Below are 57,671 nucleotides of genomic sequence, written 5' to 3' on the forward strand. Positions count from 1 at the left end.
ATGGAAGTATGAAAGGCTTTTTTAAAATTCAATTTAGCTTAAATTGTGGGTTGTTTTTGGTAATCTGCAAGTGGCTCAATTATTTAATAAATTCTTTATAAACAAAAATTTGATTAGATATTCAGATCAGGGGCTTTTATGGCGAAGTTTGCAATCTTTTTGTTAATATTTTTTTCTTATGTATATTCAAATCAACAAATATATTTAGTAGAAAAATATAACGAAAATATAGAATTAGAAGCAAAAATAATATCAAATATTGCAAAAGCTTCAATTCAAGACAAAATAAAACTATATATACCAAATATTTCAATAAAAGAAAAAGAAATATATTCTCTTTTTTTTACTTTAGCAGATAATTGTAATGATGCAAATTTTATTTTTACAAAAAATGAAATAAAAATAAATGATTTATGTAATAACAACATAAATAAACTTTTTATAACTAATGATTATAAAAAACTTTTAAAAGACGAAAAGTATGTAGGGGCCTTTTATTGGACTAAAAGTAGACCTAATATTACTTTTATTAAAAATAGACTTGAAAATCAAAATATACATTTAAGTGATGCTTATGAAAAATTTGTAGAAGAATTTTAATGAAAAAATTTTCATTATTAAGAAATCCTTCAGTGATTATTTCTTTATATATATTTTTATTTTTTACATTTATTATATTACTTTATGGAACAATTAAATTAGAAAAAAAAATATCTGATAGAATGATAGAAATAACAACTTCAGATGTCATTTCTATCGTAAATAACAATGCATTAGTTATTGAAACATTTCTTAATGAAAACTCTATTTCTGATATAAAATTAATAAAAAATGATTCTTATTTATATAAAAAGATTGAAGACAATTTAAATTTATTGTTAACCTCAAATATAAAGTATGCTTATATTTTATATAAAGATGAGCAAGATATATTTAGATTTTTTCTGGATGGTTCCTTGATAAAAGAAGAAAAAGTTTCTAGAAATCAAAAGTTTGATATAGATAATTCTCTTTGGCTTGATATTTATAAAACAAAAAAACCAATTACATTTCAAAATAATGATTCAAATGATTTATCCATTACTTACTTAACTCCAATTTTAAAAAATAATGAAGTAAAACTTGTTTTAGTTGTGGATTATTCTATTGAAAAAATAGAAAATATAAATGAAATTTTATATATTCTAAAGATACTTTTTATATTTATTCTTTTAGTAGTTTTTATATTTTTAATTATTCTTTTGGTTCAATCATCAAGATATGTAGCCATTAGAAAAACTGCTTATATCGATAAATTAACAGGAGTTTATAATAGAAATTATCTTCAGGAGTTTGGAAATTTTATTAATTTAAATGGCTATATATTAGCAACTTTAGATATTGATCATTTTAAAGCAGTAAATGATAGTTATGGACATCTTTTTGGAGATAAAGTGTTAAAAGAGATTTCATCTATAATATCTATATCAACTAGAAATAAAGAAGATATTGTCATTAGATATGGTGGTGAAGAATTTATTATTTTGACAAAAATAAAAAGAGAAGATTCCCTTAGTGCTTTAAACGTAATTGAAAGAATTTTAATAAATATTCGAGAACATAAATTTTATTATAATCATACAAATCATATAAATATTACAGCTTCTGTTGGAATAAATCTTTATCCACATAAATCAAATAATTTTTTAGAAGCATTTAAACTCGCTGATATATCTCTATACAATGCTAAAAATAAAGGTAGAAATAATATTCAAATATATGATGATTTAAAATCTCATAATAATCAAATAATAGTTTCTATAAATGATATAAATGATGCTTTAGAAGAAGATAGAATAATTTGTTATTATCAAGGAATAATAGATAATAATACCCATAAAATCGATTATTATGAAGCACTTTTACGAATAATTGATAAAGAAGGAAATATAATCACTCCAAATGAAATTTTACCAGTTATTGAAGGAACTTTTTTACTAAGAAATATCACAAAAAGTGTTTTAAATAATTGTTATAAAAAATTATTATTAAATCAAAATATTAAATTAACGATTAATTTAAGAGAAAAAGATTTATTGGATAAATCAATAATGAATATTTTAGAAGATTATGCAAAAAAACAAAATATTTCAAATAGACTAGCTATTGAAATAGTTGAAAATTATGGATTGATTTCGAATAAGCAAGTAAAAATTAATTTAATTTTGTTAAAATCTCTTGGATATAAGATTTTTATAGATGATTTTGGAACTGGATATACTGATTTTATATATTTAACAGAAATAAAAACAGATTATATTAAAATTGATGAAAAAATTATTAAAAGAATATTGATAGATAAAAATATACACACTTTTGTTAAAACTATAATATCTTTTGCAAAAGAAATTAATATAAAAGTTATTGCAGAACATGTGGATTCAAAAGAAATTTATGATGAAATTAAAAGTTTAGGAATTGAGTATTCACAAGGTTATTATTTTTCATCTCCCAAGGAAACAATATAGAACTAGAAAATATTATTAAACTAGAATATCATCATGAAGTAGATGGAAAAATACAAAAAAAAGAACTTTTGTTTTCAAAAGATTTGCTAAAACCACCTTATACAATAGCGTCACTTTTTGTGATACAAGTAGATGGAAAATCTATGGAGCCACATATAAATGATAGGGCTTTGGTTGTGGCTGACTTATCTTTTAAAGAGTTTAAAGAAGATGGTATCTTTTTAGTTTATAAAGATGATAAAATGTGGATAAAAAAAGCAAAAACCATAAATAATAAAGAATATTTTATCTCTATAAATCCAGATTTTGCACACTTAGTTTATGAAAAAAATGATACGAGAATTATTGCAAAAGCAATATTAACTTTTACAAATCTATAAAAAAGAAAAAATATGTCAAATACAAAGAAAACATTAGAAAAGAAAACCCTTCATCCAAGAAACTTTCATAACGATAGATATGACTTTGATGCTCTAATCAAAAGTGAAGTAACATTAAAAGAGTTTGTTAATCTAAATAAATATGGTGATTTATCAATAGATTTTGCAAATCCTGATGCTGTAATAGCTTTAAATAAAGCCTTACTTTCACACTTCTATGCTGTAAAAAATTGGAGTATTCCAAAAGGTTACTTATGTCCTCCAATTCCAGGTCGGGCTGATTATATTCATCATATTGCTGATTTATTAGCAAAAACTAATGGTAATAAGATTCCAAAAGGAAAAGAAATAAAAGGTTTAGATATTGGTGTTGGTGCAAATTGTATTTATCCAATTATTGGTGTTAGTGTTTATGCTTGGAGTTTTGTAGGTAGTGATATAGATAAAGTATCTATACAATCAGCTCAAAATATTATAGATTCAAATGAATCTTTAAAAGAAAATATAACTGTAAAACTACAAGAAAATTCAAAAAATATTTTTAAAGGTATTATAAATAAGGATGATAAATTTCATTTTACTTTATGTAATCCTCCTTTTCATAAATCTTTAGAAGATACGCTGGCAGGAAATAAAAGAAAAATTCAAAACCTAACAAAACAAGATAATGTAAAAAATGCTTTAAATTTCGGTGGTAAAAACAACGAACTTTGGTGTAAAGGTGGAGAAGTAGCTTTTATAAAACAAATGATAAAAGAGAGTTTTGAGTTTTCAAAAAACTGTTTATGGTTTACAACACTTGTATCAAAAAAAGAGAATCTAGATTTTATTTATGATGCATTAGAAGATATAGATGTTGTTCAATATAAAACAATAGATATGGCACATGGTCAAAAAATAAGTAGAGTTATAGCTTGGACTTTTTTGACAGCAGAAGAACAAAAAATTTGGAATAAATCTAAGATTTAATTCCAAGTATCTTAAAATACTCAACTCTGCTTATTTCAGCAGCTCCTAAACTTGCTAAATGGTCATTATAAACTTGACAATCGATAAGTTTTATTCCATTTTTTTCTGCTTGTTGGCAAAGATGATAAAAAGCTACTTTTGAGGCATCTGTAACCTTTGCAAACATACTTTCACCACAAAAAATATCACCTATTAAAAGCCCATAAAGTCCACCAACTAATTCATCATTTAAGTAACACTCTATTGAAAAAGCAATATCAAGTTCATGTAAGTTCGTGTAAGCTTGTATAAACTCTTCACTTATCCAAGTACTTGATTCATGTTTTCTTTTTACTTCTGAACATGCACGAATTACAGCTTCAAAGTTTTCATTTGATTTTATTACAAAACCTTTATTTGCAATTGATTTTTTAAGACTCTTTGATACTTTCATATCTTGTGGTTTTAAGACCATTCTTTTTTGTGGACTAAACCAATGTATATAATTATAATCATCAATATACCAAGGAAAGATACCCCTTTCATAGGCATTTAGAATCCTTTGAGGATGAAAATCTCCCCCAATAGCCACTAAATCATCTTTCATCATATCTAAACTTGGAAAATCAAAATTATCATCATCTAGTAAATATACAGCATATTTTTTATCAATTAATTTCATAGTTGTATTTTATTGAAAAAAATGTTAATATCCAAACCAATTTAAAAAGAAAGATAATAATATATGGCAAATAGTTACAAAAGAATCGATGCGCATCTATCTAATTTAGGATATTGCACAAGAAGTGAGGCTAAAAAATTTCTTAGGATTTATGAACTTTGTATAAAAGAAAAAAGAGTTTTTGACCCTTCAATAAAAGCATATCATGATGATATTACAATAAACAAAGAAGCAATAGATCCTGAAACTATTACAATATTATTAAATAAACCAGCAGGTTTTATCTGCTCACATAATGACGCAGGAAGTTTAATCTATGCATTGATACCAAACAGATGGAATAGAAGAAATCCAAAAATATCAACGATTGGAAGGCTTGATGTTGATACAACAGGTGCTATTATTTTAACAGATGATGGAGCTTTAAATCATAAATTATCAAGTCCAAAAAGTGATGTTTTAAAAATCTACGAAGCAACTCTTGCTGTACCTTTAAAAGGGGATGAAGCACAAATCTTTTCAAGTGGTGAACTTATGCTAAATGGTGAAACAAAATCATTATTACCAGCAAAACTTGAAGTATTAAGTTCAACACATGTAAGACTAGAAATTTGTGAGGGGAAATACCATCAAGTTAAAAGAATGTTTGCAGCTGTAGGGAATAGGGTACTTACACTTCACAGAGTGAAGTTTGATAGTTTTGATGTGGAAGATTTAGAAGAGGGTGCTTACAAGTTTATAAGTTATGAAAAAAAATAGGATTTTAACAATCCTCTTTTTTTGTAACACTCCATCCAGGATATTTTTCTGAGTTACTATTCATCTCATCTATTTGTTTTTGTGTTAAATCTAAATATTTCATAATCTTTCCATCCCAAATAATACAAGGGAATGTTTCATTCTTTTTAAATAAGTTTTTTATTTTTTCAAACATTTTATAACCTATATATTTTAATCTATTTAAATTTAGCTTTTATTCTTTTTTCAAGTTCAGCTACTGTTTCAATAGCATCTTTTTCATGATTTGAAAATCCCCAGTTAACTAAAACAGAATCAACACCTGCTTTTGTCGCAGCCATTATATCTTTGTGTGAATCACCTATTAATTGTGCATTTATGTTTGAAATTTGATGAATATTTAGTATTTTATGTACCATCTCAGGATTTGGTTTTGGTTTACTAACACTGTCATAACCTAAAATAGTCTTAAAATGTTGTCCAAGTCCCACATGATTTAACATTTTGTGTGCATATTGTGAGTTCGCATTTGTTGCAACTGCAAGTGTAAAATCACCTTTTAAATCATCTATTAACTTTGAGATTCCATCATAAACTACTAAATCACTTAAGCAATGTTGGTTATAGTACTCTTCAAAAAGTTTTGTTTGTTGTGGGGTGAAATCTTTAGTTCCATAAAAAAATTCAGCAGAATTAATATTTGGGTCATTTACTTTTTCTAAAATATAGTTTTTTTCTAGTTTTTCAAAGCCTAGATTTTCTCTAACATAATTTATTGTATTTGTAATAGCAAATCCACTATCTATGAGCGTTCCGTCCATATCAAACATTATTAAACGCATTTATATCCTTCAAAATTGTTACTTTTAAAGAAATAGATTACCATAAATGTACTTAATTGTTTTTTTCTTATTTGGCTTTTTTTAAGTACTTTACATTTACTAAATGATTTTTTGCAATAATACCGACTATACTATTATTGATAGTTATTATAAGGAAATAAATGAAAGAAAAAATAAAAAAATATGCAAAAGAAGGATTGATTTCAATCGTAATTTTAGCAATAGTAATGAACGCTTTAAGTTATTATCGTTCACTTGATTTAAACAAAGATAAATTAGATATAAATACTTTTACACTTCTTGATGGCAGCGTTTATAATATTCCAGAAGATAAACCTCTAGTAATACATTTCTGGGCAACATGGTGTCCTACTTGTAAATTTGAAGCTTCTAATATTGAAAAGATTTCAAAAGACTATGAAGTTGTTACAATAGCACTTCAATCAGGAACAAAAGTAGAAATAGATAAATATTTACAAGAGAATAATTTGTCATTTAGAGTTGTAAACGATGAAGATGGCGTTTTTTCAAGTAAATTTAATATCAAAGCTTTTCCAACAACTCTTATTTATGATAAAGATAAAAATATAAAATTTACAGAAGTTGGATACACTACAACAGCTGGATTATATTCAAGAATGGCCCTAGTTAAATAAAAAAGTTTAGAAAAGTAACAAATAAGATAAAAATTGTCTTGATTTAACAATTATTTAACAAACTTATTGCTATGATTCTTTTATAGGATATTTATATTAAATCCTCCTACCTACTAAATACATTTATTGGGTATCCTATATTTATGAATTATATTTGAACATAGGCTTTACAGTTCTCCCTCTGTAAAGCCTTTTTTTATTGGCTTATTTTATAGATAAACTAAAATTTATATATAAGTGAATATAATACTTATTCTATTTTGGAGTTCAAATGAAAAAAATCTTACCAATATTAACACTAGTAACAATAATTGCAATAATAATTATAATTTTTTTATCAATGTCAAATAAAAAGCAAATGACAGTTATTCATACGGGAAATCATACTCACCAAGCAGTTGAAATAATTCCAAATCATTTTCAAGATACTCAATGTGGTATGACTATTACAACGACAAAACACTCAGCACAAGCTGTTTCTCCTGATGGAAGAACATGGTTTTTTGATGATGTTGGATGTTTAGTTTTGTGGTATAACAATATAAAATTTCAAAAAGAAGCTATTTTATGGGTTTATACAAACGATACAAATGAATATATAGATGCAAGAACTGCATGGTTTAGTAGAATTGATACAACTCCAATGGGACATGGATTTGGTTCATATAAAAATAAACAAGATAATTTTATAACTTTTGATGAAGTTGTTTTAAAAGTTTTAAGAAATGAAGATCTTAGAAATCCATATATAAGAAAAGAACTTCTAGGTAAATAATGGAAACTATAAGTATCATATCTATTATTACTATTGCTTTTTTAGGCTCTTTTGGTCACTGTGTAGGAATGTGTGGTGGAATTGTAATCGCATATTCAAGTACAAAGATCAAAAATGAATGGACAAAACAAATCCAAGCACTTGCGCATTTATTATACTCTTTTGGAAGAATTACAACCTATATGATTTTAGGAGCTTTATTTGGTCTTGTAGGTGGAGTTGTAAGCTTTGATAATACAACAAGTGGAATTTTTTTACTTATAACTGGCGCTATGATGGTTTTAGTAGGACTTTCACTTATGGGGAAAATCAAATTTTTAACAGTAGTTGAGCACTCATGTTCAAAATCTCCACTTTATCAAAGTACTTTTAAATCACTCTTAGGCTCAGATTCACTCTTTAGTTTTTATTTATTAGGAATGCTAAATGGTTTGCTTCCTTGTGGTTTTGTGTATGTATTTGCAATAACGGCTGCAAGTACTGGGAGTGCATTTTGGGGAGCTTTTGTAATGCTTATTTTTGGACTAAGTACTCTTCCAACGCTTTTTTCACTTGGATTTTTTGTAGGTTTATTTAAACAATCAAATCTTAGAAATCTATTTATAAAATTAGCTTCTATATTAGTAATAGCTTTTGGATTTTATATAGCATATTTAGGTTATGAGTATTTAACAGATCCAACAAAATCTATACTAAGCTGCCATATTTAGAAATAAAAAACAAATAAAATAAATTTTATAAAGGAGGAAACAATAATGATTCATAAACCAAGAAAATACTTTAGTCTTTTTGGAATTCTAATAGCAACTGTTAATAGAAAACTGCAATCTATAAACTGTATGATACATACTATTTTATTAGAAGAAATCCCAAAAATCACAAAACTATTGCAACAAAAGCAAATAAAATCAATCAAGCGATACACAACACATAACATATAAACATAAAAATACAGGAAAATAAAAAATGCAAAAAAAATTATCTATAAGCTTAGTTGCAAGCATCTTACTAGCAACAACAAACCTTTTTTCAGCTCAGGATTTAGAAACAATTACAGTTACTAGTGCTACAAAATCAACTCAATCAATCAAAGATGTTACTTCTAATGTTGAAGTTATTACTAAAGAAGAGATCCAAGAGAAACATTTTACAACAGTTAGTGAAGCTCTAAATACACTATCTGGTGTAAATGTTACAAGTTCTGGTGGTGTTGGTCAATTAGATTCTTTATATATAAGAGGTGTTGATTCAAAAAGAATCTTAATCTTAGTAGATGGGATAAGATACAATGAACCAGCAGGTTTAAGTGGTGCTCCATTAGCTCAATTATTAATTGATGATATTGAACAAATTGAAGTAGTAAAAGGTGCACAATCTGGTATTTGGGGTGCAGATGCAAGTGGTGGAGTTGTAAATATTATTACAAGTTCAGCTAAAAAAGGGTTTCATGGTAATGCTGCAGTTGAAATGGGAAGTTTTAATACTAAAAAATATTCAACTACGGTTTCAAACAAAACTGACTTAGGTTATTTAAAATTGAATGCAAATAGGACTGAAATTGGTGGTTTTAGTTCATATGAACCTAAAAAATCTGATGCTAATTATGGAACTAGAGGTGATTCTTTAGATTTAGAAAAAGATGGTATGACTAATAACACATACAGTTTACAAGGTGGATTAAATCTTTCTGATAAGGATAATGTTGATTTATTGTATAAAAAAATTGATGTAGAATATGATTATGATTACGGTTATGATTCAAATTTTAATTTGATTCCTGATGCTACTAATCTAAAATCAAAAATCGAGCATTCTTTTAAATCCGGGAATTATATTCATACTGAAGAAAAATTTAATATAAAATTTAATATTCAACAATCAAAATTCGATAGAACGCAAGATACCTTTACTGCCCAAAGTTTAGTAAATGAATTTGGAATACAATCAACAATTAATTATATAGAAAATGCGAATCTAATTTTAGGTGTAAATAAACAAAACTTTGAGTATGTAACAGATGAATTAAAATATCAAACTGAAGGACTTTTTGTATCAAATACGAATACTTTTGATAAATTGGTTTTATCTCAAGCTTTAAGATATGATAATAATACTAAGTTTGAGGAAAAAGTAACTGGAAAAATTGGAGCAAAATATAATTTTTCAGAAGATTTAAGTACATCTGTAAATTATGGTACAGCTTATAATGCACCAACATTAAGTAATCTAAGTTATACATCTACTTTAAGTCCAGAAACTGCAAAATCTTTTGATATTAATGCCGAATACATGAATTTTAAAGTTACATACTTTGAAAATAAAATTACAGATATGATTTCATATGTTTCTAACTCATTTCCAATTCAATATGAAAATTTAGAGGGAGAAACAACTTTAAAAGGTTATGAATTAGCTTATAAAAAAGATATTATTGAAGATACTATTTTAAATTTAAATTATACTCATTTAAGTGCAAAAGATTCCGATGGCGAAGATTTAGCTAGACGTGCAAAAAATCAAATAGGTTATGGTGTTGATTACTATGGTATTAATAAATTTCATTTTAATGTAAATGGTCAATATATTGGTGACAGATATAATGGTGCAAATAAAACAGGTGCCCAAACTGGAAACTACACAGTTTGGAATTCAGTTGTAAACTATGAAATAAACAAAACATTTTCTACATATTTAAAAGTTGATAATATATTTAATAAATATTATCAAACAGTTGATGGTTATGCAACAGCTGAGAGAAGTGCTTATGTTGGATTAAAGGCTAGTTTCTAATATGAAAAAACTATTATTTATACTACTTTTTTGTATAAATTTATTCGGGGAGCAAAGAGTGGTTACTCTTTCTCCTTCAATAAATGAAATAGTTTATGCGCTTGATAAAGGTCATTTAGTTGTTGCAAATACAAACTTTTGTGATTTCCCAGAATCATCAAAAGAAGTAAAAAAAATTGGAGGATATTCTTCAATCTCTATTGAAAAAATTTTGGAAGTAAATCCAAGCGTTGTAATAGGGCAAAATTATGATGAGAAACTTATTTCAAATCTAAAAGCTCTAAATATAACAGTAATGGATTTCAAAACAAACACCCTTGATAATATAAAAAATACAATTCAAGAGTTAGGAACTTTTTTTAATGCAGATATAAAAGCAAAAGAGCTTATTTCAAATATTGATAAATCACTAGCTTCTTTAGATAATATCACAAAAGATAAAAAAATACTATTTGTAATAAGCCCAAATAAAAGCTTAGCAAATCAGATTTATGTAACGGGAAATTTCTTATATTTTGAAGATATTATAAAAGCAAGTGGTAACCAAAACGCTTATAATTCAACAAATAAAAGCCAACCTGTTGTAAATGCAGAAAAAATAATAGCTATGAACCCTGATATAATAATACTTCTTGGTGCTTTTTTTGAAGGAAAAGAAAAAGAGCTAGAGGAAGTAAAAAATGCTTGGAGATTACTTCCTATAAATGCAGCTAAAAATGATAATGTTTATGCAATAGACAAAGAATATTCAGGGATTCCAAGCCATAGAGTTCAATACTTTATAGATGACTTTAAAAAGATATTAGAAAATGTTAGAAATAAATAATTACAATAGTTCAATCTTACATGAAATTTCATTTTCATTAACTGAACATGAAAATTTGATTATATTAGGTGAAAATGGTGCTGGGAAATCAACTCTTGCAAAAGTTTTATCGAACTTAATAGAAAATGACAAAGTAAAAATTTTTGGTGAAAATATTAATAAAATGGATGATTTAAAAAGAGCTTTTTTAATAAACTACATACCTCCAAAACTTTCTATTTTTGATGAATATATCACTTTACGAGAGTTTTTAGAACTATCTTTTGTTTCAAGTGTTGATAATGAAAAGATAAATAGGGTAATTAAACTTTTGAATCTAAAAAAATTAGAAGATAAATATTGTAAATCATTTAGTTCAGGAGAAAAGCAACTTTTACTTTTGGCTTCAAGTATTATGCATGATGCTCAAATCACTATTTTTGATGAACTAACAGCAAATCTTGATATTAGTAGATTGAAAGAAGTTTTTGATATTTTTAATGGTGATTTATTAAACCAAAAAATAGTTATAACTCATAATCTTGATTTAGCTTACGCTTTAAAATATAAAGTTTTATTTTTAAAAGATGGAATAATAGAGTTTTTTGGTTCATACGATGAATTTTTTGATAATAAAAATTTAAAAAAATTTTATAAAAATACTATTAAAAAATTAGATGATCACTTGGTGGTAAATTTATGAAGTTTTTTTTATACCTAATTAGTTTTATTATTCTTTTACTCTCTCCTTTTTTAGGAGAAATTACTTTATCTATAAAAGATATTTTTGATAATACAAGTACAACATACACTATTTTTTGGGATTTAAGAGTTCCTAGAATTTTATTAGCTTTTTTTGTTGGAGGTATTTTAGCATTGGGTGGTTTGATATTTCAAATTATTTTTAAAAATGAGTTAATCACTCCTTATACTTTAGGAATTGCAAGTGGAACTACACTTTTTACAGCTATTTCAATAGTGTTCTTTCCTGCAGTTTATATTTCAATTTCTTCTGTTTTTGGTTCAATTATTACTATATTGATTTTATATTTTATCTCTAAACAAATAAATAAGAATTCAATTGCAGTTTCAACAAATTCAATACTTTTAATAGGTATTGCTTTATCTTATTTTTATGGTTCGGCATTGATGTTAGTTTTTTATATGAGTAATTTGCAAGAAAATTATTCAATAGTTCGATTTACCCTTGGAAGTTTGGATACTGTTGGTTTTAACAGTGCTTTTATTATTATGATTGTTAGTATTATATTTTATACAATTATTAATCTAAATAAAGAAAAAATAAAACTTTTATTACTTTCTAATGATATGGCATTTTTAAAAGGATTAAATGTAAATAAAATTAATATTTTACTTTTAGTTGTTGTATCTTTAAGTGTTGGAGTATCTATTAGTTTTGTTGGTCCAATTGGATTTATAGGGCTTGTTATTCCTCATATTATTAAACTAATTTATAAACAAAGTGCTGATAAATTGTTTTTCCCTGTGTTTTTCTTTGGGGGGATATTTTTAGTATTCTCTGATTTAATATCTAGAAATTTAAATACAGACTCTTCGCTTCCTATTGGAGTTGTAACAGCATTTATTGGAGCACCATTTTTTGTTTATTTATTGATAAGAAGAAATAAGACACAATAAATATAAAAGAATTTTATATATTTTATTATAATTTCCAATGTCTCACATTGTCTTGATTTACATTGTCTTTTACTTTAGTACATAATTGAGGAAAAAAATTTAAAAAATCATCTTCTAAAGCATCTATATTATCTACCACACTATCAAAATAACTAATTGCAGTTTCTCTTTGTTTAAGTCTTGGAGATAATCTTTTATCCATTCTTTCAAAAGATGCTTTTAATTGATTTAAGTTGTGATATTTATTTAATAAATCTCTATCTATCATATTATAAATTGGAATATTTGCATGATTTGGGAAATAGGGTGTTCTTTTATTTGCTTGATGATAAAAAACTTTTGAAAATTCATTTATAGAAGTTTTACAATATTCATCCCAGTTTTTTGTTAAAAAATAATCATAGGTCAAATCGATGATTACAGGTTTTAATAAACCTTTTTCTCTTAATCTTCTTTTACTACAACTTACTATTTCATGAGAGTCTGTGTATGAATCTATTATTTTGTGAGTGGTCATACCATTTTTCATATCTACACTTGCATCTTCCCAAAATTTACCTTTTAGAGGATCTGCTAAAAAATTCCCAATTTGGAAATCTATTTTTTGTTCAGATAAAAAAACATGTGCTAACCAATTCAATTATTATTTCTTTTTATTTTTTTTCTTAGCAGCTTTAGCAAGTTTTGCATTTTTTTTTCTTTTTTCTTTTTTAGCTTCAACATTAGCAGCTTTTCTAGCATTTATTACTTGTTCTCTTTTTGCTGCTTCCTCAGGAGTAAAAGATGCTTTTACTGTATTTGTTTGTTGAGTCATTCTTTTTGCTAGTTTTTCACCTTTTGTTGTATCTACACTTGAAGTATTTGCTCTTCCCATTTTCTACCTTATATCTTTTTTAATTTTTGTATTATATTAGATTTTCAATAAAGAAGGTATTACACGTAAAATATGCAGCTTACTTATGTTGAATATAAGCTAACACCTCAATATATTAAAGCTATATGCATTAGTGATATATTGTATTAAATCAGGTAAAACTATTCTACTCACTATTTTTTATAGTGAGAAAGAAAAAGTTTGGAATTAAAAGCTTGTGCTTATAAAACCAATAACTGTAAAAGAAACTCCTACTAAAATTACTAAATTTCTAACCATTTCCATTATAATTCCTTTTAATTGATATAAGTTATTATATAGAGTTAGTGTCAATTTTAAAATGTACAAATTATTTACATTTTCTTGACATTTTTAGTTGTTCTTGAAAATTATTGAAAAGATATTATGAGAGTCTTTATAATAATATTCTAGTTTAAAATTATGCTTTTGGATAATTTTATTAACAATATTCAAACCTAATCCATGACCTGATTGTTGGTTTGGTTCTCTAGTGAATGGTCTTATATAATAAATAAGGTCATTTGATAACTTTTGAGCAATATTTTTTACATTTAATCTATTGTTTTTTGCTTCAATTTCAATAGGATAATCTTGGGCATATTTCAATGCATTATCAATTAAATTTTTTAATGCAAGTGTTAAATAATATTTATCTGCAAGAATATAAAAATCATTTTTTATTTCTAATTTTATTTTTGATTCATCATCAATAGCTAGTTTTGATAAAGCTTCTAAAATCAAGCTACTTACTTTAAATTCAGAAGATTTAAGTGTGGCAAAATTTAGTTTTTCTCTTTCCAATAATTTACTTGTTAATTCTTCAATATCTAAAAATACTCGATTTATATTTGAAATTTCACTACTTTCATTTTTATTTTTTAGATTTTCAAGTAAAAATTTACCCTTTGTAATTGGTGTTTTTAGTTCATGGCTAATATTTCGTAAAAGCTCTTCCCTTGAATGAATAATCTCATGTTGTTTTTCAAGATATGAGTTTAAATTGTTTGTTATTTCACTTAGCTCATTATTTTCTCCGATATCCACTTTGATACTATTCTCATCATCTTTAAAGAGTTGAAGAACCCCTTCATTTAGCTTATATAGTTTGTCTTTAATCTCTTTAATGATTTTTCCTGAAATTATAAATGAAAGGATGATTGCCACAAGAAGTAAGATTACTAATTCAAGTTTTATAGTTTCGATGAAATTTTCGGTATTTTTTTCTGTTTTATTTAACTCGTCTTGTAAATAAGCTATCTCTTCAATCAAAAGTTTTTGAATAAGAGTATTTATTTGATCATACTTTTCATTAAACAAATTGAAGTTTTTTTCTTCTTTTTTTAAGACAAGTTCATAAAGTTCTTGCTTGATCAGTTTTTTTGTATTTTCAAATTCTAAAAATATTAACTCTAAATTTTCTTTTTCTTTCATTGATTCGGAATTATTTATAGTATCTTTTTTCTGTAACAATAGATTTTCAAAAAGTTCGTCAGCCTTTTGTAATCTTTTGTTTACGATATTCATTTTTTCAAAATCTGTGATAATATCAAGAACAATCCAAGAAAAAGAGTTGTTATACTCTTTTAATTTTTCAACTCTTCTTATTTGGTCATATCTGTGTTTTTGAGAATTATGAACTTCATTTAAATTAAAGATTGTATAAAAAAATACGCCTATAATAAACATCAATATAAATAGAATTAAAGAAAAAGAGATATAAAGTCTTTGTTTAATTGTCATTTGTAAATTTATATCCTATTCCCCAAACAGATTTTATATATTTAGTCTCTTTAAAATCATCATTTATTTTAAATCGAATATTACTTACATGCATATCAATAGTTCTGTTTTTTGTATCTTTTTTTAGGGAAGTTTGATTAACTATATCTTCTCTAGATACTACTTTATTCATATTTTCTATAAACATAAAAAAGATTTCTGATTCTATTTTTGTAAATTCAACTTCTTGGTTTTCCAAAAAAACTCTTTTTTTATCTAAATCAATAGTTAAATCATTTATTTTTATTTTGTCATCATCTATATATCTTTTTAGTGTAGCATCAATTCTTAAAACCAATTCCCTTGGTTCATAGGGTTTTGAGAGATAATCATCAGCACCTAATTCAAAACCATGAATTTTATTTCCAATATCATCCCTTGCTGTTGAGATGATAATTGGTATATTTTTTATGTTTTTTAATTTTTTAAATAAATCAAAACCATCCATTCCAGGAAGGCCTAAATCTAAAATTACAATAGAGTATATATTATGATTTTCTTCAAAATCTTCAAGTGCTTCCAAAGGTTTAGAAAAAACAACACAATCATAATCATAAGATTTTAAAAAACTACTAATTAAATTTTGTAACTCAAAATTATCTTCAATCAAAAGAACATTTTTACTCATTTTATACCTTACTTATTACTAATTGTTCTTAGCCAAAGATACCCAAATAAAGCTGAAAATAAAGAAGCACTTAGGATTCCAATTTTTGCTTGTAAAATTAATTCAGGAGTGTTTATAAATGCAAGATCAGCTACAAATATAGACATAGTAAATCCAATACCACCTAAAAATGCTACTCCAAATACTTGACTTAAATTACTATCTTTTGGTAACTGAGCAATTTTTAATTTCACAGCTACATAAGAAACCCCAAAAATACCAATTACTTTTCCAAAAATTAAACCTAATATAATTCCTAACGATACAGGTTCTACAATTGTTGTACTAATAGAGCTAAAATCTATTTTTATACCTGCATTTGCCAATGCAAAAATTGGGATGATAATAAGCGCAACAGGTAGATGTAAATTATGTTCTAATCTTGCTGCTGGAGTTTCTACTTCGTTTATTTTGTTTCTAATATCAGTTAATATTCTTTTTTGTTCTTCATTTATTTGATAATCCTCTCCAACTGGATATTTTTCATACTCTTCTAATAAGACTTTTGCTTCTTTTGTTAAAGTAGATGGAACTCTTTTCGGTCTTGACGGAATTGCAAGTGCTGCTAAAACTCCAGCAATTGTAGCATGAACACCTGATTCAAGCATAAAAAACCACATAAATAATCCAACAATAAAATAAGGTAAAATCATATGAATACCAAATCTGTTAAATGCAAGCATAAGCGCAAACATTAATCCAGCTAAACCTAAGGCCATCATATTAATAGTATCTGTATAAAATAATGCAATTACAATCACTGCACCTAAATCATCTACAATAGCAAGGGCAACTAAAAAAGTAACTAAAGCTGTTGGTACTCTTTTCCCTAATAACACTAAAGCACTAATTGCAAAGGCAATATCTGTTGCCATTGGAATTCCCCAACCAGCGCTTCCAACTGTTCCATAATTTAAACTTGTGTAAATAAGTGCTGGAAATACCATTCCTCCAATTGCTGCTAAAATAGGTAATATCGCAACTTTTAAATTAGAAAGCTCACCTGCTGTTATCTCTCTTTTTATTTCAAGACCAATTAGAAAGAAAAATATTGCCATAAGACCATCATTTATCCAATGATGTAGTGAATGTGAAAGGGCCCATGAACCAACATTAAAATCAATATTCATATGAAAAAAGTGTGAATATGTTTCATACAAAGAGGTATTTGCTAATACTAATGCAATAATAGTCATTACAATTAATATCAAACCTGTTGTAGTTTGTGCATGTAAAAACTCTTCAAATGGAGTTGATACTTTTTTGAAAGCTTTTTCCCAAGGAGCATATAGTTTCATTTTAATTCCTGTAAATTGAAGTTTATAAATTTTTTATTATATAAATGTCAATTATACTTTTTAAGTGCAAATTTTTTTACAAGTATTTTATTTACAATTTCTTGACATTTTTTAAATATTATAATTTTTTCTTATTAATATATAAACAAGGTTTAATTTTTATAAGTTATAATTATGAAAATATTTAGAAAAAATTTTTATTTGCTAGTTGGATTTAGCTTAGCTTTTAACTTTTTTGGTAAATGTGCAAAGACCATAGTGCTATTTTTGATAAATTTATCTTTTTCATAAATTGCAATATCAAGACACATAGTTTGGGTTCTAAAAGTTAGTAGTTTGATGGTTTGATTTCTTTCTTCAAAACTTAGATTCTCTTTACTTAAATCAATTATTGAGTTTTTATCTTTTGCCAAAGTTTGCCTTTTAATTTTTTCTAATTATAATAAATTATTCTTAATAGGATTTAATAATGCAACAAGAAGAGATGATAAAATCAATCCCCTCAGATAGATTACAATTTTTCCCAATAATGATGTTTGCTATTGTTATGGGATTGGCAGGTTTAACTTTAGTATATAAAAAAGTAAGCGAAGCTTTATATCTTCCTTCAATTATTTATATGCTTATGATGTTTTGTACAACAATTATATTTTTTATAATTTTGTATTTTTATTTATCAAAAATTATGAAGCATAAAAATGAAGTGAAAAAAGAATTTTCGCACCCAATTAGAATCAATTTTTTTGCAGCTTCTTCTATTTCAATACTTATTTTATCAATGATTTATAGAAATACTTTTGATTCTTTAGCTCAAATATTTTTTATTGTTGGGGCTATTTTACATATATTTTTTACTTTTTATACTATTAAGTTTTGGATAAATAACAACCTTGAAATGCAACACTCAAATCCTGCTTGGTTTATTCCTATTGTTGGAAATTTAATTGTTCCAATTGCTGGAAAAGGATTTGTTGATGATACGGTTTTATATTTTTATTTTTCAATAGGAATATTTTTTTGGATTATATTATTTTCTATTATTTTAAATAGAATTATTTTTCATAATCAATTTGCACCTAAATTTATGCCAACGCTTTTTATTCTTATTGCACCTCCTGCTATTGGGTTTATTTCTTATGTAAAATTAACTGGAAGTTTAGATTTTTTTGCTCAAATTTTATTTAATTTGGGACTATTTTTTACAATTTTAGTATTTGTTATGTATAAAAATTTTATAAATATTAAATTTTTTATATCATGGTGGGCATTTACTTTCCCAATGGCTGCTATAACACTAGCAACAATTTTGATGTATGATTTAACTCATAAGTTTTTTTATGGACTTTTAGCTTATATTTTAATGTTAGTAACAACTATAATTATAATCTTAGTTGCTAGACAAACAATTATTCATATGACTAAAAAAGAAATTTGTATAATGGAGTAAAATTTAATCCATCTGTTTTTTTAAAATCGTTATAATATTTTTTATTAAAAATTTGAAGGAAATATTATGGATTTTAGATATATAGGAAAAAGTGGATTAAGAGTTAGTTCTATTTGTATGGGAACTATGACTTTTGGTTCAAGCTCATCAAGACAAGAAGCCTTTAAAATATTGGATAAAGCTTATGAAAGTGGAATAAATTTTTATGATACAGCTGAGCTTTATCCAGTTCCACCTAAAAAATCATATGAAGGAACAACTGAAATAATAGTTGGCGAGTGGTTAAAAACAAAAGCAAGAGATTCTATAATACTTGCAACGAAAGTTAGTGGAGCAGCATCAGGATGGTTTGTACCACCAACAAGACATGGTTTAACAGCAATTGATTCTTTTCATATAAAAAGAGCAGTTGAAGGAAGTTTAAAAAGACTTGATACTGATTATATTGACCTTTACCAAATGCATTGGCCGGATACTATTGTACCTATTGAAGAGAGTTTAAAAGCTTTTGATGAGCTTGTTCGTGAAGGGAAAGTAAGATATATAGGAACTTCAAATGACACAGCTTATGGACTTACAAAAGCAAATGAGACTTCAAAAAATAAAAATTTAGCAAGATTTGAATCAATTCAAAACAATTTTTCACTTTTAAATCCAAGATTTTTAGATGAATTATCAACAGTTTGTAAAAATGAAAAAATCTCACTTTTACCATATTCACCTATTGGTGGAGGAGTTTTAAGCGGAAAATATAATAACTCTTTCTATCCAGATGATGCAAGATTTAGCGCATATATGAAACATGAAAACCCAAGAGTTCAAGCACAAGCTTCAAGATTTGTAAATGATAAAACAAAGGCAGCAACTGCAAAATACCTTGAACTTGCAAAGCAATATGGAATCTCACCTGTGACTTTAGCTGTAGCTTATTCAAAACATTTTGATTTTGTAGCCTCTACTATAATAGGCGCTAGAACAGTAGGGCAGCTAGATGAGTCATTAGCAGCATTTAAATTTAAAATAGATGATGAATTAATGAAAAAAATTGAAGAGATTCAAAAAGATATTCTTTATCCTATGGGATAAAGAAATAGAAATGAAATAATTAATATAATTTAATTGTTTCATTTTTTTTTCAAATTATTATTTACAAGATAAATCCCTAATAATTTATTGTAAAATTATTCTTATATAGATAATATATTGTAATAAAAGTATTTTAAGGTTTTTTATGACAAATATTAAATTATTATCTGCAAGTTTAGAGTTAATTGAAAATGATTTTTTCAATTCTTTAGCTGTATCTGTTGTTATTTGGAAAAATGATGAACATTATACTATAGAAACTATCTCAAAAAATATTAATAAAATTCTGGGTTTTAGCCAAAAAAATTTTATGAATAAAAAAACTATTTATTCTAATTTAATTCATCCTGATGATTTAAAAAGAGTTCTGAATGAAGTTAAAAATAATGTAAATGAAAAAAAACTTGAATTCACCCATGAACCTTATAGGATTATGAATTCTAAAGGTTTTTATAAATGGATTAAAATTGATGTAACTATTATTTATGAAAAAGGGAATGTAAGCCATTTTATAGGATATCTTTCTGATTGTACTTCTGAAAAAGAGATACTACTTGAGAAAGAATTAGAAAAAAGTAAACTATCAACAATAATTCATTCTTTACCTGATCTTTTATGGATAAAAGATAAAAATGGTAAATATTTAGCTTGTAATAAAAGATTTGAAGATTTTTATGGTGCAAAAGAGAGTCAAATAATTGGAAAAGTTGATGAAGATTTTGTAAATAAAGAACTTGCCGAGTTTTTTAGAGAACATGATTTAAAAGCTATGCAGAGTAATATTCCCTTATCAAATTATGAAGAATTAACTTTTTCTAGTGATGGACATACAGAATATTCACATACAATTAAAACAAAAGTTGTTTTAATTGATGGAAGTATTTATGGAGTACTTGGTATTTCTAGAGATATTTCTGATATCAAAGAATATCAAAATAAGATATTAGAGCAAAAAGAAGAGTTTGAAACTATTTTTAATTTTTCTAAAGATGGTATCGCAATAGTAGATTTAGAATCAAATTTTTTAAACTGTAATAACTCTTATTGTGAGATGTTAGAATATTCAAAAGAAGAACTATTAACTAAATCTTGTATTGAGCTTACAATTTCTGAAGATAAAGAAAAATCAATAAAGACATTAAAAAAAATAATAGAAGATAGTTTTATAATTAATTTTGAAAAAAGATGTTTAACAAAAAATAATAACATAATTTATGTAAATATGTCTGTTAGTTTATTACCTGATAAAAAACGAATTTTAATGGTTACAAAAAATGTATCAGATGTAAAATTTATTGAAGAACAATCAAAACTAATTTCTATGGGTGAAATGATAGGTAATATTGCACATCAATGGAGACAACCTTTAAGTGTTATTTCTACGGCTTCCACAGGAATTCTATTTCAAAAAGAGTATGGAGTATTAGATGATAAAATACTAATAGATAGTATGAATAGTATTAATAATAGCGCACAATACTTATCAAAAACAATAGATGATTTTAGAAATTTTATTAAAAATGATAAAACTGAAGAGTTAACAAGTGTGAAAGATGCATTTGATTTTGCAATACACCTTACTGAAGCTTCACTGAAAAATAATTATATTAATATAATAGTTGATTATGAAGATGATATAATTATTCATGCTATTAAAAATGAATTAATACAATGTTTTATAAATATTATAAATAATGCAAAAGATGCACTAATAGAAAATACTAAAGAAGGAAACCGATATATAATTGTATCAATTAAAAAAGTGAAAGATGCATTAGAATTAAGTATAAAAGATAGTGCAGGAGGAATATCTGAGGATATCATTGAAAGAATATTTGAACCATATTTCACAACAAAACATCAATCTCTTGGAACAGGATTAGGTTTATCTATAGTAAATAAAATTTTAAGAGACAAGTATCATGCAAATATACTTGTTTATAATGAAGATTTTACATTTAATAATTTTAAATATTATGGTGCATGTTTTAAAATAACCTTTAATAAAGAAGTTCTATAAAATATAATAATATTTTATTAATAAATAGCTATAATAAAATATTATATTTATATTATTAGGGGAAATAATGAAAAGTATGAGTATCGCAAGGAAGTTTACAACGGTTACTGTTTTAGTAACAATTGTAATGTTAATTATTGGTTATTTTATTTTAAATATTTATAAAAATAAACTTACACAAGAAGTTTATACAGATGTTAAAACAGAATTAAAACGTATTTCTACTATAAATATTGATGGAAAACTAGATGTTGGTATTTCAAATGCAGTTTCAATATCAAATGACTCTTCAATAAAAGAATCATTATCTTCTAATAATAGACAACTAGCTATAGATGCATTGGGAACACTATCTGAAAATATGAAAAAATCAACACCTTTTAATAATATTGAAATTCATATTCATACAAAAGATTCACACTCTTTTTTAAGATCTTGGAAAACTGATAAGTTTGGTGATGATTTAAGCCCATTCAGAGCAAGTGTTGTTAAAGTAAATAGTACAAAAGAAGCTGTAAATACATTTGAAGTTGGGAAGGCTGGACTTAGTATTAGATCGGTTGTTCCAATTTTTGATAATAAAAATAATCATGTTGGTTCATTGGAATTTATGCAAGGTATAAATTCAGTTGCAAAAGAATTTGATAAAAATGGGAATGGATTTCTATTATTAATGGATAATGCTGCTGCTGTTGAGGCTATTGATGAGACTTTAAAACTTGCAAATTATACTATTTCTCAAAAATTCGTAAATAAAGATTTTTTAGAAGATGCTAAAAAACTCGATTTTAAAGAATTACTTGCAAATGATTACTATATTTCAGATAAATATTTTTATACATATATTAATATAACTGATTTTAATAATAAAAAATTAGGAATTGCACTTAGTGCAGAACCTATTGAAAAAGTTCAAATTAATATTGATCATACATCTTATATTATTTGGATTGCATTGATTATTTTAGTGGTATCTTTGGTTATTAGTATGATTTTTTCATTATTAAATATGAGAAGAAGTATTTTAAATCCAATTCTTGAATTAAAAAATTCTATTGATACTATTGCTAATAATGATTCTTCTGACAATTCAAAAATAAAAGTAACTTCAAATGATGAAATAGGTGATGTTGTAAATAGCTTTAATAATTACTTAGAAACTATTGAAAAAGGTATTCTTCAAGATCAATTAGTAATTGATGAATCAAGACAAATTATTGGAAAAGTAAATGCTGGATTATTAAATGACAGAATAAAAGGAGAAGCTCACTCTAAAGGAGTTTCATCATTAGTTATTGAAATAAACTCTATGATAGGAAGGATGCAAAGTAATCTTACAATATTAAGTGAAACTTTAGTTGCTTTAGCAACTGCAAAATATGATTATAAAATTCCTCATATTGAAAATTTAACAGGAATGATAGCCTCTTTATTAAGTGGTGCAAGAGTTACTCAATCTTCTATAAATGAAATTATGTGTTTGATTGAAAAAGCAAATAATGAATTATCGCAAAGCTCAAATGAACTTAAAAATGCATCTAATAGATTAAGTAATTCTTCAAATACTCAAGCTGCATCACTTGAAGAAACAGCAGCTGCAATTGAAGAAATTTCAGCAACAGTATCAAGAAGTAGTGAAAATGCTTTTAAAATGTCAAAATATGCTCAAAATGTAACAAAATCAAGTGAAGTTGGTAAAAATTTAGCTGAAGAAACTGCACTATCAATGGATCAAATTAATAGTCAAGTGATTGCAATTAATGAAGCAATTACAGTGATTGATCAAATTGCTTTTCAAACTAATATTCTTTCTTTAAATGCAGCTGTAGAAGCAGCAACTGCTGGAGAAGCAGGACGAGGATTTGCAGTAGTTGCAGCAGAAGTTAGAAATCTAGCTTCAAGAAGTGCAGAAGCTGCAAAAGAGATTAAAGATCTAGTTCAAAATGCAACAAGTAAAGCAAAGGATGGAAAAGATATTACATCAAAAATGATTGAAGGGTTTAATAATTTAAAAGAAAATATTGTGATTACTACTAAGTTAATTGATGATGTTGCAAATGCTTCAAAAGAGACACAAAATGCAATGACACAAATTAATGATACTGTTAATTCTTTAGACCAAGCTACTCAAGAAAATGCCCTTCTAGCTTCAAGTATTAGTGAAATGGCAACAAGAACATCAAATTTAGTTCAAAATTTAGAAAACACTATAAATCAAACAAGTTTCGATAGAAGTGCTTATAAAAGAGTGTGTGATACAAATTTAATCATTGATATAAATAAATTAAAATCAGATCATATTAATTTCAAAAATACAAATTTTGTTCAATGTAAATCAAATCATACTTTTAAAGTAACAAACCATCACCAATGTAATTTAGGAAAATGGATAGATGCAAATGAAGATAAAGACTTTGCAAAATCAAAAGATTGGGAAGAATTAAAAATTGCTCACCAAAAAGTTCATACAATGGTTCAAGATACAATAGATTTATATGCACAAAACTATGACAATGGACAAATTTTTGCAGTAACACAAAATATAGAAAAGAATATGGAAATTGTATTTGATAAATTAGATAAAATCAGAGAAATAAATTGTAGTAATAAGATATAAGGGAAAAAGCATGAGTGAAACAGTTTTGAATGATAATGCATTTCTCGTTAGCGAAACTAACGAAAAAGGAATAATAACATTTGTAAATGATGAATTTTGTAAAGTTGCTGGTTATTCAAGAGAAGAACTAATTGGACAAGCTCACAATTTGGTTAGACACAAAGAGATGCCAAAAGCTGCTTTTGAAGATTTATGGAAAACTGTCAAAGAAGGAAACGTTTGGCAAGGATATGTGAAAAATAGTACTAAAAGTGGTGGTTTTTACTGGGTTTATGCAACGGTTTATCCCTATTTAAATGAAAATAAACAAATATGTTATATGTCTTGTAGAAGAAAATTTGAAAAAAGTAAATTGCCAGAAATTGAAGATTTATACAGAGCAATGAGATAATAATTTATTAATGATTAATACTATTTACTTTCATTTACTTTGTATTTAAATTATATTTAAACTGATAACATAATATAACAGTAAATTAAGAAAAAGGATTTATTCATGATTAATAGTATATCTTCAAGTTCAACAATTATGGCAGAATTAGCACAAAGTACAAGTAGTTCTAGTTCTACAAGTTCATTGACTTCAGCTCAATTAGATACTATATCTTCAGTTCTAGAGAATTATGATTCTAGTAATTTAAGTGCTAGTGATGCGCAAAGTATTATCAAAAGTTTTGAAGAAGCAGGAATTGAGCCTTCTTCTGATTTAGAAAGTGCAATGGCTGAATTAGGTTTTAGTGCTCAAGAAGTTGGCAGTCTTGGTGGTGCTGGTGCTCAAGGTGGAATGCCTCCACCTCCAAGTGAGGAAGAAGTTAGCTCTATTTCTACATTATTAGATTCTTTATTAAGTTCTGATGATGAAGATGAAACATCGACTTCGTTTTCAACATCAGATATTATGGATTATACTAGTAGAATTTTAAGTCTAAATGATAGTAGTAAAGAGGAAGTTATGAATTTATTGGATAAATATTCAAGTGAAGATAGTGGTTACACTCAATCAGAAACTAACACACTTTTAAAAGCTTCTTTAAGTGATATTTTAAGTGACACTAGTAACTATAAATCAGTTTCTTTTTATGGTTAATTTTATAGTAATATGATAAATATTTTAATGATAGAAGATGATCCAGAATTTTCACTCTTTTTGGGTGAATATCTGGACAAATATAATATAAAAATCACAAATTATGAAGATCCATATTTAGGTTTAAGTGCTGGAATTTCAAACTACGATTTGCTTATTTTAGATTTAACACTTCCTGGAATCGATGGACTTGAAGTTTGTGAAAAAATTTCAAAAAGCTATGATATTCCAATTATAATCTCAAGTGCTAGAAGTGATGTAACAGATAAAATCATGGGACTTCAAATTGGTGCTGATTATTATCTTCCAAAACCTTATGATCCAAAAGAAATGTATGCTGTTATTCAAAGTCTTTTAAGAAGATCAAAAAAATCTAATAAAGTCGAAGAAAATAGTGTTTTTAAATATGATAAATCTTCTTTAACTATTTATTTTAAAGAAAATGAGCTAAATCTAACACATGCTGAATATGAAGTTATGATTTGTTTATTAAAAAACAAAAATACAATTGTTTCAAGGGATCAAATTGTAAATGAGTGTGAAAGTTTAACAGACAGTTATAGTAAAAGTTTAGATGTTATAATAGGACGACTTCGTACTAAATTAGATGATGACTCAAAAAAACCTAAATATATTCACTCTGTTAGAGGTTTGGGATATAAAATATCACAATGAATTTTAACTCATTATTCACTAAAATAGTTTTCGTATTTATAATATCAATAGTGTTATTTCTTGCAGTTTTTATATCTTATTACTCTTATCAAAAAAATTTATTGCTTAAACAAATTAGAGATAATTATGTAGAAGTTACAAAATATATTCATGAAAATAGATTGTCTCCTCAAGAAATAGAATCTTATTTAAATAAATTAAATTTTAAAGCAGAGATAAATCCTCAAGAAATAATTTACAATTCTGTTAATGTATCTTCTGGACCAGGATTTGATATTATTAAAAATGAAGATAATTTTTATATGATTATAGTTACTCCAGATTTTAGAATTTTGTTTAAAGACTCAAGAACATATTCCCTTGAATATTTAGGCTTCTGGATTTTAGGAATAGTTTTTATTATATTTACATTAAGTTTTTTATGGATTATTCAATCTTTAAAACCTTTAAAAAATTTAAAAATGCAGATTCAAAATTTTTCAAAAGGAAATTTAGAAATTGATTGTAAAAGTAATAAAAAAGATGAAATAGCAGATGTTGCAAATGAATTTGATAGTGCTGTAAAAAAAATAGCTTTATTGTTAAATTCAAGACAATTATTTTTAAGAACTGTAATGCATGAACTAAAAACTCCTATTGCAAAAGGAAGAATTGTTAGTGAATTAATTGATGATAATAAGCAAAAAGATAGAATGATAAATATTTTTGATAAATTAAATTTTTTAATAAATGATTTTTCTAAGATAGAACAAATTGTTTCTAAAAACTATAAAATAAATAAATTTCCTATTTCAATAAATAAAGTTTTAGAAAAATCAATTGATATGATGATGTTAGAGAAGCCACAAAATAAAATAGAAATTGAAAATATTTTAGATTCCATGATAAAAGTGGATTTAGATTTATTTTCACTTGCTATTAAAAACTTACTTGATAATGGTATTAAATATTCAAGTGATAAAAAAGTTAAAATAACCCTAAATAAAGATGAAATATTAATAATATCAAAAGGAGATAAACTTCATAAGCCAATAGAAGAATATTTTAAACCATATCACAATGATACAAGTAATAAAAACCATGGAATGGGTCTTGGTCTTTATATTGTGTCAGAAATTTTAAGTATTCATAATATGGAATTAAGATATGAATATCTTGAAGATATGAATATATTCAAAATCAATTTATAATTTTATCAATTTCTCTTAACTGTTTACTTTCATTTACTTTTTATTTAAGACATATTAAATCTTGCTTTTTATAATTCTCATATATAAATAATATGAGGAATAATTATGAAAAAAACTTTAACTTTAACTTTACTTCTTATGACATTAAGTAGTGTGATTTATGCAGCCTCTGAACAAAGAGAACCACCAAAAGAAGCAATAGAAGTTTGTGTTGGACAAGATGTAGAATCATTATGTTCAATACAAACTCCAAAAGGTACATTAAGTGGAAAATGTATGCATACTCCTGATGAAAAATATTTTGTTTGCATGCCAGAGGGTGGACCTGATAAAAATGCTCCTGAGAGAAGATAGTAGTTTATTATGGCAATTGAACAAATAAATGGTTGCATCGGTTGTGAAGAGTGTATAAAAGCTTGTCCTACTGATGTAATCAGATTAGATGCTAAAACGAAAAAAGCATTTATAAAATATGTAGAAGACTGTCAAATCTGTCATCTATGTAGAATGTACTGTCCTGTGGATGCTATTACAATAACACCTTATAAATCTATACCTGTTGTTGTGTCGTGGGGTTGATTATGCAAAATAATATCAAATTAAAATACATTCTAATATCTTTATTTATTTTTGTTGCGATCCCATTGTTTATTCTTTCATTACAAGAACTTCCTTCAAGAACACTTCTGAAAGAATCAATTTCAGTACTCGTAATTATAGGATTTTTTTCTCTTCTTGGACAATTTTATTTAAATAGATCAAATAAAATATTTATAAAAATTTATAAGATGATTAAAATAATAAAATTTCATAAAATTGTTGGATATGCTGTTATTACTATATTTTTTATTCATCCTTTTTTGATTATTTTACCACGATTTTTTGAAGCAGGAGTAGATCCTTTTTATGCTTTATGGCTTATGATTACTGATTTTAAAAGTATAGGAATAATTTTTGGATTAATCGCTTGGTGTGTAATGTTAGCTTTACTTTTAACATCATATTATAAAGATAAATTAAATATGACTTATACTAAATGGCGAATTTTACATATGATTTTATCTGTAGTATTTGTAGTAGCAGCACTTTGGCATGTTATAGATTTAGGACGACATATGAACGAAATTATGATTTTCTTTATATTTTTATTAGTTTGTATTGCTGTTTATTTATTAGGAAAATTATATTTTTTTAAAAATGAGAAAGTAGGAAAAAGTTTATGAATGAAATAAATGATGAAAAAATAAGCAGAAGAAAATTTCTAGGTTTATCTTCAAGTGCAATTGCAATGATGTCATTAGCAGGATTAGGTTTTTCTAAAGGTTATGCTAAAAATGAGCCAACAATTGCAGTTCAGGATATTTTGAATAAAGAGTATGAAACAGATGTCTTAGTTATAGGTTCAGGAATGGCTGGATTATTTGCAAGTGTAAAAGCTCATGATGCAGGTGCTAGAGTAATGATGGTTTCTAAAGGAAGACTTGGAAGTTCAGGACAAACACCTTTTGCAAAAGGTATATTTTCTTATGATGAATCAGAAGAAAAATTATCTATGGATGAATTTGTGGCAAAAGTATCAAGGTCAGCACTAGGTACAAATAATCCAGTTTTTACTAAACAACTAGTAAAAAATTCATATGCAAGAGTAGAAGAGTTGAGACAATGGGGATTTTTTGATTCTCCTTTATATAATGTTTCTTTTTCAAAACCTATGAATGAGAGAAATATTCCTTTAATTGAGCGTGTTATGATAACAAATTTGATTGAAGAAAATGGTCATATCATTGGTGCTGCTGGTTTTAGTGTAGATGAAGACAAAGTTATAATTTTCAAAGCAAAAACTATAGTTTTATGTACAGGAGCAGGTGGGTTTAAGCCAAATGGCTTTCCTATTGGAGATTTAACCCATGATGGAACTATTATGGCTTATGAAATTGGAGCAAAAGTTACTGGAAAAGAGTGGAATGATGGACATCCAGGAAGTGAGAAAAATCCAGCTGCTAGTTTTGATAATTGGCATGGAATGTTTGAGCAAAAACCTAGCACTACAAGTGTTGATATTCACCATGATTTAGGTGTAGATTTAAATTATACAGCTTATATCAAAGGTGGACCTGTGCAAATGGGACCTCCAAGTAAAGACAGCTCAACTGTAGCTATGGGTGGCCCATTTGTTCCTGAGGAATTTAAAAGAAGTGGACCACCACCTGGTGGAAATAAAGAAGGTGGACCAGAAGGAAGACCTCCACGAGATGAAAAAGAAGGCGCAGGTCCTGGAATGCCACAAGGCGCAGCTGTTGGTGGTTCTAGTGCTGGATTATCAATTCATAAATCAGAAGGTTTAGTTCCTATAAATGATAAATGTGAATCTACTATAAAAGGATTATACGCTGCAGGTGATGCACTTGGTTCTTATATGTCAGGTGGAATTTATACACAAATAGGTTCATCTTTAGCAGGTTCTGCTGTTCAAGGAGCAATTGCAGGTGAAGCTGCTGCTAATTATTCTAAAGAGATTGAATTTACAGATATATCAACACAAAAAGTAGAAGCAATAAAAACAGAGATACTAGCACCACTTAAAAGAGAATCAGGTTTTTCACCTGCATGGGTAACTCAAACTCTTCAAGGAATTATGATTCCAAATTTTGTTTTATATATCAAAAAAGAGAGTCTCTTAAAAGGTGCATTAGCTTACATAGAAGAGCTAAAAGATCAAAATATGCCTTTATTAATAGCATCTGATATGCATGAATTAAGACTTGCCCATGAAACAAAGAATATGATTATTAGCGCTCAAATGAAACTAGAAGCTTCACTTATGAGAAAAGAAAGCAGATGTAGTCATTTTAGACTTGATTATCCTAATATGGATGAAAAAAACTGGCAAGCATGGATAAATATATATAAAGATGAAGATGGACAAATGAAGCTTGAAAAACAAGCTTTTGGAACTTGGCCATCACTTAAAAGAGCATAGACATAATCTACACTCTAAAAGAGTTATTCACCAAAAAGAATGTTTTCTTTTTGATGAATCATTTTTGATGTAAAAAAGCTTACAATCAAAATTGTTAAAATAGGTATAAATAAAAAGTACATTATTAGAATATCAGCTCTAAAATCCCAATATGACTCAAAAAGTAGGGCACTTATAAAGTAAGAAGCAATACTTCCAAAAACAATTCCTAAAGAACTAGCACCCAAAGAAATTAAACCAAATTCTATTAAAAAAGAGTTTCTTATGGTTTTGTTTTTAACTCCAATCATTTTGAGTCTTAGAATATTGTTTTTTTGTAAATTCATTTGATACTGAATAATAATAAAACTCATAAGAAGACCAATAACAATAGAATAAATACTCATATTATCTGTTATCTTAGTAACATTTTTTACAAGATCAGCAAATGTTTCAAATAAACTTTTTACATCAATAATAGTTAAAGATGGGAATAGATCTGATAGTTTTAAAAGCATTTGTTGAGCATCATAATCCCCTGAAGAGATAGTGGCAAGTATAGTTTTAGGAGCATCATCAAGTGCTCCTTCTTGTAAAATAAAAAAGAAGTTTGGTACAAACTCTACCCACTCAACTGTTCTTATATTTACAACTTTTGTTTCTATTTCTAAACCTAAAACATCAAAAACTATGCGATCACCTAGTTTTATACCTCTTCTATCTGCGTATCTTTTTTCAACACTAAGTTCTATTGGTTTTGAGAAGTCTTTTGAGTCATACACACCACTAAATTCGACTCCTTCAACAATCTCTTCACTTTGTTTTAGTTTTGATCTATATGATAGATTTACTGTACTGTTTTTTAGTTCATTTTTATCTGCTTTTAGTTTTTCATCACCCTTTAGGGTAGAGTGTTTTGTAAAATCAATATCATTTACTTTTATAACTCTTCCTCTGATCATTGGTGAGATATTTTCTAGTTTTGCACCTTCTGTATTTACTTGTTCTTCAAGCTCTTTTATTTGTTCTTCTTTTGCATCAATTACAAAAAAACGAGGTCTTTCATTTAGGCTTGAAGTTAAAGCAGTAGATAAAGAAGAGCCAACTTGAGGAATAAGACTAAAAAATGTCGTACACAAAAGAATAGCTGTAAATAAAGTAAGTGAAGTTCTATTTTGTCTAGTTATATTTTTAATAGCCAAGGATAAAGATAAGTTCTCCAAATGTCCTGAAAAATCAAATTTTTTTAAAGCAAAAGTACCAATAGCAAAAAATAAAATGATTAAACCTAACACTGCTACTGCAAAGAAAAATCCTATGTTTTTTGCAGGTGTAACAAAGTTTGATAAAAGCAATAATATTGCTAAAAATGGTACAAAACTAAGAATTATTTTAAAGAAACTGCTTCTTTGTCTTTGTAACATCGGCAAAATCAAAGGAAGACCTACACTTAAACTCAATATTAAAAGAAGTAAAGATGATTTTAAAAAGAAGAAATAATCAAGTGTAAAATCAAACTCAAAATCCACAAGTTTTTGTATGATAGGCCCTAAAAACTGAGCTGTTATAGTAATAAGTGAAAATACAATTATAGATGAAACAATGATAAGTATAAATAGGTGTAAAAGATATACAAAAGTTAATTTTCTTTTACTAAGACCTATATCACTTAAAATTGTTATATCATTTTGATGTTTACGTAAAAATCCTGAATATAAATATATAAGACCAACAAGACCTAAAAAGAATGAAACAAGAGAAACCAATGATAAGAAGTTTGTAATAAAGTTTAATACACTTAACAATCTATCTTTTCCATCATTTGGTGAAAGTGCTCTTAGATTTTGATCCATTTGCTTTTCTAAAGTATTTTCGATTTCTTCTAATTTATCATTAGTAAATTCTTCTTGGAATAAATAGTTTAACTTATATCTAGCAGTTGAACCAAACTGTAAAAGCTCTGTTTTTTTCAGACCTTCTTCACTAATATAAACTTTTGGCATAAATCCACTAAAACTCACAGCTTTTAAGCTATCCGTTTCTATGACTTTTTTGATAGTAAAGTTTTCATTTGCAATTTTTAACTGTTCACCAAGTTTTAAATCAAGTAAATCTAAAACCTCTTGATAAACCCAAACTTCATTTTCTTTTGGTAACTCTACACCATTTGGATAAACAGACTTATCAGAAAAAACTAATCCTCCATAATACGGAAAACCAATATCCACTTTTACAAGCTCCATCAATCTAGCTCTTTTTTGGGAAGCTATCATTGAAACAGTTGAAATACCTTGATTGAAGCTTTTTATTTGAGGAACTTTTGTTTTGATATCTTCTATTTGCTCAGGAGTTATAGGAAATCTAGAGCTTATTACTAAATCAGCTCCTAGTAAACTCTTTGCTTTTGTTTCTAAAGAAGTATCGATACTTCCTTTAAAAAATTGTAAATAAGAAAGTGAAGCAATAGCAAGTGAAAAGTTCAATATAAATATCAAAGAAAATGACTTGGACCTGGCAAGGGCTTTAAAAACTAATTCAAGAACTAACATTGCTTTAGATTTCCATGTATTAGTTCAAAAGTTTTTTCACAACGATTTGCAACATCTTTTGAGTGAGTTACCAAAATCAAAGTAGTGTTATTTTGCTTTATTAGCTCAAAAAGCTTATCCATTACAGCAATTCCAGTTTCTTCATCTAAGTTTCCACTTGGTTCATCTGCTAAGATTATCTTAGGATTGTGAATCAAAGCCCTTGCGATTGCAACACGTTGTTTTTCTCCACCACTTAGTTGTCCTGGTAAATGGCCAAGCCTATGAGAAAGACCTACACTTTTTAAAAGCTCAATAGCTTTTTCTTTAGGATTTGAGATACCACAAACTTTTGCAGGAAGCATTACATTTTCAAGAGCATTTAAATAAGAAACTAAATGAAAATTTTGAAAAACAAAGCCAATATTTGTAGCTCTAAAATCATTTAATTGACTCTCTTTTAAATCTTTATAAGAAATAGAGTTCAATAAAATATCACCACTATCTGGTTTTATAATTCCAGAAATAAGGGAAAGAAGGGTAGACTTACCACTTCCTGATTTTCCCATGATAGCAACTCTTTCACCTTTTTTTACATGAAAATTTAGATTCTCAAATATCTCGACTTTTTGTGAACCTTGTTCATAAGATTTTTTAAGTGATTGTAGTTTTAACATTATAATTCTTCCTTCATAAATTCAAAAACATTTTTAGAAATAATCTTATGTCCTTGCTCGTTTGGATGTATTCCATCTCTTTGATTTAACTCTTTATTTCCAGCAACACCTTCTAATAAAAAAGGCATACTTTTTAGTTTGTATTTGTCTTTTAACTGCTCATACATTTTTCTAAAGTTTTCAGAGTATTCAGGGCCATAGTTTGGTGGTATTAGCATATCTGCTAGTAAAACTTTTGCATTTGAATCTTGTGCATATTTTATAATTTCTTCAAGATTTTCTTGGCTTTGTTTTAAATCCAAACCTCTAAGCCCATCATTAGCACCAAGTGCTAAAAAAACTATAGAAGGCTTCTTTTTCATATACCATTTAAGCCTATCAAGACCATCACTAGTGGTTGAACCACTCACTCCTCCATTTATGACAGTGACATCTTTTTTAAGTTCGTTTTGAATCATAGTTTCAACAAGTTTAGGAAAAGCATCTTCTTTAGTAACTCCCAAGCCTTCAGTTAGGGAGTCTCCTAAAAACAAAATCGTATCATCTTTTGCGTTTGCAAATTGTAGTGTTATTAAAAACAGTATTAGTATAAATTTTTTCATAAACGATTTTATCTAAAAATAGGGTGCTTGTCTATTGTGGATATGTTAGTTTATGATGTATTTTTGTTTAAATATCCTTTTAGAACATACTTTATTATTTAACTTTATCTATTGCAAAGTGAACAGCTCCCAAAAGCGCTGTGTTTTGATTTAATGAAATTTTTATTTGCATATTCATAAGTGTTTCTTTAAAACGTCCTTTTGAAGCAAATGCCTTTAAAAAATTACCATCAGTTAAAAAAGGTAAGATTTTTGGAGCAATTCCCCCACCTATATAAATTCCACCTAAAGATAGGGATTTTAATGCTAGATTTCCAGCTTCAGCAGCGTATATCTCTACAAAAACCTTCATTGTTTCTAAACATAAAGAATCATTTTTTAAAGCGCCTTGTGTAACCATTGCATTTTTATCTTCGGCTTTACTTATTTCTTTCATCATTTCTGATTCTTCTTTGTAGTTTCTTTCTTTTAGAAATTCATAAATAGTATAGATTCCTATTCCTGAAACTAATCGTTCTATACTTACATGCGCAGGATATCTTTTTCTCATCCAAACTAAGAGCTCATCTTGTAATGAATCTAAAGGTGCGAAATCACAGTGTCCACCTTCTGATCCTATTGGATGATAGTTTTGTCCATCATAAAAAAGTATTGCTTCTCCTAGTCCTGTTCCTGCTGCTATTACTGCTTTGTTTGCTTGAGTTATTTTTGCATTTGGATTTATATTTACAAACTCATCTTCATTTAGATAAAGCATTCCATAAGCTGTGGCTTCAAGGTCATTTAGTAGTCTTACTTTTGAAGTATTGCATACTTTTTGAAGCTCTTTTGTGTCTATTACCCAAGGAAGATTTGTTGTTTTACAAACACCATTAATAATAGGTCCAGCAATTCCTAAGCAAACAGCTTCTATATTCTGAATATTATAAGCTGAAATAAACTCTTGTATTACATCTGAAAAACTTTCATATTTTTGTGATGTAAATTGATGTTGTGATTGTATTTCTAAAGCATCATTTTCGTATTTATAAAGAGCTAAATTTGTTTTTGTTCCACCAATATCACCTGCTAATATCATTTTAAATCCTCTTCTTTCATTAAGAAGCTAAATGCTTCAATAAAATTTTCTTGTACTTCTTGAACAGAAAGCTTATAAAAAGCACTCCATGCCTCACCTTTATAATCATCGTACTCTTTTTCAGCATTTTCTTTCATCCATGATATTCTTACAGCATGTCCTATTAAAACATCTAAAATAAGATCATTTTGAATATATAGTTTTGGATTTGCAAGAAATAGTTCTATTAGAGTTTCTATTAGTTCGATATTTAGTTTTTTGTAAACTGGAATTGCAATGCTTTGAAGAAGTGAATCGATTTTTAATTCAAAACTTCGCTCTCCTACTGTTGTTTCAAGGGTAAGCTCTGAACCAATCCTACTTTGTGTACTATATTTATCTCCAATTACCAAGCCCTTGCATTGTTTTAATATATTCCAAATATCTTCATAGAAAGTTTCACTTAAAGTACCAATCATTGCTACTTTTTCTCTCCATAAAGCCCAATCATTTACTTCACTTGGTTCACTTCTTTTTGGTATAGATGTATCTAAGTTTTTAGCACCTAAAACACAGAAATTTTCTAGTTCTTTTAATTTTTTAACTTCTTGAGCATATGATTTAAAAATAAAACGTAAAGTATCATAGATACCATAAGGTGCATATTTTAGTAACTCTTCATAGGCATCACCTAATGATAGAGATTTTTCTTTACTTACATGGCCTACTAGAAGTTGAATACAATCCCATGTTCGTAAAGTAAGCATATTTGTAAAAAGTTCAGGCTCTCTTCTAACAAGATGACCTAAATGCAGGATTATTTCTTGTGTTAGGGCTTTTTCAGCATTATTCCCTCCACAATATTTTGAAATACTTTCTATTATTTCAGATGCTTTTTTTGGTTCGCTTATTATTGCATCTACACTATATGCACGTCCAACAGCTAGACGTTTTTGAGCAATTAAAATATCTATTAAAGCATCTTCTATTCGTATATCATATTTTTCATTTTTTTGAGCAATAATACGTACTTGCGCCCAATCATGAGAAATTGCTGCTAATTCATATTCTTCTTTATTTTTACCTACACCATAAACTACTAGTTCTTCTAGTTGCATTGCTTTAATTGAATCTATTCTTTCACTTTGTGCAAGTTCAAGTAGAGATTCTGCTTTTACATTTTGTGTTTTTACAGAGCTACAAGAATTTGATTGTAACTCTAAAAGCAATTGAATAATAACTTCTTTTGAGTGATCTCTTAGCATATCTTCTCTTACTAAAAATGCAATTATAGGTTTTTTTTCTTGGGTCCAAGATGATGCTGCAAAACGTAAAGATGAAATGTAGTGTTCCACAAGTAAATTATTATCAAAACCAAAATAAAAAGCTTTTGGATCAAAATAGTATGGAAAAAACAATATACCTGTTCCATCTAAAATATGTAGCCTTGAAGTGGTTACTGTTCTTGCTGTTAATAAATCTCTTCCACTAAGTCCTAGTTTTTCATTTTTCCCAAGTAATGAATGTATTTTTGCAAGCTCAGAAGCATGCATACAATGTAGTGGTTTTACTTCATTTAGTGTTTGGGTTTCTATATTAAAACCTCTTAAATGTTCTTTAACACCATCATTTTCGCAGATTATACAAACCAATGGAGTTGTTGTTAGTTGTTTACCTATATTTTCTCGTCTTGAAAGAGGATCAATATCATTGATTTCTAAGATACCTTCTAAAATCATTTCACTTAACATATAAAGACTTTGCGCCCAAACTAAAGGTAAATTCTCATTTGCTATTCTTTTTTGTGACTTAGGGTTTGCTTTTTCAGCTTCTATATTTTCAAGTGGAACTATAAATAATTCTGGAAGAAGTTTTACTCCATCTTCTTCAATAAAAAGAGTTTCTAGCTTATTTTTCCATATATTTATAGCTTTTTCATCCTTACGCATTAACGCATCTAGTAAAAGATAAGTGAAAAATAAAGGCCATTCAGATTCTATATCTGCAAATTCAGAAAGTTCAGAAGGCTCATAATGTAAACGAGAAGCATCTTCAATACTACTTTGATGTCCATCAAGTAAAAATCTCTTACAGCCATAGTTCCCTGCTAATTTATTAATAATTTTATCTCGTGTTTTTTGCACTAGATCTTTGTCTTCTACCGCATATGCTGGATATCCAATAATACTAAGAAGTGCAGCATCTGTTTCTTTAGAATCAGATTCTCTAGGAAGAAGACCTTTTAAAGTTGCTCGTGAACGTGCAATATCATTTGCAACTACATGTATAACACCTTCTTGGGATTTACTATTAGGGAAAAGATTAAATCCACTCATAGCCTCAAGCGCTGCTTTTGCCATACCAACTGAGCTACAGTTTATTTCAGCTGTACCATGATTGATCTTATTTCCCCTTTCCCAAATTCCAAAATCAGGAGTAGAGTATGTTCTACTAATATAATGCACAAGATTTTGTACAAAATCTACCTCATCAAGGGTATAAATTAAAGAGAGACCTGAAGCTGTCATTTGTGCAATCATAAGAACATAAAGAGAAGTTGCATCTAGTTGTAAATGTCCCCATTCATCATCTCCTACAACTGCTAAACCTGTATCTGTAGCATATTTTGCATGTAAGGCATCAAGTGGATTATGACTTATTTTATAAGCTTCTACTTTATTTGCTTGTCTCATCATAGACATGAGAAGTCCACGCATTAACTTAACAACACTTTGTTTTAAAATATGTGTTCGATAATGTTCAGGGGCGTGTTTTTTATATGCAAGGGAGAGACCCCAAACACTAAGTATGCTGTAAACATTATCTCTAACCCAAGCATCTGTATAATCTCCATGTGCAGTAATCGCAGTACTAGCAGGAAGTAAACCTGTGATTGGATCTTGTCTTGAAAGTATTATTTTATTAACTGAATCAAAATTTTTATCTAATAAGATATTTATATCTTCATTATTCATTTATTTCTTCCTTTTTTATGCTTTCCCCAAATAAATACATTTTTTCATAATACTCATCTGCCATACGAAGAGAATCAAATGTTGGGAAAATATCATTTATAGAGTTTTTTATAATTTCTAACCATTTTTTTTGATTATCATAATATGTAGGAATAATCTTATTTTCTAAAATATCCATCATATTTTTATTATCAATCTCATCTTGTTCTTTTATTGGTATATCATGGTTTATCGGTGGTATTGTAAAGGCATTTATTCCATCTTTTGCAAATTCTGGATGCCAACCATCATCTGTAGAAAAATGAATAGTAGCATTCATAGCAGCTGTCATACCACTAGTACCACTAGCTTCCCTTGAAATTCTTGGAGTATTTATCCATACATCAGCTCCACATTTTAGTGCTTTTGAAAGATCAAGCTCATATCCGATTAAAACAGCCATATTTTTAAATGAGTGACTTGTTTGAATCAAGTCATTGAATAAATTCATAGCTTTAGTATCAAAAGGATAAGGTTTCCCAGCCCAAATTATTTGAACTGGTTTTGTTTCATTTTCAATAATTTTTTTAAAACGTTCAAAATCCTTTTTGATTAAATCTGGACGTTTATATTCTGCAAATCTTCTAGCCCATACTAAAGTAAGAATATTTTCATCAAATAGTTTTCCGGTTTGATCTGCTACAATTTTAAAAAGTTTTTTCTTTAATATTTTCTTTCTTTCAATAAGATCTTTTGACTTATCTTTTTCGAAAGCTTTTAAAATATGTTTATCCATCCAAAAGTTTTTACTTTGTGCATTTGTAATTGATGTTATTTCTGATGCACCTTCACAGTTTTGCCACATTCTTTTTGTAACTTCTCCATGTAAGGCAGAAACAGCATTTGTTCTTTTTGAAGCTCTAAGGGCTCCAACAGTAAGATTGAATTTATCGCCTTTTATTAAAGTGATTTCTCTTACTTTTTTTATTGTAAGGTTATTAAAAAAACCAAACTTATGTAAAAGGTAAATATCATGTTCTTCATTCCCTGCATCTTCAGGTGTATGTGTTGTAAATATTACTTTTTCTTTTACTTTTTCTAAAGATTGATATTTATTATATAGTTCATACACTAAAGGTAAAGCATGACCTTCATTCATATGATAAATTTCAATTTTTTGATTTATTGCTTCTAAAACTTTAACACCACCAACACCTAATATAATTTCTTGAGCTATTCTAGCCTCTTCATTTACATCATAAAGTTTTTGAGTGATAGTTCTAGATAGATAGTCATTTTCTTCTATATCTGTAGATAATAGTATAAGTGGAGCACAGTTAAATATGGTAGGTTCTAAGTAGTATGCTTTTACAAAAACTTCTTTGCTACATATTGTTACACTGGCTAAAATTCCTAAATCTTTTAAATAAGAATAATTTTTTCGAATAAAATCAGCTTTTAAAGACCTATCTTCATTTCTTGCTTGATCATAATAACCATAACTCCATAAAATACCAATACCAATTATATTTTGTTTTAAATCATAAGCACTACGCATATGAGAACCAGCTAAAAATCCCAATCCTCCTGAGTATATTTTCAAAGCTTGATGAATAGCAAATTCCATCGAGAAATAAGCTATGCTTTTTTTGTATCTTGAATCAAACTCATAGTTGTGTAGTTCCATAAAGAATCCTATTATTGTAAAATTTAATTATATCTGATTAGAAATATATAGTTTTAAACAGTTGTATAAAAAATATAAAATAATATCTTTTTTTCTATTTAAATTAAGATAGAATATCTTACACAGAATTATATTTCCTATAGGAGCGCAGATGAAAGCAGTAGTAATGGCCGGTGGTTTTGGAACAAGAATCCAACCACTAACAAATTCTCGTCCAAAACCAATGTTACCAATTATAAATAAACCTATGATGGAACATACAATGATGACTCTTAGAGACTTGGGTATTAAAGAGTTTATCGTTTTACTTTACTTCAAGCCACAAATAATAAAAGATTATTTTGGTGACGGAAGTGACTTTGGTATTAAAATTACATATGTAGTTCCTGATGAAGATTTTGGAACTGCGGGAGCTGTAAAACTTGCTGAAGATTTAATTGGTGATGAAAACTTTATTATTATTAGTGGAGATTTAGTTACTGATTTTGATTTTCAAAAGATTTTTGATTATCATAAAGAAAAAAATGCAAAACTAAGTATCACTCTTACATCTGTAGAAAATCCCTTGGAGTTTGGTGTTGTTATTGCAAATGCTGATGGTAAAATTGAAAAATTCCTAGAAAAACCAAGTTGGGGAGAAGTTTTTAGTGATACTATCAATACAGGTATTTATATAATTGAACCAGAAATTTTAAAATATATTCCAAAAAATGAAAACTATGACTTTGGAAAAAATCTTTTCCCTCGTTTAATGAAAGAAGGTGTTGAACTAATAGCTGGAAATGCAGAAGGTTATTGGAGAGATGTAGGAAATCCAGAGAGTTACCGTGATGTTTACGAAGATATATTAACTGGAAAAGTAAATATCAAAATTCCTGGGAAAAAAGTAACTTTCCCAGATGGTGTACTTTATAGTGAAGTTCCTTATGAACTTGATAAAAGCATAGAAATAGTAGGAACAGTAGTACTAGGTAAAAATGTAAAATTAGCTAAAGGCGTAAAATTAAGTAATGTTGTTTTAGGTGACAATGTAAGTATTGGAATTAATTCAAAAATCAGAAATACAGTAATATGGAATGATGTTGTAGTTGATAAAAATGCTATGTTAGATTCTTGTGTAATTTGTAATAATAATTCAATTGGGAAAAATGTTACAGTAAAAGCAGGTCTTATTTTAGCAGAGGGTTGTGAAATTGGTCAATTAGTTACTGTAGAAAAAGATGTAACAATTTGGGCAGATAAAATAATAGAAGATGCTTCAATTGTAAGTAATAGTCTTATTTTAGGAAGTAAATACAAAAATTCTATTTTTGAAAATGGAATGGTATTGGGGCATTCAAATGTAGAGCTTTCTTGTGAAATGGTTACAAAATTAGCAGAAGCATTTGGAGCTCAACTTCCTGTTGGTTCAACTGTACTTGTTTCAAGGGATTATCATAAAAACTCAAGAATGCTTAAACGTGCATTTTTAGGAGGTCTTTTATCAGCAGGTGTAAATGTAATAGATTATAAAGATCTTCCATCAGCAGTACTTAGACATAGTTTAGTAAATCATGATGATTATACAGCAGGTGTATATTTTGGTCAAAAACTTGAAGATGCTTCTAGTACAGTTCTTACATTTTACAATCATGAAGCACTTAGAATAAATAATGATATCTCTAAAAAAATTGAAAAAGCGTTTTTTAAAGATGCATTTCGAAGAGTTGATTACTCAAAAATTGGAAAAATTTATGAGTCTGATCAAGTTAAAGAGTACCAAATGTATAAACAATCAATACAAAATGTACTTTCATCACATCAATTTAAACGTGTAGGATTTAGAGTTGCAGTTGATATGATGCATGGAATGGCCTCTGGTTTATTCCCTGATATTTTAAATGAAATGGGTATTGATAATATTATGTTTAATGCTTATGATGATGAGCCAAGTTTAGCAAATATAAATAAACTTATAAAACGATCAACTGAAGATATGAGTGCAGTTGTAAAGGCTCTTAAATTAAATGCTGGATTTATGATTTATCCTTATGGTCAACGTTTAGATATTATGTGTGATGATGGAATTCCTCTTGGTAAACAAGGCTCATTATATGCTGTATTAACACTATTAAATATGAAAGCAAAAATAGAAGGGGTTAAGAAAAATGTTTTTCTTCCAACTTGGGCTGCTGATATAGTTTATTTTGATTCTTTAAATATTTCACGTGGACAATATTCGAATTTTACAAGTGCACAGTTAAAAAAATATGATCTTATTGCAACAGGAGAGGGGAACTTTACTTTTATAGAGTTCTCAACTCACCGTGATTCAATGTATGCAATTTTAAAAATTTTAGAAATGATGATTTCTTTAGATGTTACATTATCAAAAGTTATAGCTTCAATGCCTAGCTTTTATTATCAATCTTCAGAAATAAAATGTCCTCAAGCATTAAAAGGAAAAATGATGCGAATGTTCCTTGAAGATGCACATGGTAAAGAGTCTTCAACTCTTGATGGAGTAAAAATTTGGCTTGATAAAAATGATTGGATACTAATGATTCCTGATCAATATAATGATCATTTAAATATTTATATCCAAGCTGAGACTACTGCAAAAGGTGAAGAAATACTAGCTACTTATAGTGCTAAAATTTTAGAGTGGTCTAGACCGTAATGTCACAAAATTCACTTAACCTATGTTTCTTTTGGCATATGCATCAGCCAGATTATAGGGGAATGGATGGAGTAATGAGTATGCCATGGGTTTTTCTTCATGGCATAAAAGACTATTATGAAATGCCTTGGCTTCTTAGTTTGTATAAAGGAGTTAAGGCAAGTTTTAATATCACAGCACCACTTATAGAGCAATTAAACCTATACAAAGAACCACTTAAAAACGACTATTTTTTAGCTCTTTGGGCTAAAGAGCCCAAAGAGCTAGAAGAAAAAGAAAGAACTTGGTTAATCAAAACATGTAAATCTACGCAGTATGAAACTATGGTTAAACCAATAGAACAATTTAGAATTCTTTATAATAAAGAAGTTCTTAATGATAATGAACTAATTGATTTTGAAGTACTTTTTATGCTTTCTTGGTGTGGAAATTATCTAAGACATGAAAATATTTTTGTAAAAGAACTATTCAAAAAAGAGAAGAAATATTCACAAGAAGATAAGATAAAACTTCTGGATACTTTAACAGAGTTTATAAAAACAATTTTACCTTTTTATGCTTCTTTAGAAAAGCAAGGAATTATTTCACTTTCAACAACTCCTTATAATCATCCTATTTTACCATTATTATTAAATATGGAAAATGCAAAATATGCAAATGAACATACAACAATAGTGGATAATCATATCTCTTTAAGGGATGATGCAATAGAGCAAGTTGAAAGATCCATTAAGCTTTTTGAAGATACTTTTGGTTCTAAGCCAAGAGGTTTTTGGCCTGCTGAGGGAGCTGTTGATGAAGAGAGTATTGCAATTTATAAAGAGCGAGGAATTTCATGGATAGCAACTGATGAAGCTATTCTTTTTCGCTCACTTGAAGATGATACAAGAGCAAACTTATATAAGCCTTATGATTTTAATGGTCTTAGTATTGGCTTTAGAGATCATGCTTTAAGCGATCTTATTGGTTTTAATTATAGATTTAAATCAGGAAAAGATGCAAGTGATCATTTTATGCAAATACTTGAACCAATTGCTACAAAAGAAGATTCAACTGTTTTTGTTATCTTAGATGGTGAAAATGCTTGGGAATTCTTTCATGATAATGCCTATGATTTTTTTAATACTCTTTATAGCCGTTTTGTCTCAACAACTTGGTGCAAAACAGTTACTATGGATGAAGCAAGTAAAATAAAAAATAGAGGAACTTTAGAAAAACTAGCTTCGGGAAGTTGGATTCATGGTAATTTTGATACTTGGTCTGGACATAGTGAGAAAAATCGTGCTTGGGAACTTATTTATCAAACAAAACGTGACTATGAACATCACAAAAAAGATATATCTGAAGATACTAAGAAAGAGATTCAGTCTCAATTTCTAGTGGCCCAATGTAGTGACTGGTTTTGGTGGTATGGAGATGACCATGTAACTGAGTTTGGATCAGAGTTTGATACACTATTTAGAGAGCATTTAATTCTTATTTATAAACTTTTAAATGCTCATCCACCAGCTGATTTATTTATACCTATTATTTCACATAAAAGTGAAGCCTCTTTTTTAATCAAACCTCAATGTTCTATTTCACCACTTATTGATGGTAAAGATAGCTCATTTTTTGAGTGGTTGGGTGCTGGAAGTATAGATGAAAGTAAACTCTATTCAACTATGGATAGAGTTCGAGGTCCAATAGAAAAAATATATTATGGTCAAAATGATAATAATATATATTTAGCTTTTGAAGGTGAAATGAATTCCCTAAAAACATCAGATCTTGTACTTGAAATTTATATAGAAGAGATGCAAAGAACAATTTCATTTTCAATGAATGAAGATTACAGTGAAAATGGTGTTAAATTTGCAATTGATGAGCGTATAGAGTTAGAACTTTCAAAAATGAATTGCGTAGAATGTAGGCAAATTCATTTACGTTTTGAAATTCTTCAAGGAAAAGAGATTATTCAAACAATGCCAGGTTATGGTGCACTTGCCATAAATTTAGATGAAAAATACACAGCTAATTGGTTTGTGTAAAAAACAAAAATGGAAAAAATATGAAAAATACTACTAAACTACTTTTTGGAATTCATATGCATCAACCAATTGATAATTTTGATTGGGTAATTAAACATGGTGTAGAGGTTTGTTATGGACCATTTTTTGAAGTTATGAGCAAATATCCACAGTTTAAATTTGCAGTTCATTGTAGTGGTTGGCTTATGGAAGAGATAAAAAAGAAGCATCCTAAAGTTTATAAAAATATAAAATATCTAGCAGATCATGGAAGTATAGAGTTTTTTTCTGCAGGATATTATGAGCCAATATTAAGCGTAATTCCTTCAGAAGATAGAGTATCTCAAATAGAGATGTTAAGTAATTCAATACAAAAAGATTTCAAACAAACACCAAAAGGTTTATGGCTAACTGAGAGAGTTTGGGAATCAGCTTTAATTCCAGATTTAAGTAAAGCAGGTGTTAAATACACCGTAATGGATGATTACCATTTCCAATGTGCTGGTTTTGATGAAGAGATTTTAGATGGGTATTTTATGAGTGAAGAGGGTGGCTCTACTATGGGACTTTTTCCTATTAATAAAAAACTCCGATATGCAATACCTTTTTTAAATGTTTCAAGTGCAATAGATGCTATTAAATTATTTACAAGAAAAGAAAACTCAGCAGCAATTATCTTTGATGATGCAGAAAAGTTTGGAATGTGGCCAGGAACATATGAATGGGTTTATGAAAAAAAATGGTTAGAGTCTTTTGTTCAAGCTGTACTTGCAGATGAAACAATCGAAACTATGCATTTTGATACTTATTTTGAAAATGAAAAACCAAGGGGAATAGCTTATTTACCTAATGCTTCTTATTATGAAATGGGAGAATGGAGCTTAAGAGCAAATGACGCACTTAAACTTCAAGAGTTTAAAAAACAAATGGGTGAGAAAGTTTATGAAGATGAAGGCGTAAAATTCTTAAAAGGTGGAATTTGGAAAAACTTCTTAGTTAAATATGAAGAGAGTAATCGTATTCATAAACGTACTTTAGAACTCTCAAAAGCAAAAAACGAAGTTAAAAAGAAAAAATTTGATTTAGCATTACATAAATCACAAGCAAATGACTCTTTATGGCATGGTGTTTTTGGAGGTTTATATCTTCCAAATCTTCGTGACAATGTATATACTTATATAATTCAAGCTGAAAATATTCGTTATGGTAAAAAAACGATTTTACAAAGTGATATGAATGAGCTTGATGGTTATGAAAAAGTAAAAGCAGTTACCCAAAATTTTATCTTTAGATTTGACTGCGTAAATGGTGGACAACTAGTAGAGTTTGATTCAAGAGCCCATGAATTCAACTGGCAAAATACTCTAATGAGACGAAAAGAAGCTTATCATGAGCATTTACTTAATCCAAAAATAGAAGAACATAAAGAACATGAAGTTGATGGTATTGATACAATTCATCACGCAGCAGTAGAGGTTTCAGATGAACTAAAAAATTCTATAATTTATGATTGGCATTTAAAAAACTCTTTTGTTGATCATATTAGTGATGTAAATTTTAATTTAGATAATTTCAAATATGCAAACTTCAAAGAATTTGGTGATTTTGCTAATCAAGCTTTTGAAATGGAAAAAACAGAAAATAGTATTTGTTTTTCTCGTGATGGAGGAATTTATTTAGAAGAAAAGAAAAATACAACGCTATGTAAAACTTATACTTTAAATAAAAATGGTTTTGAATTTTTTCTTGCTTTAAATACAGAAGCAAAAGGAAAATTTAATTATGTGATGGAACATAATTTTCATTTTGCAGATTATGAGAAAGTATATATAAATGGCATTCTTTTAGAAGAGAGTGGTATTTTTGAAAACACTCATATTTTAGAAATTGAAGATTTGGCCCTTAATCAGAAAATCATTATACAAATGCAAATTTCTTGTGATATTTATTATTTCCAACTAAAAACACTTTCACAAAGTGAACATGGTTTTGATTTAAGTACTCAAGGTGTAAGTTTTGCTATGAAAACTTCATTTGAAGATTCTTTAAATATTCTTGGTTCTTTGGAGGTTTTTGATGTCTGATATACGTTATGACCGTTTAAAAGATTCATATGTTATTATCGCACCGGAAAGACTTCATCGTCCTTCAGGAGAAATTTATGACGTAGAACGTCGTGCAGAGAAAAGAGTTTGCCCATTTTGTGAAGGAAATGAAAAATTCACTCCTCCTGAAATCTTTGCAATGCGTTCAAGTGATAGCTTTGCAAATGAAAAAGGATGGAAAACACGAGTTGTACCAAATCTTTATAAAGCAGTACAAATAGAAGCCCCGCATGAACATCATTATGGAATGTTTGAACATTGGGATGGTTTTGGTGCACATGAAGTTTTAATAGATACAGCAGAACATTTTACTTCAATGACACAATGGAGTGAGCAAAATGTAATAGATTGGATTACAACACTAAGTTTACGTGTAAAAGATTTGAGAAAAGATAAGCGAATTGCATCTCTTTCTTTATTTAAAAATGAAGGTGTTGAAGCAGGTGGTACACAACCACACTCTCATACTCAAATCATAGGACTTCCAATTGTTTCAAAAGTAAAAAGAGAAGAGTATGAACGATTATATCAGCACTATAAACATAATCAAAATTCACTTATTCAAGTTCTAATTGAAGAAGAAATAAAAGCAGATGGAATTAGAATAGTAACTTCAAGTGAGCATTTTACAGCTTTTTGTCCATATGCTAGTTCTCATCCTTTTGAAATAATGATTAGTTCAAGAAAAGCATTAGGAGAGATTGATACATTAAGTGATGATTCTATAGAAGAGTTAGCATCATTGCTTCTTTTAGTCTTAAAAAAATTAAAAAAAGAGCTAAAACATTTAAATTTTAATCTTATTCTTTCATCTCCACCTCTTCAAAAGAATACCTTTAATGAAGAGTTGTTGAGCTCTATGTATGAAGCAAATAGATTTTATATTAAAATTATTCCTCGTATTTTTAAATATGGTGGCTTTGAGCAAGAAACAGATATTTTGATTAATCCTGTTGCTCCTGAAGTAGCTGCAAAACTTTTAAGGGAGAGCCAAAATGACTAAAGAATCATTACTATTTTGTTCAAGTGAAATTTATCCTTTTGCAAAAACTGGCGGATTAGCTGATGTTGCACATTCTCTTCCTCGAGCTTTACAAGATAGTTATGAGATTAAAGTTGTTATGCCTTTATATTCAAGTGTTGATAGAAAAAAATATGCAATAAAATCTTTGAAAAAAAACTTTAATATTTCAATGAATGATATTGATTATGAAGTAGAACTATTTGGATGTAATTATGAAGGCGTAGAGTATATTTTTATATACTCTAACTTACTTTGTGACAGAGAATTTTTATATGGTACACCAACAAGTGGTTATAGTGATAATGCCTTACGTTTCGCAATTTTTTGCCGAGCAATTATAGAGTTATTAAGGGTTAACACTTATACAATACTTCACCTAAATGATTGGCAAACTGGCTTAGTTCCACTATTACTTCAAGAAGAGAATAAAATTAATACAAAAACACTTTTTACTATTCATAATCTTGCATATCAAGGTTTATATTCATATGAAACTTTAAAAGAAATAGGAATTGATTCAAAATATTTTACAATAGATATTTTAGAGTTTTATGGTCAAATGAATTTTATAAAAGCTGCAATTGCATATAGTGATGCTATAACAACTGTAAGTCAAAGTTATGCAGATGAAATTCTAACTGTACCTTTTGGTTGTGGCTTAGATGGCTTTCTAAGATATCACAAAAATAAATTAACAGGTATTATAAATGGAATAGATAGTGAGCATTTCACACCTTGTAAAGATAAACTTTTAGAATATCCTTTTTCTAATTTGACTCAAAAGAAGCTTAATAAAAAAAGTTATTTAAAAGAAAAAAATTTAAAAGGTATCACTAAACCTCTTTTTATATTCATAGGTAGATTTACAGAGCAAAAAGGAGTTGATTTACTAATAGATAGTCTTGAACAAATTGCTTCAAATGATTGCAATATAGCAATTTTAGGGGATGGTGAGGAAAAATACCAAGAGAAAATTATAGAAATTGTAAATAGATACGATAATATTCATTTTGAGTTTAAATATAATGAAGTTTTATCTCATCAAATGTATGCTTCTGCTGATTTTCTTTTAATGCCTTCACTTTTTGAACCGTGTGGATTAAATCAAATGATAGCTATGAATTATGGTGCAATTCCAATAGTTCATAAAGTAGGTGGTCTTAAAGATACAGTTCATGACTATAATCTATTTGATAAGGATTCTACTAAAGGATATGGAATTTTATTTGAAGAAGTATCAAGTAATGGTTTGATTGATAGTTTTAATGAAGCTATGAAACTTTATGGAACAAAAAAAGAGTATAACAAAATAGTAAAACACAATATGCTTTGTGATTTTTCATGGAAAAATAGTGCAAAACTATATGATAAATTATATAAGCAATTATAAAAGAGAAAAAATGGAAAAATTAAATATTTTATTAGCAGCATCAGAAGTCGTACCTTTTGCAAAAAGTGGGGGTTTAGCTGATGTTTCAGGAGCTTTACCTAAAGCTTTAAAAAACTTAGGGCATGATATTCGAGTTGTAATGCCTAGATATTACGTTGTTGATAAAGAAAAATATAATCTTAAACTTCTTGAAGGTGCTTTAAGTGTCCATATGGGAAGTATGGGTGAAATGTGGGCAGGTGTTTATGAAGGTAGATTACCACAAAGTGATGTACCTATTTATTTTATAGAGTATGATGAATTTTTCGGAAGAAAAGGTTTATATGGTGAAGATTCTGAAGGTTTTAGTGATAATGACAACAGATATATTTTCTTTTCAAAAGCAGTAATGCAACTAGCTAAAAAGCTTGATTTTAGACCTGATGTAATACATGCAAATGATTGGCATACAGCGCATATTCCTTTATTATTAAATACTACTTATGCTTTTGATTCAAACTTTAAAAATACAGGCTCACTTTTAAGTATTCACAATTTAGAGCATCAAGGAAAGTTTTATAAGGGTGCGATGGATGTATTAGGTGTTGGTTGGGAACATTTTACAGTTAATGAACTTGAAGAGTATGATGGAGTAAATTTCTTAAAAGGTGGAATTGTTCATGCTGATGCTATAAATGCTGTAAGTAAAAAATATGCTCAAGAGATACGAACTTCAGAGTTTGGATTTGGTTTACAAAGTTTAATTAACACTTATGAATATAAACTTTTTGGTGTTTTAAATGGTGTTGATTATGAAGAATGGAGTCCATCAATTGACAAATTAATACCATATACCTTCGATATTGATTCTTTAGAAGGAAAAGAAAAATGTAAATCAGAACTTCAAAAAGAATTTAATCTACCACAGCGTTCTGAAGTTCCTATGATTGGTTTTGTTGGTCGTTTAGCAGAACAAAAAGGAATAGGTTTAATTGCAAGTTGTTTTGACAGAATTCTTGAAATGGATATACAAATAGTGCTTTTAGGAACTGGTGAAAAATGGGCTGAGAAATTCTTTAAAGAAAAAGCGGAACAATATCCAGAAAAATTTGCAAGCTATATTGGATATGATAATAAAATAGCTCATAAAATAGAAGCTGCAAGTGATATGTTTTTAATGCCTTCACTTTTTGAACCATGTGGATTAAATCAAATATATAGTTTAAGATATGGAACTATTCCAATAGTAAGAGCAACAGGTGGACTTGATGATACAATAGAAAACTATGATGCTTACCATAAAAGTGGTACAGGATTTAAATTTTATGATGCAACAGCAAGTGGTTTATTAAATACTGTTCAATGGGCTGTGGATATATATTATAATGATAAAGAAGGTATAAATGCACTTCGTACAAATGCCATGAGTAAGCGTTACGAATGGAGTAAGGCAGCTCAAGGTTATGAAGAGATTTATCATCATATAATTAGTGGTCGTTTAAATAGTAATAATATCTAAGAATAACTAGGAATAAATATGCAACACAAAATGTACTACAATTTATCAACATTAACTCAAATGGATATTTATCTTTTTAAGCAAGGCTCTTATACAAAAATGTATGAGAAGTTTGGTGCTCATTTTATGACACATAAAGGAAAAAAAGGTGTTCATTTTGCAGTTTGGGCTCCTAATGCAAAATCTGTTTGCGTTCGTGGAGATTTTAATAACTATGAAATCGATGCTCACCCTTTACAATTAAGAGACGATGAATCTGGAATTTGGGAGGGCTTTATAGAAGATGTAACGATTGGCCTTACTTACAAATATCATATTGTCTCTTTGTTTCATAATATAGTTCATGAAAAAAGTGATCCTTTTGCTTTTTATAGTGAAGTTGCTCCAAAATCAGCTTCACGTATTTATGAACTTGATAATTATAAATGGAATGATAAAAAATGGATGCAAAAACGACATAAAAATAATGCTTGTGATGCACCAATAAGTGTTTATGAAATGCATGTAGGTTCTTGGAGACGAAATCCTCTTGAGAATAATCGTTATCTTACATATAAAGAATTAGCAGTAGAACTTGTACCATATTTAAAAGAAATGAACTATACGCATGTTGAGTTTATGCCCCTTAGTGAATACCCATATTTTGGTTCTTGGGGATATCAAGTAGTTGGATATTTTTCAGCAACTTCTCGTTTTGGAGAGCCTGAGGACTTAATGCACTTAATTGAAGAGCTTCATAAAAATGATATTGGGGTTATTATGGATTGGGTTCCATCTCATTTTGCTGTAGATATGCATGGACTTATCAATTTTGATGGAACAGCACTATATGAACATGATGATCCAAGGCAAGGATATCATCCTGAATGGGGAAGTATAATCTTTAACTATGGAAGAAATGAAGTTAAATCATTTTTGATTAGTTCTGCTATGTTTTGGCTCGATATTTATCATGTAGATGGTATTCGAGTAGATGCTGTAGCTTCCATGCTTCACCTTGATTATGCAAGGGAAGAGGGTGAGTGGATACCAAATAAACACGGTGGAAATAAAAACCTTGAAGCAGTTGCTTTTTTACAAAAACTTAATGAAAGTGTTTATAAAGAATTTCCTGACATTATGATGATAGCAGAAGAATCAACAGCATGGCCTATGGTTACGGGACTCACATCACAAGGAGGTCTTGGTTTTGGGTTTAAGTGGAATATGGGTTGGATGCATGACACTTTAAAATATATGAGTTATGATCCAATTTATCGAGAACATCACCACTCACAACTTACTTTTAGTTTATGGTATGCCTTTGATGAACACTTTATGCTTCCACTTTCTCATGATGAAGTAGTGCATATGAAAGGTTCACTTATAAATAAAATGCCTGGAGATGAAGCACATAAATTTGCAAATCTTCGAGTTATGTATGCATATATGATGTCACATCCTGGGAAAAAACTTCTTTTTATGGGTGGGGAGCTTGCTCAATATTCAGAATGGCATTATGAGGGAAGTCTTGATTGGCATATGCTTGAAAATCCTTATCATTCAAAGCTTAAAAAAATGCTATCAGATCTCAATTTAATATATAAAAATCAAAAAGCCTTACATCAATATGATGAAAAACAAGCTGGTTTTGAATGGATAGATAATGGGGATTATCAACACAATTGCATAAGCTATATTCGAAAATCTGATAATGAAGAAGATAATATTTATGTTTTATGTAATTTTTCAGATTCAAAAAGAAGCCAATATAAAATAGGTGTTCCATATGATGGAGATTATGAAGAAATATTCAACTCTCAATCATCTTACTACCAAGGCTCAAATGATGGGAATATTGGTAAATTAAGTGCAAAAAAAGAGCAAATGCATAATAAAGAGTATAGTCTTGAATTAACATTACCAGCTCTTGGGGTTATTTATTTAAAAAGAGTAGTTAAAGCAAAAACTTTAACTATAAACAAATCAGCTTAAAACTAATTGGTTTTAAGCCTGATTATACAGTCAAATATCTCCAAAATTAGCAAAAGCACCTTCAATACTTGGGATATTTTTATAGTGAGTTGCTGTTAACCTTACATTACTTGTTTTAAGATCACATATTGCGATTCTAAAACTAGAACCCATTTGTGGTTCTACAACACAAATAATCTTATCTTCAATCTGTCTTGTTGCATAAATTGTACCTTGAAGATTAGTAAAAAAATACTTTGGATAAGTCAAGGGAGTAATTTCAACAATATCTATAGATTCTTGATCTTCAAGACTTTTCATTGTACTCATAGCATCTTCATAGGTCTCAAAGTGAATACACCAATCATCAAATTTTTTATTAAAATGTTCTAGATCTTCATCTAGAAAACCACCTGCTAACGATTGTAAAGCAAAAATAGACACTAAAAACACCTTTAAATATATACAATTTTGAAAATTGATTTTAGCATATTTAAGTTTTAAATTTAACATCATCTTTACACTTAAGAGTGTAAAATGAATTTAAATATTAAATATATGAGGTTATTAAGTGCAAATAAGAGTCTATTATGAAGATACAGATTGTGGAAATGTTGTATATTATGCTAATTATTTAAAATTTTGTGAACGTGCACGTTCGGAATTGTTTTTTCAAAAAGGATTATCTCCACATAATGGTGATGAATTTTTTGTGGTTAAAAGTGTAGAAGCTGAATATTTAAAATCTGCTGTATTTGGTGATTTACTTGAAGTAAAAACTAAACTTATTGAAAAAAAAGCAGCCTCTATTGTTATGAAACAGGAAGTTTATCGAGATAATGAGTTATTATTTTATGGAACTTTTAAATTAGCTTTTTTAAAAAATTATAAACCTTCAAAAATTCCAAAAGAATTATTTGAAATATTTAATTAGGAGTTTTTATGTTTAAATTAAAATTTAAGATTTTCTTATTTATTATTTTTTTTACTTCTGCTTTACTTGCAAATGAAGTTAATATAAATCCAAATCATGTATATTTTTTCCCAAAGCAAGCAGATGAAGCAAAAGATAAAATTATTGAATTAATCAATAACTCAAAAGATAGTATAGAAATTTCTATGTATAATTTTTCTTATAAAAAATTGGCAAAAGAGTTAGTAAAAGCATCTAAAAGAGGTGTAGAAATTAAAGTTGTTTTAGATAAAGAAAAAGTAAAAGATGACAATGATATATACAAATATTTAAAAGATAATGATATTAAAGTAATTATTCCTGATAAAAAATTACATACTAAAATAGCTATTTTTGATAATGAGACTGCCTTAATAGGAAGTTTAAACTGGACAAAAGAGTCATTTGAAGAAAATTATGAAATACTTTTATTATCTAATGATAAAAAAACAATACTTGATATGAGTGATTTTTTTAATAACTTTAATATAAGATAATAAAATAATTTCCATAATATTTGATAAAAATTATTATGAAAGTTTATGTTTACAAAAAATCAAGTAAAAATAAGCTATTATGCATTACTAGATTATTAAATTATATGAGGAATATTTTATGTTAGAAATTTTTGTTATTGCATATTGTTTATATTTTGCATTTAATATTTATACATCATTCATGCAAATTGGTTATGTAAAAGATGCAAAAAAGTTAAAGCCAATTATTTTAGATGCAAAAAAATATGAAGAAGCGGGAAACTACTCTATTGAAAAAGAGAAAATATCTATAGTTTCATCATTTTATGATTTTATTTTATTTATTTTATGGGTTGGTTTTGGTCTGTCTTTTTTAGACTCACTTATTCAAATTGATTCAATGTTATTAAAAGCTGTTGTTTTTGTAAATAGTTTCATTATTATAAATTGGTTTTTAAGCCTTCCTTTTGAGTTATATTCAACTTTTAATTTAAATAAAAAATATGGTTTTTCAAATATGACTCCTGCTTTATTTATAAAAGATACTATTAAAACTGCTTTACTATTTCTAATTTTTGGATCTTTAGTGATTGCTGGAATTAGTTTTATTATAAATAGTTTTGCTATGTGGTGGATTTGGGGATTTGTTTTTATTTTCTCTATTATTATTTTAATCAACATGCTTTATCCGGTAATTAGAGATAAAATGTTTGATAAGTTTGAGAAACTAAAAGATGAAGAATTGGAGAAAAAAATCGAAAATCTTTTAGATGAAGTTGGATTTAAAAGTTCAGGTGTTTTTTCAGTAGATGCAAGTAAAAGAGATAATAGATTAAATGCATATTTTGGTGGCTTGGGTGCTACAAAAAGAGTTGTTTTATTTGATACTTTAATTAAAAAATTATCTCATAATGAATTATTAGCAGTATTAGGTCATGAATTAGGGCACTTTAAAAATGGAGATATTATAAAAAATATTGGAATTATGGGTGTTGTTATGTTTGTGTTCTTTGCTATTTTTGGGAATTTACCTGATGAATTGTTTCTAGGCTTAAAATTACATAATGAGCCATATGCAATAGTTGCAGTGTTTTTGATTTTTTCTCCAATATTATCATTTTTCTTAATGCCTTTAATATCTTTAATTTCAAGACATAATGAATATGCAGCAGATGAATTTGGTTCAAACTTATCTTCAAAAGGGGATTTAGTTAGTGCTTTATTAAAGCTTGCAAATGAAAATAAATCATTTCCCTTATCTCATCCTTTATATATATTCTTTTACTATTCTCATCCACCTTTGGTAGAGAGATTTAAAGAATTGGGGTATGACGTACATGAATTAGATTTAAATAAACTTAATAATAAGGAATATGATTATGTTAGGTAATGGAATTATTGAAGTTAGTTATTTGACACTAATTGTTGCATCTATCGCAATATTAGCAGGATTATTAATTATTTTGCAGTTTTCACGACAAAAATATGAAAATCAATTAAAAGCATTACAAGATGAAGCCTTACTAAAATTAAAAGCTTTAAATGAGAGAATAGAATTAAATCACAGTTCATACGAAGGTCAAATAAATAGTTTAAATACAGAAAATAGAAAATTAGAAGAAGAAAAAGTATTAATAAAAGAAAACTTTGAAGATAAGTTAAAGGTTGTTGAAAAACACTCTTCAGAAATGAATCGTAATACAATTGAAACTTATGAATTAAAATTATCAAATTTAGCAAAAATCTCTGATACAAAAGAGAAACAACTTTTAAGAGAGTTTGAAATTAAAGAAGAGAATTTTAATGAAAAAATAACTTTATTAGAAGACTCAAAAAAACAGATGAAAATCGAATTTGAAAATCTTGCTAATAAACTATTTGATGAAAATCAGAAAAAATCAAATATAAATTTAGGTCAAGTTTTAACTTCATTTAAAGATCAACTTGATTCTTTTGGAAAAAGAGTAAATGAGATTTACAATGAAGAGACAAAACAAAGATCATCATTATTAACTGAAATCAAAAACTTAAAAGATTTAAATAATCAAATTGCAACAGATGCTGTAAATTTAACAAAAGCTTTAAAAGGTCAAAATAAAACTCAAGGTGATTGGGGAGAGATGATTTTATCATCTATTCTTGATCAAACGGGTCTTAGAGAAGGTAAAGAGTATACAATTCAAGGCTCATTTAATGATACTGATGGAAAAAGACTAAGACCTGATGTAATAGTGCATTTACCCTCAAAAAAAGATATTGTTATTGATTCAAAAGTATCTTTAAATTCTTATATTTCTTATTGTAAAACTGAAAATGAAGCCCATAGAGAAACAGCATCAAAAGAGTTAGTAAAATCAATTACTACACATATAAAAGGCTTAAGTTCAAAAAGATATGAAGAGATAGATGGTGTTAGAACTTTAGATTTTGTTTTAATGTTTATTCCTGTTGAAGGTGCTTTTATTCTTGCAACATCTACAGATGATTCACTATTCAAAATGGCGTTTGAACATAATATCATGCTAGTTTCTCCATCTACTTTATATGTTACTTTAAGAACTATTGAAAATATTTGGAGAAATGAACACCAAAATGAAAATGCACAGTTAATCTCTAAAAAGGCAGCTGATTTATATGATAAGTTTGCAGGATTTGTGGCAGATATTGAAGATATTGGTGCTAATATAAATAAAACTCAGAAATCCTATGAGAGTGCTATGAATAAATTATCTTCAGGAAATGCAAATTTAATCAAAAGAGCAGAAGAGTTTATTGAATTAGGTGTAAAACCAAAAAAACAAATATCTTCTAAACTTTTAGTTTCAGAAGAAGAGTAATATCATGGATTTAGCCTTTTCCTTGGCAAATAATTTTTTAATATTATTAGATGCAATGGCTATTTATGTTTTATTTGGTTTATTATTTGCTGGTATTTTAAAGCAAATAGTTCCTGATGATTTTGTTATAAAACATTTAGGGAAAGGATCTTTTTCTTCTGTTATTAAAGCTACATTATTTGGTATTCCACTTCCTGTTTGTTCTTGCTCTGTTATTCCTCTTGCACAAAGTCTTAGAAAAGAGGGTGCTAGTAAAGGTGCGGTTCAAAGTTTTTTGATTTCATCTCCTATTACTGGAGTTGATTCTATTTTAGCAACATTCTCTTTTTTTGGTTTAATATTTACAATTTTTAGAGTTATCTCTTCTGTGATAATTGCAATAATTGTAGGACTTATTCAGAATTTTGTGGATAATGATGAAAAAGTTATAAAAGAAGAAACAAATATTTCTTCATGTGGATGCACAAGTTCTTGCTCTTCAAATAGTGTAAAAAAGAGTTTTTCAATTAAAGCAGCGTTTTCTTATGCTTATGTGACACTTTTTGTTGATATGGTTAAACCTTTATTTATTGGATTAGTATTTGGGGCTTTATTTACTACTCTTGCACCTAAAGAATACACATCTTTACTTTTTGAAAATCAAATATTAACATATATTGTAATTATGCTTTTTTCTATGCCTTTATATGTTTGTGCAACCGCTTCATTACCAATTGCTGCTGCTTTAATGATGGAAGGAATGAGTGCTGGTGCTGCATTTA

Annotated in this window: 53 protein-coding genes (1 of these 53 running past the window's edge); 37 read left to right on the plus strand and 16 right to left on the minus strand. The window is 27.6% G+C overall.

What is annotated here, in order from left to right:
- The first annotated feature begins 138 nt into the window (after positions 1-138).
- The 4 genes from ABVS04_RS07215 to rlmF all read left to right on the plus strand — a co-directional run bounded on the left by ABVS04_RS07215 (position 139) and on the right by rlmF (position 3,856).
- Entirely contained in the window at positions 139-600 is a 462-nt protein-coding gene (locus ABVS04_RS07215) for a hypothetical protein (protein ID WP_368030004.1), read from the plus strand.
- Positions 600-2,507, plus strand: a complete 1,908-nt coding sequence (locus ABVS04_RS07220; RefSeq protein WP_368030005.1) for an EAL domain-containing protein — start codon at positions 600-602, stop codon at positions 2,505-2,507. The genes ABVS04_RS07215 and ABVS04_RS07220 overlap by 1 nt, the downstream gene beginning before the upstream one ends.
- Positions 2,508-2,575: 68 nt before the next feature.
- The gene (locus ABVS04_RS07225; protein WP_368030006.1) at positions 2,576-2,887 is read left to right on the plus strand and encodes a helix-turn-helix transcriptional regulator; all 312 of its coding nucleotides are present in this window, start codon (positions 2,576-2,578) and stop codon (positions 2,885-2,887) included.
- 12 nt (positions 2,888-2,899) lie between these two features.
- A complete protein-coding gene (rlmF, locus tag ABVS04_RS07230; protein ID WP_368030007.1) occupies positions 2,900-3,856 on the plus strand; it encodes a 23S rRNA (adenine(1618)-N(6))-methyltransferase RlmF in 957 nt (318 codons plus the stop codon).
- On the opposite strand, the gene aat is transcribed toward rlmF, so the two are convergent.
- The gene (gene aat / locus ABVS04_RS07235; protein ID WP_368030008.1) at positions 3,846-4,517 is read right to left on the minus strand and encodes a leucyl/phenylalanyl-tRNA--protein transferase; all 672 of its coding nucleotides are present in this window, start codon (positions 4,515-4,517) and stop codon (positions 3,846-3,848) included. The two genes, rlmF and aat, sit on opposite strands and share 11 nt — an antisense overlap.
- Positions 4,518-4,580: 63 nt before the next feature.
- Here aat and ABVS04_RS07240 point away from each other — a divergent pair, with 63 nt between their 5' ends.
- The gene (locus ABVS04_RS07240) at positions 4,581-5,276 is read left to right on the plus strand and encodes a pseudouridine synthase (protein WP_368030009.1); all 696 of its coding nucleotides are present in this window, start codon (positions 4,581-4,583) and stop codon (positions 5,274-5,276) included.
- A 4-nt stretch (positions 5,277-5,280) separates the two neighbouring features.
- Here ABVS04_RS07240 and ABVS04_RS07245 read toward each other — a convergent pair whose 3' ends face one another.
- Both ABVS04_RS07245 and ABVS04_RS07250 read right to left on the minus strand, forming a co-directional pair.
- Positions 5,281-5,451, minus strand: a complete 171-nt coding sequence (locus ABVS04_RS07245; protein ID WP_368030010.1) for a hypothetical protein — start codon at positions 5,449-5,451, stop codon at positions 5,281-5,283.
- 22 nt (positions 5,452-5,473) lie between these two features.
- Entirely contained in the window at positions 5,474-6,097 is a 624-nt protein-coding gene (locus ABVS04_RS07250) for an HAD family hydrolase (RefSeq protein ID WP_368030011.1), read from the minus strand.
- A 161-nt stretch (positions 6,098-6,258) separates the two neighbouring features.
- Between ABVS04_RS07250 and ABVS04_RS07255 the strand changes: the two genes are divergently transcribed.
- The 8 genes from ABVS04_RS07255 to ABVS04_RS07290 all read left to right on the plus strand — a co-directional run bounded on the left by ABVS04_RS07255 (position 6,259) and on the right by ABVS04_RS07290 (position 12,782).
- On the plus strand, positions 6,259-6,753 hold the full coding sequence (locus ABVS04_RS07255) for a redoxin domain-containing protein (RefSeq protein ID WP_368030012.1): 495 nt from the start codon (positions 6,259-6,261) through the stop codon (positions 6,751-6,753).
- A gap of 271 nt (positions 6,754-7,024) precedes the next feature.
- Positions 7,025-7,528, plus strand: coding sequence for a hypothetical protein (locus ABVS04_RS07260; RefSeq protein ID WP_368030013.1), 504 nt, complete (start codon positions 7,025-7,027; stop codon positions 7,526-7,528).
- Positions 7,528-8,238 (plus strand): sulfite exporter TauE/SafE family protein, encoded by a 711-nt coding sequence (locus ABVS04_RS07265; protein ID WP_368030014.1) that lies wholly within the window; start codon positions 7,528-7,530, stop codon positions 8,236-8,238. The genes ABVS04_RS07260 and ABVS04_RS07265 overlap by 1 nt, the downstream gene beginning before the upstream one ends.
- Before the next feature lie 45 nt (positions 8,239-8,283).
- A complete protein-coding gene (locus tag ABVS04_RS07270) occupies positions 8,284-8,469 on the plus strand; it encodes a hypothetical protein (RefSeq protein ID WP_368030015.1) in 186 nt (61 codons plus the stop codon).
- Positions 8,470-8,494: 25 nt separating this feature from the next.
- On the plus strand, positions 8,495-10,318 hold the full coding sequence (locus tag ABVS04_RS07275) for a TonB-dependent receptor plug domain-containing protein (RefSeq protein WP_368030016.1): 1,824 nt from the start codon (positions 8,495-8,497) through the stop codon (positions 10,316-10,318).
- A gap of 1 nt (position 10,319) precedes the next feature.
- A complete protein-coding gene (locus tag ABVS04_RS07280) occupies positions 10,320-11,144 on the plus strand; it encodes an ABC transporter substrate-binding protein (protein ID WP_368030017.1) in 825 nt (274 codons plus the stop codon).
- Positions 11,128-11,826, plus strand: coding sequence for an ATP-binding cassette domain-containing protein (locus tag ABVS04_RS07285; RefSeq protein WP_368030018.1), 699 nt, complete (start codon positions 11,128-11,130; stop codon positions 11,824-11,826). The genes ABVS04_RS07280 and ABVS04_RS07285 overlap by 17 nt, the downstream gene beginning before the upstream one ends.
- The gene (locus ABVS04_RS07290; protein ID WP_368030019.1) at positions 11,823-12,782 is read left to right on the plus strand and encodes a FecCD family ABC transporter permease; all 960 of its coding nucleotides are present in this window, start codon (positions 11,823-11,825) and stop codon (positions 12,780-12,782) included. The genes ABVS04_RS07285 and ABVS04_RS07290 overlap by 4 nt, the downstream gene beginning before the upstream one ends.
- A gap of 25 nt (positions 12,783-12,807) precedes the next feature.
- On the opposite strand, the gene ABVS04_RS07295 is transcribed toward ABVS04_RS07290, so the two are convergent.
- The 6 genes from ABVS04_RS07295 to ABVS04_RS07320 all read right to left on the minus strand — a co-directional run bounded on the left by ABVS04_RS07295 (position 12,808) and on the right by ABVS04_RS07320 (position 17,834).
- Positions 12,808-13,422, minus strand: coding sequence for an ACP phosphodiesterase (locus ABVS04_RS07295; protein WP_368030020.1), 615 nt, complete (start codon positions 13,420-13,422; stop codon positions 12,808-12,810).
- 3 nt (positions 13,423-13,425) lie between these two features.
- Positions 13,426-13,656, minus strand: a complete 231-nt coding sequence (locus ABVS04_RS07300) for a hypothetical protein (RefSeq protein WP_368030021.1) — start codon at positions 13,654-13,656, stop codon at positions 13,426-13,428.
- A 372-nt stretch (positions 13,657-14,028) separates the two neighbouring features.
- Positions 14,029-15,417 (minus strand): ATP-binding protein, encoded by a 1,389-nt coding sequence (locus ABVS04_RS07305; RefSeq protein ID WP_368030022.1) that lies wholly within the window; start codon positions 15,415-15,417, stop codon positions 14,029-14,031.
- On the minus strand, positions 15,407-16,084 hold the full coding sequence (locus ABVS04_RS07310) for a response regulator transcription factor (protein ID WP_368030023.1): 678 nt from the start codon (positions 16,082-16,084) through the stop codon (positions 15,407-15,409). The genes ABVS04_RS07305 and ABVS04_RS07310 overlap by 11 nt, the downstream gene beginning before the upstream one ends.
- A gap of 8 nt (positions 16,085-16,092) precedes the next feature.
- Positions 16,093-17,421, minus strand: coding sequence for a Na+/H+ antiporter NhaA (nhaA, locus tag ABVS04_RS07315; protein ID WP_368030024.1), 1,329 nt, complete (start codon positions 17,419-17,421; stop codon positions 16,093-16,095).
- A 197-nt stretch (positions 17,422-17,618) separates the two neighbouring features.
- A complete protein-coding gene (locus tag ABVS04_RS07320) occupies positions 17,619-17,834 on the minus strand; it encodes a malate dehydrogenase (RefSeq protein WP_368030025.1) in 216 nt (71 codons plus the stop codon).
- 56 nt (positions 17,835-17,890) lie between these two features.
- Between ABVS04_RS07320 and ABVS04_RS07325 the strand changes: the two genes are divergently transcribed.
- From ABVS04_RS07325 to ABVS04_RS07380, 12 genes are all read left to right on the plus strand, one after another.
- The gene (locus ABVS04_RS07325) at positions 17,891-18,868 is read left to right on the plus strand and encodes an SLAC1 anion channel family protein (protein ID WP_368030026.1); all 978 of its coding nucleotides are present in this window, start codon (positions 17,891-17,893) and stop codon (positions 18,866-18,868) included.
- A 66-nt stretch (positions 18,869-18,934) separates the two neighbouring features.
- Complete coding sequence (locus ABVS04_RS07330; protein ID WP_368030027.1) at positions 18,935-19,954, plus strand: aldo/keto reductase; 1,020 nt, start codon at positions 18,935-18,937, stop codon at positions 19,952-19,954.
- A 145-nt stretch (positions 19,955-20,099) separates the two neighbouring features.
- Positions 20,100-21,974 carry a PAS domain S-box protein gene (locus ABVS04_RS07335; protein ID WP_368030028.1) on the plus strand — a complete coding sequence of 625 codons (1,875 nt, stop codon included), beginning with the start codon at positions 20,100-20,102 and terminating at the stop codon, positions 21,972-21,974.
- A gap of 67 nt (positions 21,975-22,041) precedes the next feature.
- The gene (locus tag ABVS04_RS07340; RefSeq protein WP_368030029.1) at positions 22,042-24,591 is read left to right on the plus strand and encodes a methyl-accepting chemotaxis protein; all 2,550 of its coding nucleotides are present in this window, start codon (positions 22,042-22,044) and stop codon (positions 24,589-24,591) included.
- A 10-nt stretch (positions 24,592-24,601) separates the two neighbouring features.
- The gene (locus ABVS04_RS07345) at positions 24,602-24,982 is read left to right on the plus strand and encodes a PAS domain-containing protein (RefSeq protein WP_368030030.1); all 381 of its coding nucleotides are present in this window, start codon (positions 24,602-24,604) and stop codon (positions 24,980-24,982) included.
- 105 nt (positions 24,983-25,087) lie between these two features.
- Positions 25,088-25,678 carry a hypothetical protein gene (locus tag ABVS04_RS07350; protein ID WP_368030031.1) on the plus strand — a complete coding sequence of 197 codons (591 nt, stop codon included), beginning with the start codon at positions 25,088-25,090 and terminating at the stop codon, positions 25,676-25,678.
- A 12-nt stretch (positions 25,679-25,690) separates the two neighbouring features.
- Positions 25,691-26,353: a response regulator transcription factor gene (locus ABVS04_RS07355; RefSeq protein WP_368030032.1), complete on the plus strand. Its 663-nt coding sequence runs from the start codon at positions 25,691-25,693 to the stop codon at positions 26,351-26,353.
- Entirely contained in the window at positions 26,350-27,543 is a 1,194-nt protein-coding gene (locus ABVS04_RS07360) for an ArsS family sensor histidine kinase (protein WP_368030033.1), read from the plus strand. Before ABVS04_RS07355 ends, ABVS04_RS07360 begins: the two co-directional genes overlap by 4 nt.
- A 105-nt stretch (positions 27,544-27,648) precedes the next feature.
- Positions 27,649-27,897, plus strand: coding sequence for a hypothetical protein (locus ABVS04_RS07365; RefSeq protein ID WP_368030034.1), 249 nt, complete (start codon positions 27,649-27,651; stop codon positions 27,895-27,897).
- Between the two features lie 9 nt (positions 27,898-27,906).
- Entirely contained in the window at positions 27,907-28,122 is a 216-nt protein-coding gene (locus ABVS04_RS07370; protein ID WP_368030035.1) for a ferredoxin family protein, read from the plus strand.
- Positions 28,123-28,124: 2 nt separating this feature from the next.
- Positions 28,125-28,766 carry a ferric reductase-like transmembrane domain-containing protein gene (locus tag ABVS04_RS07375; RefSeq protein ID WP_368030036.1) on the plus strand — a complete coding sequence of 214 codons (642 nt, stop codon included), beginning with the start codon at positions 28,125-28,127 and terminating at the stop codon, positions 28,764-28,766.
- Entirely contained in the window at positions 28,763-30,523 is a 1,761-nt protein-coding gene (locus ABVS04_RS07380; protein ID WP_368030037.1) for an FAD-binding protein, read from the plus strand. The genes ABVS04_RS07375 and ABVS04_RS07380 overlap by 4 nt, the downstream gene beginning before the upstream one ends.
- Positions 30,524-30,546: 23 nt before the next feature.
- On the opposite strand, the gene ABVS04_RS07385 is transcribed toward ABVS04_RS07380, so the two are convergent.
- From ABVS04_RS07385 to glgP, 6 genes are all read right to left on the minus strand, one after another.
- Positions 30,547-32,997, minus strand: a complete 2,451-nt coding sequence (locus ABVS04_RS07385) for an ABC transporter permease (protein WP_368030038.1) — start codon at positions 32,995-32,997, stop codon at positions 30,547-30,549.
- 47 nt (positions 32,998-33,044) lie between these two features.
- The gene (locus tag ABVS04_RS07390) at positions 33,045-33,707 is read right to left on the minus strand and encodes an ABC transporter ATP-binding protein (protein ID WP_368030039.1); all 663 of its coding nucleotides are present in this window, start codon (positions 33,705-33,707) and stop codon (positions 33,045-33,047) included.
- The gene (locus ABVS04_RS07395; RefSeq protein WP_368030040.1) at positions 33,707-34,309 is read right to left on the minus strand and encodes an arylesterase; all 603 of its coding nucleotides are present in this window, start codon (positions 34,307-34,309) and stop codon (positions 33,707-33,709) included. Before ABVS04_RS07395 ends, ABVS04_RS07390 begins: the two co-directional genes overlap by 1 nt.
- Positions 34,310-34,403: 94 nt before the next feature.
- Entirely contained in the window at positions 34,404-35,387 is a 984-nt protein-coding gene (gene glk, locus ABVS04_RS07400) for a glucokinase (RefSeq protein WP_368030041.1), read from the minus strand.
- A complete protein-coding gene (locus tag ABVS04_RS07405) occupies positions 35,384-38,341 on the minus strand; it encodes a glycoside hydrolase family 15 protein (protein WP_368030042.1) in 2,958 nt (985 codons plus the stop codon). The genes glk and ABVS04_RS07405 overlap by 4 nt, the downstream gene beginning before the upstream one ends.
- Positions 38,334-40,007 (minus strand): alpha-glucan family phosphorylase, encoded by a 1,674-nt coding sequence (gene glgP, locus ABVS04_RS07410; RefSeq protein WP_368030043.1) that lies wholly within the window; start codon positions 40,005-40,007, stop codon positions 38,334-38,336. The genes ABVS04_RS07405 and glgP overlap by 8 nt, the downstream gene beginning before the upstream one ends.
- A 151-nt stretch (positions 40,008-40,158) precedes the next feature.
- Between glgP and ABVS04_RS07415 the strand changes: the two genes are divergently transcribed.
- From ABVS04_RS07415 to glgB, 7 genes are read left to right on the plus strand one after another with little or no spacing between them, the layout of a single operon-like run.
- Positions 40,159-42,666: a sugar phosphate nucleotidyltransferase gene (locus ABVS04_RS07415; RefSeq protein ID WP_368030044.1), complete on the plus strand. Its 2,508-nt coding sequence runs from the start codon at positions 40,159-40,161 to the stop codon at positions 42,664-42,666.
- A complete protein-coding gene (locus ABVS04_RS07420; protein ID WP_368030045.1) occupies positions 42,666-44,696 on the plus strand; it encodes a glycoside hydrolase in 2,031 nt (676 codons plus the stop codon). Before ABVS04_RS07415 ends, ABVS04_RS07420 begins: the two co-directional genes overlap by 1 nt.
- 20 nt (positions 44,697-44,716) lie before the next feature.
- Entirely contained in the window at positions 44,717-46,759 is a 2,043-nt protein-coding gene (locus ABVS04_RS07425) for an alpha-amylase/4-alpha-glucanotransferase domain-containing protein (RefSeq protein ID WP_368030046.1), read from the plus strand.
- Entirely contained in the window at positions 46,752-47,783 is a 1,032-nt protein-coding gene (locus ABVS04_RS07430) for a DUF4931 domain-containing protein (RefSeq protein WP_368030047.1), read from the plus strand. The genes ABVS04_RS07425 and ABVS04_RS07430 overlap by 8 nt, the downstream gene beginning before the upstream one ends.
- Positions 47,776-49,194, plus strand: coding sequence for a glycogen synthase (locus tag ABVS04_RS07435; RefSeq protein ID WP_368030048.1), 1,419 nt, complete (start codon positions 47,776-47,778; stop codon positions 49,192-49,194). The genes ABVS04_RS07430 and ABVS04_RS07435 overlap by 8 nt, the downstream gene beginning before the upstream one ends.
- A gap of 10 nt (positions 49,195-49,204) precedes the next feature.
- Entirely contained in the window at positions 49,205-50,692 is a 1,488-nt protein-coding gene (locus ABVS04_RS07440; protein ID WP_368030049.1) for a glycogen synthase, read from the plus strand.
- 18 nt (positions 50,693-50,710) lie between these two features.
- Entirely contained in the window at positions 50,711-52,666 is a 1,956-nt protein-coding gene (gene glgB / locus ABVS04_RS07445; protein ID WP_368030051.1) for a 1,4-alpha-glucan branching protein GlgB, read from the plus strand.
- Between the two features lie 30 nt (positions 52,667-52,696).
- Here the strand turns inward: glgB and ABVS04_RS07450 are convergent, their stop codons facing one another.
- Complete coding sequence (locus tag ABVS04_RS07450) at positions 52,697-53,089, minus strand: hypothetical protein (RefSeq protein ID WP_368030052.1); 393 nt, start codon at positions 53,087-53,089, stop codon at positions 52,697-52,699.
- Between the two features lie 127 nt (positions 53,090-53,216).
- On the opposite strand from ABVS04_RS07450, the gene ABVS04_RS07455 reads away from it, so the two are divergent.
- From ABVS04_RS07455 to ABVS04_RS07475, 5 genes are all read left to right on the plus strand, one after another.
- Positions 53,217-53,579, plus strand: a complete 363-nt coding sequence (locus ABVS04_RS07455) for a YbgC/FadM family acyl-CoA thioesterase (protein ID WP_368030053.1) — start codon at positions 53,217-53,219, stop codon at positions 53,577-53,579.
- Positions 53,580-53,587: 8 nt separating this feature from the next.
- On the plus strand, positions 53,588-54,094 hold the full coding sequence (locus ABVS04_RS07460) for a phospholipase D-like domain-containing protein (RefSeq protein ID WP_368030054.1): 507 nt from the start codon (positions 53,588-53,590) through the stop codon (positions 54,092-54,094).
- Between the two features lie 118 nt (positions 54,095-54,212).
- Positions 54,213-55,463 carry a M48 family metallopeptidase gene (locus tag ABVS04_RS07465; protein WP_368030055.1) on the plus strand — a complete coding sequence of 417 codons (1,251 nt, stop codon included), beginning with the start codon at positions 54,213-54,215 and terminating at the stop codon, positions 55,461-55,463.
- Positions 55,453-56,910 (plus strand): DNA recombination protein RmuC, encoded by a 1,458-nt coding sequence (rmuC, locus tag ABVS04_RS07470; RefSeq protein WP_368030056.1) that lies wholly within the window; start codon positions 55,453-55,455, stop codon positions 56,908-56,910. The genes ABVS04_RS07465 and rmuC overlap by 11 nt, the downstream gene beginning before the upstream one ends.
- Positions 56,911-56,932: 22 nt before the next feature.
- Positions 56,933-57,671, plus strand: partial view of an SO_0444 family Cu/Zn efflux transporter gene (locus tag ABVS04_RS07475; RefSeq protein WP_368030057.1) — the 5' portion only. The gene runs 404 nt beyond the window's last position; 739 of the gene's 1,143 nt are visible here — the first part of the coding sequence; it begins with the start codon at positions 56,933-56,935; the stop codon falls past the right edge of the window.

The organism is Arcobacter sp. s6 (genome assembly GCF_040884245.1).
In the GTDB taxonomy this organism is placed as follows: Bacteria; Campylobacterota; Campylobacteria; order Campylobacterales; family Arcobacteraceae; genus Aliarcobacter.

Coding starts and splice junctions, on each gene's coding strand:
- ABVS04_RS07215 (WP_368030004.1), top strand. CDS start 139: ATGGCGAAGTTTGCAATCTTTTTGTTAATATTTTTTTCTTATGTATAT.
- ABVS04_RS07220 (WP_368030005.1), top strand. CDS start 600: ATGAAAAAATTTTCATTATTAAGAAATCCTTCAGTGATTATTTCTTTA.
- rlmF (WP_368030007.1), top strand. CDS start 2,900: ATGTCAAATACAAAGAAAACATTAGAAAAGAAAACCCTTCATCCAAGA.
- aat (WP_368030008.1), bottom strand. CDS start 4,517: ATGAAATTAATTGATAAAAAATATGCTGTATATTTACTAGATGATGAT.
- ABVS04_RS07240 (WP_368030009.1), top strand. CDS start 4,581: ATGGCAAATAGTTACAAAAGAATCGATGCGCATCTATCTAATTTAGGA.
- ABVS04_RS07245 (WP_368030010.1), bottom strand. CDS start 5,451: ATGTTTGAAAAAATAAAAAACTTATTTAAAAAGAATGAAACATTCCCT.
- ABVS04_RS07250 (WP_368030011.1), bottom strand. CDS start 6,097: ATGCGTTTAATAATGTTTGATATGGACGGAACGCTCATAGATAGTGGA.
- ABVS04_RS07255 (WP_368030012.1), top strand. CDS start 6,259: ATGAAAGAAAAAATAAAAAAATATGCAAAAGAAGGATTGATTTCAATC.
- ABVS04_RS07260 (WP_368030013.1), top strand. CDS start 7,025: ATGAAAAAAATCTTACCAATATTAACACTAGTAACAATAATTGCAATA.
- ABVS04_RS07265 (WP_368030014.1), top strand. CDS start 7,528: ATGGAAACTATAAGTATCATATCTATTATTACTATTGCTTTTTTAGGC.
- ABVS04_RS07270 (WP_368030015.1), top strand. CDS start 8,284: ATGATTCATAAACCAAGAAAATACTTTAGTCTTTTTGGAATTCTAATA.
- ABVS04_RS07275 (WP_368030016.1), top strand. CDS start 8,495: ATGCAAAAAAAATTATCTATAAGCTTAGTTGCAAGCATCTTACTAGCA.
- ABVS04_RS07280 (WP_368030017.1), top strand. CDS start 10,320: ATGAAAAAACTATTATTTATACTACTTTTTTGTATAAATTTATTCGGG.
- ABVS04_RS07285 (WP_368030018.1), top strand. CDS start 11,128: ATGTTAGAAATAAATAATTACAATAGTTCAATCTTACATGAAATTTCA.
- ABVS04_RS07290 (WP_368030019.1), top strand. CDS start 11,823: ATGAAGTTTTTTTTATACCTAATTAGTTTTATTATTCTTTTACTCTCT.
- ABVS04_RS07300 (WP_368030021.1), bottom strand. CDS start 13,656: ATGGGAAGAGCAAATACTTCAAGTGTAGATACAACAAAAGGTGAAAAA.
- ABVS04_RS07305 (WP_368030022.1), bottom strand. CDS start 15,417: ATGACAATTAAACAAAGACTTTATATCTCTTTTTCTTTAATTCTATTT.
- ABVS04_RS07310 (WP_368030023.1), bottom strand. CDS start 16,084: ATGAGTAAAAATGTTCTTTTGATTGAAGATAATTTTGAGTTACAAAAT.
- nhaA (WP_368030024.1), bottom strand. CDS start 17,421: ATGAAACTATATGCTCCTTGGGAAAAAGCTTTCAAAAAAGTATCAACT.
- ABVS04_RS07325 (WP_368030026.1), top strand. CDS start 17,891: ATGCAACAAGAAGAGATGATAAAATCAATCCCCTCAGATAGATTACAA.
- ABVS04_RS07330 (WP_368030027.1), top strand. CDS start 18,935: ATGGATTTTAGATATATAGGAAAAAGTGGATTAAGAGTTAGTTCTATT.
- ABVS04_RS07335 (WP_368030028.1), top strand. CDS start 20,100: ATGACAAATATTAAATTATTATCTGCAAGTTTAGAGTTAATTGAAAAT.
- ABVS04_RS07340 (WP_368030029.1), top strand. CDS start 22,042: ATGAAAAGTATGAGTATCGCAAGGAAGTTTACAACGGTTACTGTTTTA.
- ABVS04_RS07345 (WP_368030030.1), top strand. CDS start 24,602: ATGAGTGAAACAGTTTTGAATGATAATGCATTTCTCGTTAGCGAAACT.
- ABVS04_RS07350 (WP_368030031.1), top strand. CDS start 25,088: ATGATTAATAGTATATCTTCAAGTTCAACAATTATGGCAGAATTAGCA.
- ABVS04_RS07355 (WP_368030032.1), top strand. CDS start 25,691: ATGATAAATATTTTAATGATAGAAGATGATCCAGAATTTTCACTCTTT.
- ABVS04_RS07360 (WP_368030033.1), top strand. CDS start 26,350: ATGAATTTTAACTCATTATTCACTAAAATAGTTTTCGTATTTATAATA.
- ABVS04_RS07365 (WP_368030034.1), top strand. CDS start 27,649: ATGAAAAAAACTTTAACTTTAACTTTACTTCTTATGACATTAAGTAGT.
- ABVS04_RS07370 (WP_368030035.1), top strand. CDS start 27,907: ATGGCAATTGAACAAATAAATGGTTGCATCGGTTGTGAAGAGTGTATA.
- ABVS04_RS07375 (WP_368030036.1), top strand. CDS start 28,125: ATGCAAAATAATATCAAATTAAAATACATTCTAATATCTTTATTTATT.
- ABVS04_RS07380 (WP_368030037.1), top strand. CDS start 28,763: ATGAATGAAATAAATGATGAAAAAATAAGCAGAAGAAAATTTCTAGGT.
- ABVS04_RS07390 (WP_368030039.1), bottom strand. CDS start 33,707: ATGTTAAAACTACAATCACTTAAAAAATCTTATGAACAAGGTTCACAA.
- ABVS04_RS07395 (WP_368030040.1), bottom strand. CDS start 34,309: ATGAAAAAATTTATACTAATACTGTTTTTAATAACACTACAATTTGCA.
- glk (WP_368030041.1), bottom strand. CDS start 35,387: ATGATATTAGCAGGTGATATTGGTGGAACAAAAACAAATTTAGCTCTT.
- ABVS04_RS07405 (WP_368030042.1), bottom strand. CDS start 38,341: ATGAATAATGAAGATATAAATATCTTATTAGATAAAAATTTTGATTCA.
- glgP (WP_368030043.1), bottom strand. CDS start 40,007: ATGGAACTACACAACTATGAGTTTGATTCAAGATACAAAAAAAGCATA.
- ABVS04_RS07415 (WP_368030044.1), top strand. CDS start 40,159: ATGAAAGCAGTAGTAATGGCCGGTGGTTTTGGAACAAGAATCCAACCA.
- ABVS04_RS07420 (WP_368030045.1), top strand. CDS start 42,666: ATGTCACAAAATTCACTTAACCTATGTTTCTTTTGGCATATGCATCAG.
- ABVS04_RS07425 (WP_368030046.1), top strand. CDS start 44,717: ATGAAAAATACTACTAAACTACTTTTTGGAATTCATATGCATCAACCA.
- ABVS04_RS07430 (WP_368030047.1), top strand. CDS start 46,752: ATGTCTGATATACGTTATGACCGTTTAAAAGATTCATATGTTATTATC.
- ABVS04_RS07435 (WP_368030048.1), top strand. CDS start 47,776: ATGACTAAAGAATCATTACTATTTTGTTCAAGTGAAATTTATCCTTTT.
- ABVS04_RS07440 (WP_368030049.1), top strand. CDS start 49,205: ATGGAAAAATTAAATATTTTATTAGCAGCATCAGAAGTCGTACCTTTT.
- glgB (WP_368030051.1), top strand. CDS start 50,711: ATGCAACACAAAATGTACTACAATTTATCAACATTAACTCAAATGGAT.
- ABVS04_RS07460 (WP_368030054.1), top strand. CDS start 53,588: ATGTTTAAATTAAAATTTAAGATTTTCTTATTTATTATTTTTTTTACT.
- ABVS04_RS07465 (WP_368030055.1), top strand. CDS start 54,213: ATGTTAGAAATTTTTGTTATTGCATATTGTTTATATTTTGCATTTAAT.
- rmuC (WP_368030056.1), top strand. CDS start 55,453: ATGTTAGGTAATGGAATTATTGAAGTTAGTTATTTGACACTAATTGTT.